General features: G+C 68.0%; 56 protein-coding genes, 1 tRNA gene and 1 pseudogene (1 of these 58 cut by a window edge). 35 read left to right on the forward strand and 23 right to left on the reverse strand.

Features of this window, described 5'->3' with window-relative positions; translation table 11 throughout:
- Positions 1-173: 173 nt before the first annotated feature.
- From ACZ3HV_RS10185 to ACZ3HV_RS10220, 8 genes and pseudogenes are all read left to right on the forward strand, one after another.
- Positions 174-482: pseudogene (locus ACZ3HV_RS10185) on the forward strand (IS1380 family transposase); the annotation flags it as partial.
- 413 nt (positions 483-895) lie between these two features.
- Positions 896-1,762: a hypothetical protein gene (locus tag ACZ3HV_RS10190; protein WP_465682835.1), complete on the forward strand. Its 867-nt coding sequence runs from the start codon at positions 896-898 to the stop codon at positions 1,760-1,762.
- Between the two features lie 4 nt (positions 1,763-1,766).
- The gene (locus tag ACZ3HV_RS10195; protein ID WP_465682837.1) at positions 1,767-2,057 is read left to right on the forward strand and encodes a 2TM domain-containing protein; all 291 of its coding nucleotides are present in this window, start codon (positions 1,767-1,769) and stop codon (positions 2,055-2,057) included.
- Positions 2,058-2,431: 374 nt separating this feature from the next.
- Positions 2,432-2,902 (forward strand): nitroreductase family deazaflavin-dependent oxidoreductase, encoded by a 471-nt coding sequence (locus ACZ3HV_RS10200; protein ID WP_465682839.1) that lies wholly within the window; start codon positions 2,432-2,434, stop codon positions 2,900-2,902.
- Positions 2,903-3,717: 815 nt separating this feature from the next.
- Positions 3,718-4,773, forward strand: coding sequence for an ATP-dependent DNA ligase (locus ACZ3HV_RS10205; protein ID WP_465682841.1), 1,056 nt, complete (start codon positions 3,718-3,720; stop codon positions 4,771-4,773).
- A gap of 21 nt (positions 4,774-4,794) precedes the next feature.
- On the forward strand, positions 4,795-5,472 hold the full coding sequence (locus ACZ3HV_RS10210; protein ID WP_465682843.1) for a hypothetical protein: 678 nt from the start codon (positions 4,795-4,797) through the stop codon (positions 5,470-5,472).
- A gap of 25 nt (positions 5,473-5,497) precedes the next feature.
- Complete coding sequence (locus ACZ3HV_RS10215) at positions 5,498-5,710, forward strand: hypothetical protein (RefSeq protein ID WP_465682845.1); 213 nt, start codon at positions 5,498-5,500, stop codon at positions 5,708-5,710.
- A gap of 31 nt (positions 5,711-5,741) precedes the next feature.
- Complete coding sequence (locus ACZ3HV_RS10220; RefSeq protein WP_465682847.1) at positions 5,742-6,014, forward strand: hypothetical protein; 273 nt, start codon at positions 5,742-5,744, stop codon at positions 6,012-6,014.
- 201 nt (positions 6,015-6,215) lie between these two features.
- On the opposite strand, the gene ACZ3HV_RS10225 is transcribed toward ACZ3HV_RS10220, so the two are convergent.
- Together ACZ3HV_RS10225 and ACZ3HV_RS10230 are read right to left on the reverse strand one after the other, a co-directional pair.
- Entirely contained in the window at positions 6,216-6,572 is a 357-nt protein-coding gene (locus ACZ3HV_RS10225) for a hypothetical protein (RefSeq protein ID WP_465682849.1), read from the reverse strand.
- Positions 6,573-6,808: 236 nt separating this feature from the next.
- Positions 6,809-7,537 (reverse strand): 4a-hydroxytetrahydrobiopterin dehydratase, encoded by a 729-nt coding sequence (locus ACZ3HV_RS10230; protein ID WP_465682851.1) that lies wholly within the window; start codon positions 7,535-7,537, stop codon positions 6,809-6,811.
- A gap of 115 nt (positions 7,538-7,652) precedes the next feature.
- Here ACZ3HV_RS10230 and ACZ3HV_RS10235 point away from each other — a divergent pair, with 115 nt between their 5' ends.
- Complete coding sequence (locus ACZ3HV_RS10235) at positions 7,653-8,624, forward strand: helix-turn-helix transcriptional regulator (RefSeq protein WP_465682853.1); 972 nt, start codon at positions 7,653-7,655, stop codon at positions 8,622-8,624.
- 436 nt (positions 8,625-9,060) lie between these two features.
- Here the strand turns inward: ACZ3HV_RS10235 and ACZ3HV_RS10240 are convergent, their stop codons facing one another.
- Positions 9,061-9,834, reverse strand: coding sequence for a DUF4253 domain-containing protein (locus ACZ3HV_RS10240; RefSeq protein WP_465682855.1), 774 nt, complete (start codon positions 9,832-9,834; stop codon positions 9,061-9,063).
- Between the two features lie 1,811 nt (positions 9,835-11,645).
- On the opposite strand from ACZ3HV_RS10240, the gene ACZ3HV_RS10245 reads away from it, so the two are divergent.
- Positions 11,646-12,149: an immunity 26/phosphotriesterase HocA family protein gene (locus tag ACZ3HV_RS10245; protein WP_465682857.1), complete on the forward strand. Its 504-nt coding sequence runs from the start codon at positions 11,646-11,648 to the stop codon at positions 12,147-12,149.
- Positions 12,150-12,316: 167 nt separating this feature from the next.
- Here the strand turns inward: ACZ3HV_RS10245 and ACZ3HV_RS10250 are convergent, their stop codons facing one another.
- On the reverse strand, positions 12,317-13,507 hold the full coding sequence (locus ACZ3HV_RS10250; protein WP_465682859.1) for an ABC transporter permease: 1,191 nt from the start codon (positions 13,505-13,507) through the stop codon (positions 12,317-12,319).
- A complete protein-coding gene (locus ACZ3HV_RS10255; RefSeq protein WP_465682861.1) occupies positions 13,497-14,417 on the reverse strand; it encodes an ABC transporter ATP-binding protein in 921 nt (306 codons plus the stop codon). Before ACZ3HV_RS10255 ends, ACZ3HV_RS10250 begins: the two co-directional genes overlap by 11 nt.
- A 249-nt stretch (positions 14,418-14,666) precedes the next feature.
- Between ACZ3HV_RS10255 and ACZ3HV_RS10260 the strand changes: the two genes are divergently transcribed.
- Positions 14,667-14,867, forward strand: coding sequence for a hypothetical protein (locus tag ACZ3HV_RS10260; protein WP_465682863.1), 201 nt, complete (start codon positions 14,667-14,669; stop codon positions 14,865-14,867).
- A 214-nt stretch (positions 14,868-15,081) separates the two neighbouring features.
- Here the strand turns inward: ACZ3HV_RS10260 and ACZ3HV_RS10265 are convergent, their stop codons facing one another.
- The gene (locus ACZ3HV_RS10265) at positions 15,082-15,216 is read right to left on the reverse strand and encodes a hypothetical protein (protein ID WP_465682865.1); all 135 of its coding nucleotides are present in this window, start codon (positions 15,214-15,216) and stop codon (positions 15,082-15,084) included.
- A gap of 128 nt (positions 15,217-15,344) precedes the next feature.
- Complete coding sequence (locus ACZ3HV_RS10270; RefSeq protein WP_465682867.1) at positions 15,345-17,369, reverse strand: serine hydrolase domain-containing protein; 2,025 nt, start codon at positions 17,367-17,369, stop codon at positions 15,345-15,347.
- Between the two features lie 397 nt (positions 17,370-17,766).
- On the opposite strand from ACZ3HV_RS10270, the gene ACZ3HV_RS10275 reads away from it, so the two are divergent.
- From ACZ3HV_RS10275 to ACZ3HV_RS10285, 3 genes are all read left to right on the forward strand, one after another.
- Positions 17,767-18,702 carry an ABC transporter ATP-binding protein gene (locus tag ACZ3HV_RS10275; RefSeq protein WP_465682869.1) on the forward strand — a complete coding sequence of 312 codons (936 nt, stop codon included), beginning with the start codon at positions 17,767-17,769 and terminating at the stop codon, positions 18,700-18,702.
- Positions 18,699-20,324, forward strand: a complete 1,626-nt coding sequence (locus ACZ3HV_RS10280) for an ABC transporter permease (protein WP_465682871.1) — start codon at positions 18,699-18,701, stop codon at positions 20,322-20,324. Before ACZ3HV_RS10275 ends, ACZ3HV_RS10280 begins: the two co-directional genes overlap by 4 nt.
- 241 nt (positions 20,325-20,565) lie before the next feature.
- Positions 20,566-20,913: an SOS response-associated peptidase family protein gene (locus ACZ3HV_RS10285; RefSeq protein WP_465682873.1), complete on the forward strand. Its 348-nt coding sequence runs from the start codon at positions 20,566-20,568 to the stop codon at positions 20,911-20,913.
- Positions 20,914-22,154: 1,241 nt separating this feature from the next.
- Here ACZ3HV_RS10285 and ACZ3HV_RS10290 read toward each other — a convergent pair.
- Positions 22,155-22,883 carry a TIGR02391 family protein gene (locus ACZ3HV_RS10290; RefSeq protein ID WP_465682875.1) on the reverse strand — a complete coding sequence of 243 codons (729 nt, stop codon included), beginning with the start codon at positions 22,881-22,883 and terminating at the stop codon, positions 22,155-22,157.
- A 365-nt stretch (positions 22,884-23,248) separates the two neighbouring features.
- On the opposite strand from ACZ3HV_RS10290, the gene ACZ3HV_RS10295 reads away from it, so the two are divergent.
- The 4 genes from ACZ3HV_RS10295 (at position 23,249) to ACZ3HV_RS10310 (ending at position 27,618) form a co-directional block, all read left to right on the forward strand.
- Entirely contained in the window at positions 23,249-23,578 is a 330-nt protein-coding gene (locus tag ACZ3HV_RS10295) for a histone-like nucleoid-structuring protein Lsr2 (RefSeq protein ID WP_465682877.1), read from the forward strand.
- A gap of 377 nt (positions 23,579-23,955) precedes the next feature.
- Positions 23,956-24,399, forward strand: a complete 444-nt coding sequence (locus ACZ3HV_RS10300) for a hypothetical protein (RefSeq protein WP_465682879.1) — start codon at positions 23,956-23,958, stop codon at positions 24,397-24,399.
- A 194-nt stretch (positions 24,400-24,593) separates the two neighbouring features.
- The gene (locus ACZ3HV_RS10305; protein ID WP_465682881.1) at positions 24,594-25,625 is read left to right on the forward strand and encodes an AAA family ATPase; all 1,032 of its coding nucleotides are present in this window, start codon (positions 24,594-24,596) and stop codon (positions 25,623-25,625) included.
- Between the two features lie 79 nt (positions 25,626-25,704).
- A complete protein-coding gene (locus ACZ3HV_RS10310) occupies positions 25,705-27,618 on the forward strand; it encodes a hypothetical protein (protein ID WP_465682883.1) in 1,914 nt (637 codons plus the stop codon).
- A gap of 147 nt (positions 27,619-27,765) precedes the next feature.
- On the opposite strand, the gene ACZ3HV_RS10315 is transcribed toward ACZ3HV_RS10310, so the two are convergent.
- Positions 27,766-28,818 carry a recombinase family protein gene (locus ACZ3HV_RS10315; RefSeq protein WP_465682884.1) on the reverse strand — a complete coding sequence of 351 codons (1,053 nt, stop codon included), beginning with the start codon at positions 28,816-28,818 and terminating at the stop codon, positions 27,766-27,768.
- Between the two features lie 184 nt (positions 28,819-29,002).
- The gene (locus ACZ3HV_RS10320) at positions 29,003-29,173 is read right to left on the reverse strand and encodes a hypothetical protein (RefSeq protein ID WP_465682886.1); all 171 of its coding nucleotides are present in this window, start codon (positions 29,171-29,173) and stop codon (positions 29,003-29,005) included.
- A gap of 519 nt (positions 29,174-29,692) precedes the next feature.
- Between ACZ3HV_RS10320 and ACZ3HV_RS10325 the strand changes: the two genes are divergently transcribed.
- From ACZ3HV_RS10325 to ACZ3HV_RS10335, 3 genes are all read left to right on the forward strand, one after another.
- Positions 29,693-30,547 carry a hypothetical protein gene (locus tag ACZ3HV_RS10325; RefSeq protein ID WP_465682888.1) on the forward strand — a complete coding sequence of 285 codons (855 nt, stop codon included), beginning with the start codon at positions 29,693-29,695 and terminating at the stop codon, positions 30,545-30,547.
- A gap of 36 nt (positions 30,548-30,583) precedes the next feature.
- Positions 30,584-32,022 (forward strand): IS3 family transposase gene (locus ACZ3HV_RS10330; protein ID WP_465682890.1). Its coding sequence is split into 2 segments (ribosomal slippage): positions 30,584-30,917 and positions 30,917-32,022, totalling 1,440 coding nucleotides; the frame shifts between segments, so codons are not numbered across the junction.
- 570 nt (positions 32,023-32,592) lie between these two features.
- Positions 32,593-34,362 (forward strand): recombinase family protein, encoded by a 1,770-nt coding sequence (locus ACZ3HV_RS10335; RefSeq protein WP_465682892.1) that lies wholly within the window; start codon positions 32,593-32,595, stop codon positions 34,360-34,362.
- Here the strand turns inward: ACZ3HV_RS10335 and ACZ3HV_RS10340 are convergent.
- Positions 34,344-34,429, reverse strand: a tRNA-Leu gene (locus ACZ3HV_RS10340). The genes ACZ3HV_RS10335 and ACZ3HV_RS10340 overlap by 19 nt on opposite strands.
- Before the next feature lie 152 nt (positions 34,430-34,581).
- On the opposite strand from ACZ3HV_RS10340, the gene ACZ3HV_RS10345 reads away from it, so the two are divergent.
- Positions 34,582-35,391, forward strand: coding sequence for a maleylpyruvate isomerase family mycothiol-dependent enzyme (locus tag ACZ3HV_RS10345; RefSeq protein ID WP_360360571.1), 810 nt, complete (start codon positions 34,582-34,584; stop codon positions 35,389-35,391).
- An 8-nt stretch (positions 35,392-35,399) separates the two neighbouring features.
- Positions 35,400-35,888 (forward strand): VOC family protein, encoded by a 489-nt coding sequence (locus ACZ3HV_RS10350; RefSeq protein WP_465682894.1) that lies wholly within the window; start codon positions 35,400-35,402, stop codon positions 35,886-35,888.
- Here the strand turns inward: ACZ3HV_RS10350 and ACZ3HV_RS10355 are convergent.
- From ACZ3HV_RS10355 to ACZ3HV_RS10365, 3 genes are read right to left on the reverse strand one after another with little or no spacing between them, the layout of a single operon-like run.
- Positions 35,856-36,551, reverse strand: coding sequence for an endonuclease V (locus tag ACZ3HV_RS10355; protein ID WP_465682896.1), 696 nt, complete (start codon positions 36,549-36,551; stop codon positions 35,856-35,858). The two genes, ACZ3HV_RS10350 and ACZ3HV_RS10355, sit on opposite strands and share 33 nt — an antisense overlap.
- Positions 36,548-37,177: a dienelactone hydrolase family protein gene (locus ACZ3HV_RS10360; protein WP_465682898.1), complete on the reverse strand. Its 630-nt coding sequence runs from the start codon at positions 37,175-37,177 to the stop codon at positions 36,548-36,550. The genes ACZ3HV_RS10355 and ACZ3HV_RS10360 overlap by 4 nt, the downstream gene beginning before the upstream one ends.
- Positions 37,167-37,424 carry a hypothetical protein gene (locus ACZ3HV_RS10365; RefSeq protein WP_465682900.1) on the reverse strand — a complete coding sequence of 86 codons (258 nt, stop codon included), beginning with the start codon at positions 37,422-37,424 and terminating at the stop codon, positions 37,167-37,169. The genes ACZ3HV_RS10360 and ACZ3HV_RS10365 overlap by 11 nt, the downstream gene beginning before the upstream one ends.
- Before the next feature lie 110 nt (positions 37,425-37,534).
- On the opposite strand from ACZ3HV_RS10365, the gene ACZ3HV_RS10370 reads away from it, so the two are divergent.
- From ACZ3HV_RS10370 to ACZ3HV_RS10385, 4 genes are read left to right on the forward strand one after another with little or no spacing between them, the layout of a single operon-like run.
- Positions 37,535-38,194 carry a hypothetical protein gene (locus ACZ3HV_RS10370; protein ID WP_465682902.1) on the forward strand — a complete coding sequence of 220 codons (660 nt, stop codon included), beginning with the start codon at positions 37,535-37,537 and terminating at the stop codon, positions 38,192-38,194.
- A gap of 8 nt (positions 38,195-38,202) precedes the next feature.
- Positions 38,203-38,751, forward strand: coding sequence for a DUF6529 family protein (locus ACZ3HV_RS10375; protein ID WP_465682904.1), 549 nt, complete (start codon positions 38,203-38,205; stop codon positions 38,749-38,751).
- A gap of 11 nt (positions 38,752-38,762) precedes the next feature.
- Positions 38,763-39,158, forward strand: coding sequence for a Rieske (2Fe-2S) protein (locus ACZ3HV_RS10380; protein WP_465682906.1), 396 nt, complete (start codon positions 38,763-38,765; stop codon positions 39,156-39,158).
- A 38-nt stretch (positions 39,159-39,196) separates the two neighbouring features.
- The gene (locus tag ACZ3HV_RS10385; RefSeq protein WP_465682908.1) at positions 39,197-40,528 is read left to right on the forward strand and encodes a M20/M25/M40 family metallo-hydrolase; all 1,332 of its coding nucleotides are present in this window, start codon (positions 39,197-39,199) and stop codon (positions 40,526-40,528) included.
- On the opposite strand, the gene ACZ3HV_RS10390 is transcribed toward ACZ3HV_RS10385, so the two are convergent.
- Genes ACZ3HV_RS10390 through ACZ3HV_RS10400 form a run of 3 tightly spaced genes read right to left on the reverse strand, consistent with a single transcriptional unit; the run spans position 40,519 to position 44,546 of the window.
- Positions 40,519-42,969, reverse strand: a complete 2,451-nt coding sequence (locus ACZ3HV_RS10390; protein ID WP_465682910.1) for a glycosyl hydrolase — start codon at positions 42,967-42,969, stop codon at positions 40,519-40,521. The genes ACZ3HV_RS10385 and ACZ3HV_RS10390 overlap by 10 nt on opposite strands.
- Positions 42,970-43,016: 47 nt before the next feature.
- Positions 43,017-43,643, reverse strand: coding sequence for a lysoplasmalogenase family protein (locus ACZ3HV_RS10395; protein WP_465682912.1), 627 nt, complete (start codon positions 43,641-43,643; stop codon positions 43,017-43,019).
- A gap of 42 nt (positions 43,644-43,685) precedes the next feature.
- On the reverse strand, positions 43,686-44,546 hold the full coding sequence (locus ACZ3HV_RS10400; RefSeq protein ID WP_465682914.1) for a LysR family transcriptional regulator: 861 nt from the start codon (positions 44,544-44,546) through the stop codon (positions 43,686-43,688).
- A 73-nt stretch (positions 44,547-44,619) separates the two neighbouring features.
- Between ACZ3HV_RS10400 and ACZ3HV_RS10405 the strand changes: the two genes are divergently transcribed.
- Both ACZ3HV_RS10405 and ACZ3HV_RS10410 read left to right on the forward strand, forming a co-directional pair.
- On the forward strand, positions 44,620-45,825 hold the full coding sequence (locus ACZ3HV_RS10405) for an MFS transporter (protein WP_465682916.1): 1,206 nt from the start codon (positions 44,620-44,622) through the stop codon (positions 45,823-45,825).
- The gene (locus tag ACZ3HV_RS10410; protein WP_465682918.1) at positions 45,785-46,525 is read left to right on the forward strand and encodes an N-acetyltransferase; all 741 of its coding nucleotides are present in this window, start codon (positions 45,785-45,787) and stop codon (positions 46,523-46,525) included. The genes ACZ3HV_RS10405 and ACZ3HV_RS10410 overlap by 41 nt, the downstream gene beginning before the upstream one ends.
- Here the strand turns inward: ACZ3HV_RS10410 and ACZ3HV_RS10415 are convergent.
- Genes ACZ3HV_RS10415 through ACZ3HV_RS10425 form a run of 3 tightly spaced genes read right to left on the reverse strand, consistent with a single transcriptional unit; the run spans position 46,522 to position 48,609 of the window.
- Positions 46,522-47,340 (reverse strand): ABC transporter permease, encoded by an 819-nt coding sequence (locus ACZ3HV_RS10415; RefSeq protein ID WP_465682920.1) that lies wholly within the window; start codon positions 47,338-47,340, stop codon positions 46,522-46,524. The genes ACZ3HV_RS10410 and ACZ3HV_RS10415 overlap by 4 nt on opposite strands.
- Positions 47,300-48,127, reverse strand: coding sequence for an ABC transporter ATP-binding protein (locus tag ACZ3HV_RS10420; protein ID WP_465682922.1), 828 nt, complete (start codon positions 48,125-48,127; stop codon positions 47,300-47,302). The genes ACZ3HV_RS10415 and ACZ3HV_RS10420 overlap by 41 nt, the downstream gene beginning before the upstream one ends.
- Entirely contained in the window at positions 48,124-48,609 is a 486-nt protein-coding gene (locus tag ACZ3HV_RS10425) for a MarR family winged helix-turn-helix transcriptional regulator (RefSeq protein WP_465682924.1), read from the reverse strand. Before ACZ3HV_RS10425 ends, ACZ3HV_RS10420 begins: the two co-directional genes overlap by 4 nt.
- Positions 48,610-48,868: 259 nt before the next feature.
- Here ACZ3HV_RS10425 and ACZ3HV_RS10430 point away from each other — a divergent pair, with 259 nt between their 5' ends.
- Entirely contained in the window at positions 48,869-49,069 is a 201-nt protein-coding gene (locus ACZ3HV_RS10430; protein ID WP_465682926.1) for a response regulator transcription factor, read from the forward strand.
- Here ACZ3HV_RS10430 and ACZ3HV_RS10435 read toward each other — a convergent pair.
- Together ACZ3HV_RS10435 and ACZ3HV_RS10440 are read right to left on the reverse strand one after the other, a co-directional pair.
- On the reverse strand, positions 49,044-49,229 hold the full coding sequence (locus ACZ3HV_RS10435; RefSeq protein WP_130448421.1) for a DUF5703 family protein: 186 nt from the start codon (positions 49,227-49,229) through the stop codon (positions 49,044-49,046). The genes ACZ3HV_RS10430 and ACZ3HV_RS10435 overlap by 26 nt on opposite strands.
- Before the next feature lie 15 nt (positions 49,230-49,244).
- Entirely contained in the window at positions 49,245-50,186 is a 942-nt protein-coding gene (locus tag ACZ3HV_RS10440; protein WP_465682928.1) for an aldo/keto reductase, read from the reverse strand.
- A 51-nt stretch (positions 50,187-50,237) separates the two neighbouring features.
- On the opposite strand from ACZ3HV_RS10440, the gene ACZ3HV_RS10445 reads away from it, so the two are divergent.
- Together ACZ3HV_RS10445 and ACZ3HV_RS10450 are read left to right on the forward strand one after the other, a co-directional pair.
- A complete protein-coding gene (locus ACZ3HV_RS10445; RefSeq protein ID WP_465682930.1) occupies positions 50,238-51,290 on the forward strand; it encodes an LLM class F420-dependent oxidoreductase in 1,053 nt (350 codons plus the stop codon).
- A complete protein-coding gene (locus ACZ3HV_RS10450) occupies positions 51,290-52,117 on the forward strand; it encodes an undecaprenyl-diphosphate phosphatase (protein WP_465682932.1) in 828 nt (275 codons plus the stop codon). The genes ACZ3HV_RS10445 and ACZ3HV_RS10450 overlap by 1 nt, the downstream gene beginning before the upstream one ends.
- On the opposite strand, the gene corA is transcribed toward ACZ3HV_RS10450, so the two are convergent.
- Entirely contained in the window at positions 52,114-53,097 is a 984-nt protein-coding gene (corA, locus tag ACZ3HV_RS10455; protein WP_465682934.1) for a magnesium/cobalt transporter CorA, read from the reverse strand. The two genes, ACZ3HV_RS10450 and corA, sit on opposite strands and share 4 nt — an antisense overlap.
- Positions 53,098-53,146: 49 nt before the next feature.
- Here corA and ACZ3HV_RS10460 point away from each other — a divergent pair, with 49 nt between their 5' ends.
- The 3 genes in view from ACZ3HV_RS10460 to ACZ3HV_RS10470 are tightly spaced (at most 12 nt apart) and all read left to right on the forward strand, a layout consistent with a single transcriptional unit that may run on beyond the window.
- A complete protein-coding gene (locus ACZ3HV_RS10460; protein ID WP_465682935.1) occupies positions 53,147-53,842 on the forward strand; it encodes a histidine phosphatase family protein in 696 nt (231 codons plus the stop codon).
- A 12-nt stretch (positions 53,843-53,854) separates the two neighbouring features.
- Complete coding sequence (locus ACZ3HV_RS10465) at positions 53,855-54,430, forward strand: DUF3090 domain-containing protein (RefSeq protein ID WP_360360502.1); 576 nt, start codon at positions 53,855-53,857, stop codon at positions 54,428-54,430.
- Positions 54,427-55,201, forward strand: the 5' portion of a protein-coding gene (locus tag ACZ3HV_RS10470; RefSeq protein ID WP_465682937.1) for an SCO1664 family protein. 17 nt of this gene lie beyond the right edge of the window; only the first 775 of its 792 coding nucleotides appear in the window; its start codon is at positions 54,427-54,429; the stop codon falls past the right edge of the window. Before ACZ3HV_RS10465 ends, ACZ3HV_RS10470 begins: the two co-directional genes overlap by 4 nt.

Genomic DNA, 55,201 nt, shown 5'->3' on the forward strand with positions numbered 1-55,201 from the left:
GCGAGAACGCCTACCGCGATATTGCACGCTATATCGAACTTCGCTACAATTCACGACGTCGCCACTCCGGACTCGACTACCGCACTCCCCGGCAGGTCCACGACGAGTACCTGGAACGGCAGCTCGTAGCATAATTGGCCATTAAAAGAGCTGTCCGGAAAACGCGGGGCGCATCAGACCTCATCGACGGACCGCTGGCCCACCTGCCGTCCGGCCGATTCAACGCCAACAGCGCCTGGGCGGTCTGCGCGATGATCACCCACAACCTGCTCCGCGCCGCCGACACCCTCGACCCCCACCAACAGGCCCCGGCACGCGGCGCAACCCTGCGCCGCCAGATCATCCACGTCCCCGCCCGGCTCGCACGGCCCCAACGCCGGCCCGTGCTCCACCTGCCCGCACACTGGCCCTGGGCCGACCGGTGGCTGAGGATCTGGAACGGCGTGTTCGGCCAAACCACCGCGCCACCACAACCCGCCTGACCCCGTCCACCGCCACCCAGGCACAACCGGAAAACCCACCGTGGAAAAGCTGGCAGACCAGCCGAACAGCCACGCCCACACACCCACACCCAACCGACAACCGGATCAGGCCGACCAGCCCCTACCCCTCCACGGATCGAGGCTAAGCCTGGATCCACCGATGATCCCGGCGGGATCGGGCGGCCGAGCGTCACCTCACCGACGAGGTCGTCGTGCGCCGCGGATGTCGCCCTGTACCGACGTCGGCCGCGCCAAGTTTCATCGCCCTCGCGAGCGACGTCTTCGGACCTCGGCCCGAGCGTGCCGGCTCCGGGGTGAGATCGAGCATTTTGGTGGGCGTCTAGGGGACGAAGTCCTCTTGGTGCCTGCGCCCGCGAGGCCGAAGGTTGAGGGTAGGAAGGAGATGAGCAGCCGTGCCTACGTTGCACTTGAGCCGGCCTGCCGCGCTCGAAGACTCCAGGCCGACGCCGGTCTCTCGCGTCGGCCCCATCCCCAGCCCATTGCTGTGGCTGGCTGGCGGCGCTCTGTTGTTCTTCGCGGTCCCGTTCGTCGGCACCGACATGCTCGGGCTCCAGCCCGATCTGTACTACCTGTTCTACTTCACCATCGCCGTGGCCTGGTTCGCCGCGTTCCTCGCCACCTTCCGGACCCAGCTGCGACACCTGTGGCGGCTGAACCTGAGGTGGAGCCTGCTCGTGGGTGCACTCGCCGGCATCGGCATAGCCGTCATCGTGTTCAGCTCCGCCGGCACCGACCACCCCGACGGCTGGCGGTGGTGGTTCGAGATCGGATGGCGCGGGGTCGTGTACGGCGGCGCCGACACCCTGACCCTGTTCGTGTTCCCCGCCGCGGTCGCGTACCTGCTCATGCACGGCGACCGCACCGGCGCCAAGCGCAAGATCGGGTATGCCGGGCTCGTCCTCGCCCTGTCGCTGCTCGTGTCGACCAGCTACCACCTCGGCTACCCCGAGTACCGCGATGCCGACCTGCGTTCACCGCTCATCGGCACCGTCATGGCGGACTCCTCCGCCGTGCTCACCGGGAACCCAGTCGGTGCGTTCCTCACCCACACAACCGCGCACGTGTCCGCAGTCGTGCATCAGAACGAGGGCGGCCCGACGCAGATGCTGCCTCCGAAGGTCACCACTGACTACCCCAGCCATGGCGACGGTGACCTTGCTGCTGGACTCGCCGGGCTGTGGCTCCTCGTAACCGCCGGTGCCGTCACTGTCCTGGTCCGCCGCCAGCACACCGGCGTCAACGCTACGCGAAGGAGGTGAATCAATGAGCACCGCGAACATCCCGCTGCACGACTACGAGGCAGCCAAACGGGCGATCGCGCATGAAAGCGCAACCATCGGCGTGGTCGTCCACGGCATCATCACGCTGCTGGTCGGTGCAGGGCTGATCGTCATCAACATCACCCTTGCACCGGAGTTCCCGTGGTCGGCGTTCGCGGTCGGCGGCATGCTGATCGGCCTGCTCGCCCACTGGTGGTTCGGCTACGTCAAGCTCGACGAGCAGCTCACCAAACAGCAGCAGCAGACCGAGGCCCGCGCCGCACGATCGCGGTAACCGCCCACGACGGGGCCCACTCCCCGCCGGGACTGGGCCCCACCGTGGCCGCGTGGCGCCGCCCAGTGCCCACCCGGTCGTGAACCACGACCCTTTGACCACGTCGCCGTGGGATCCACCTTCCCGGCGATGCGGTTCCAGGACCTCAACGACCGCGCCGAACCGAACGCCTCGATCGACATCGCCACACAACGGCTGCAAGGACTCGAGGCAGGTTGGATGCGTGATGGCCGGACCGGACCGCACCGTGGTCCCTGACCTACCGCATATCCCGAGGGGTGACAGACATGGCAACGACGAACGGACCACACCGACAAGGGACAAGCAGCAGGCCCCTACTCGGCTTCCGCCGACAGCCAGGCAGGCTGGCACTGTTGATCTTCCGACTGCCGCTCCCGCTGTACCGGACCGGCTGGGGATGGCTGTTCTTGGGCCGCACCTTCCTGGTGCTCACCCACGTCGGACGCAAGACTGGGAGGTCGCGCGCCACAGCCGCGATGGTGCTCTCCGAAGACAAGACCACCGGCGAGGCAGTCATCTGCTCGGTGTGGGGGCCGCGCACCGACTGGATCCGCAACCTCCACGCCCACCCCGCACTCCGGGTCCAGATCGGACGGGAGTCGTTCGTACCTCAGCATCGGTTCCTCACCGATGAGGAAGCCTTCGCCGTCGGCGTCGAATTCCGGCGCCGCCACCCGTGGCGGGTGCGAATGATCAGGCGAGTGCTCGGCGCCGACCTGGGCTCGGACGCCGCGATGCGGGAGTTCATCAGCACCCGCCCATTCGTCGCACTCCGCCCACTAAGCCCGGATCCACCCATGAGCCCGACGGGATCGGCCGGCTGAGCCTGCCGTAATGCGCCAGAGATCATCACCAAGACCCCGCAGCCCATCCAACCTGGATGGCCAGATGGTGCAGTCAACTGACCACCACAACCATGGCAGAGCAAACGCCAACTCCACCCACGCTGACGTCTTCACTTCCCGGATGAACCGCGGCAGTTGAGGACTCTGGGGAGGAGAGATCGAAGGTGGTCGCTGGGTCGTCGGCAGCGGCCGGCCAGCAGGCTGGACGGCCTGTGCAAGTGGCGGGCGAGCTACTGGAGCAGGCGGGGTGTGGCGGACGGGTAGCCCGTTGGTCCCGGCGCCCGAAGTATGACGGTTGCTGTGGGCATCGTTCATCCCGGCACGGTTAACCACAGGCCGAGCGATTCAGGGATTTGCAGCTTGCTGCCGAGCTGGATCCGTGCGGCGCTGGATCAGTCAGGTACGTAGGGCGATGCGCACCGATTTGCCGCCCGCCGCGTGGCATCACTCGTGGCACAAAACGTCGGATACTCCTGGGGAATCTCGCGTCTGCTGCGGGCGACCGTGTTACCAAAATCGCTCGTAGAGAGCAGAGGCGACGCCGACGTTCCTCCTCGTAATGAGAAGGTCGTCGGTTCGAATCCGACAGGCGGCTCCACCTCGCGAGCTCCACGGGCTGACCACCAGGCGCATGCTGGTGCCGTGGCCAGGGTGTGGCGGTGCGGGAAGTGTGACGGGGCCGACGTCCCCGAGCACCACCGGTTCTGCCCGCACCGCGACACGCCGCACCCGGTGAAGCGGGTGCTGGTCGTGGTGTGGCCGCCGTTTGGCCGGGTGCGGCGCAGAGGCCCCGGGTGACGCCGTCACACAAGCGTAGCGAGCCGGCCGGGGTGCGGATCCCGGCCGAGCTGGCCGGACCCGTGGAGGTCGCGCTGGCCCGATCGGTCGACCAGATCCCGGCCCCGAACGCCCTGCCGGGCGGGTCACGCTACGAGGTGAAGTGGGACGGCTACCGGGTCGCGATCGTCCGGTCCGGTGACGGCGCCCGGTTGTGGACCCGCAACCGCCACGACATCAGCGACCGCTTCCCCGACGTCGTCACCGCCGCCGTACGCCAGTTGCCGGACGGCGTGGTGCTCGACGGGGAGCTGGTCATCCTCGGCGCGGACGGCCGGTTGAGTTTCGACGCGCTCCAGCAGCGACTCGTTACCAGCCCCGCGAAGGCGCGCGGCAAGGCCGCCGTCCTGCCCGCCTCGTTTGCCGCGTTCGATCTGCTCGCGGCCGCTGGGATTGATCTGCGTACCCAGCGCTGGACGGTACGCCGGCAGCGCCTCGAGCAACCGGCGCAGCGGTGGGTCCCGCCGCTGCAGCTGACTCCCGTGACGGCCGATCTCGACGAAGCCACCGAATGGTTCGAGGTGCTGCCCGCCGCGATGGGTGTCGAGGGACTGGTCGTGAAAGGTGCAGCCACCCGCTACACCCCGGGCCGCCGCGACGCCTGGGTCAAGGTCAAACACCGCGAGACCCGTGAGGTTATCGTCGGCGGGGTGCTGGGCTCGATCACCCACCCCGAGGTCGTCATCGCCGGCCTCTACACCACCGAGGCCGAGCTGGTGGTGGTCGGGCGCACCGTCCCGCTCAAGCCCGAGCAGTCGGCCCAGCTTGCCGCCGTACTCGCCCCCGCGCGGCCCGGACACCCCTGGCCGGACGAGATCACGTCGTACCGGTGGGGTGGCCCCGACTCGAAGAAACCGTTGATCAAGGTCGAACCGACGGTCGTGGCCGAGGTCACCGCCGACGCCGCAACACAGGCCGGCCAGGCACGTCACGGGATGCGCTACGTGCGGCTGCGCCCGGACCTGCGACCCGACGACCTGCCCACCGTTGCAGGCGGAGTTGGCGCGAGCTGATCGGCCGTGGATCGTGGAAGCGTGGAGATAGACGCGGCAGTCGTCGAGCTGTACGGGCTGGCGCCCGAGCAGTTTCGTGGCTGCCGCAACCAGCTGGCGAAGGCGGTACGGGACCGCGGTGACGAGGCGGCCGCGGCTGCGATCGGTGCCCTGCGCAGGCCCACGATCGCCGCGTGGCTGGCCAACCAGCTCGTCCGTGCCGACCCGGACGGCATTCATGCCTTGACCGAGCTGGGGGAGCAGCTGCGGGAGACCTACCTGACTTCGGACAGCGCCCGCCGGCGCGAACTGACCCGGCAGCGCTACGACCTGGTCCGCCATCTCGTCCACGTCGCGCGCCAGCAAGCCGCCGGCGGCAGGCGTGTTGCCGCCGAGACCGCGGAGCGGCTGACCGAGACCCTCGACGCCGCTCTCGTCGACCCCGGCGCCGCGCAGTTGTTGCGGACCGGGCAGTTGACCAGCGCGCTGCGACATGTCGGGTTCGGCGTCGTCGACGAGAACGGCGACCCGGCCCCGCTCGCCCCGATCCGGCCCCGCGTCGTCCGCCGCTCCGAGCCTGCGCCCAAGACGCCGGCGGCGAAGCCTGCGAAGCGATCCGCCGCGCCAACTGCAGGCCGGGCCAAGGTCGACCGGACCCTCGCGCAACGCCGGGCCGCGCAGGAGGCACGCCTCGGCGTGGCCGAATCCGATTGCGCCTGAGACCGACCGTAACCAGGCCGAGCGGATGCTCGACGCGCACCAGCACCGGCTCGCCGACCTGCAGGCCGACCTCGACCGGCTCAACGACCAACTCGAGGAGACGCGCCAAGCCCTCCGCGGCGCCCGCAAGCGACTCCCGCGACTGCAACGCGCGTTTCACCTAGCCGCTCGCAACGCCGCCGCCATCCGGAAACGCCGCGACACAGAGCAACGACGCCTGAACGCGCTGGACCACTGAGCCGGCACTTTCTTCGCGTGAGGCTTGGTGCATGGCGGCCGATCAGCACGAGGACCCGGGCGAGCTCCCGGTCGATCCACTGCTCGGCCAGCCCCGGATGGTCGACGACCCCCGGATCTCTATCGCGCAAGCCGCCGTGGTCCTGGGCAAGAAACCCGCGCAGGTCCACCGGTACCTCGCGCTCGGCCGGCTACCCCGGCACGGCCCTGCGCACAACGGCCGCCCGCTGCTGCTGTCGGAGGTCGAGGCGCTGCGGCGGCACAGGGCGGTGATGGGCTCAGGTCAGGCGATCGGGTTCGGGTGACAGTTCTTTCCCTCCCGCCACACCCAGATGAGACCCGACACGGCCGCTCGTACGACAGTGGCCAGCCTGCTGGGTCGCCGACGCTGCGATGCATCCGTTGCGCGGCGCGGATGCATTCGTGGAAGTCCTGCTCGGAGTACTGCCACTTGTCGCTGGGACCGCCCTGGAGACGGATGACCGGTCCCCGGTCGGCGGCGGCCATCAGAACTGCTCGGCGCGGCGCAGCTCGGCCTGCGGGATCCAGGAGACCTTGTCATCTTTGCCCTTGACCCGTCCTAGCCAGGTTCCTTGTTCGAAGATCCAGGCGTCCAGGAAGCCGGCCGGCTGCCAGGCCTTCTCCACCGGTACCGGCGGGTCGACGCGCCGGATATGGTCCGGTGACCGCGGCCCGTACACGTCGTACTGCAGCTCCAGGTCCGCTGCGAGCCGGTGCGCGGCCTGTTCGGACAGGCCCGCTCCCCGGCTGCCGTTGGCCGCGTTGTCCCAGACCGACCAGTCCTCGTCGCCCGAGCCCTCGCGCACATTGAACCGACCGACCAGGACGCCAGGATGCCACATATTCGAACTGGTGTTCCCTTAAGCCTGCATAACGATGTCGTCCATGTAGCCGACGCGGACTCGCTCTGCGTAGGCGCGGTGACGGCTGGTCGTTATCTGGGGTGTTGTCGATGCTTCGCGGGCGGTCCGGCGCATGGGGTTCACCTGATGCCGCGCGGGACCCTGGCCGCCGAAGTCGGGCACGTCAGGCCTACGGTGTACCGGCGCCCGGTCGCGTTGCGTGTCGCCGCTCTGAGTCAGCTTCGGTCGATCCAGTTGGTTCCTCCGGGTCGGTACTGCGAATCGCACAGGGAACTGGTGCCGGGTTGCCAGGTGCACAGGTAGAGGTGGTTGCCGTCGGGGTCGGACAGCACCCAGGCCGCCGGTGCGCCCTGGTCGCTGACGAGCGTGCCGCCGGCGGCCAATGCCGCGTCGATCCGGGGCCGCACCTGAGCTGGGTCGACCCACAGATGCGGATGCCAGACTCGCTGTGTTGATCGAGCATCTGCGGTCTGGAACCAGATCATGGGCAGTCCTGTGCGGGGGTCGCCGACGTCGCCCCAGTCCTCGGTGCCGATGACGTGGTGGGAGTCCAGCACTGCTGCCCAGAACGGCGCGATTTTGTCGTAGGCCGGGGTGTCTAGGCCGAGTTCGATTCGGGTGAGGCTGCTGCATTCGAGTTCGGCGCCGGCGGCGGCGACGATGTCGGTGATCTGACGAGCCAGGGTCACGTCGGTTTCGGTCACGCCGCCGCCATCTCGGCTGGACAGCCGGACATCGACCTGGAAGGGCCGCAGGTCAAGGTCTGCGTGATGGCCAAGGGTTTCGGCAGCCTGCCCGATCGATTCCACGAGCCGCAGCCCTTGGGTGAAGCTCTCGGTGTGGATTCGTGTTTCCAGGCCGCCTTGCCCGAACGACAGCAGCAAGGTCCAGTCATCGAGGTCGGCTGCGGCGATCTGCTGTCCGGTCAGCACCTGTGTGGTCATGGGTAATCCCGTCTCTCCGCGGTGATGTCCAGGCCGGATGGCTCGGACATGTGTGAGACCGTACGAAACAAAACCGGCCAACCGTGTGTCCTGTTTTCCTGCTAATTTTGCGTTCATGCGCGCCGAGCGTCTGGTGGCCATTGCGCTGCTGCTGCAAGCGCATCGAAGAATGACCGCGCCCGAGCTGGCGCGGCGCCTCGACGTCTCCGAGCGAACGATCCGTCGCGATCTGGACGCGTTGCTGCTCTCCGGCCTACCGCTGTATTCCGAACGCGGCCGCCGGGGTGGGTGGGCGTTGCTCGACGGTCCTGCGATCAACCTTTCGGCGCTGACCCCGCAGGAGGCGCAGGCGCTGTTCCTGGTGACCGGGCCGGAACTGCTGACCGGCCTCGGGCTGGAACAAGGGGTCACCTCAGCGGTCCGCAAGCTGATCGAGGCCCTCCCAGCGACCACCCGCGAGCAGGCCGACCGTACTCGGCAGGCCATCCACATCGACCCCACTCGGTGGGGCCGAACCGCGCAACCCGCGCCCGCCACGCTCGTGCCGTTGCGGGACGCCGTGATCGCCGGAGTCCAGGTAGACCTCACCTACGCTCCACCAGGAGCCGAAACGGCGGTACATCGCGTCCATCCGTACGGACTGGTCTCCAAGAGCGCTATTTGGTACCTCGTTGCCGGTGCAGACGCGGGCCTGCGAACCTTTCGCGTTTCCTGGACCACGAACGCCGACGTCACCACCGAAGCCGTCGAGCGGCCCGACGACTTTGACCTCATCCGGGCCTGGGAGGACGTCACCCGCCGCCGAGTGCCCTGCTCCAGCAATCGCGTCGAAGTAGAGTTCCAGGTTCGTCCAGAGGATCTCGGCCGAGTCGCCTTGGCGCTGTCGGAAGACACCCAACTCCGCCCGATCGACAGCAAAACTGGAACGGCGCGCCGGTTCACAGCGACCTTCAGCTCGGTCCATGAGGCGGCCTGTGAGTTGATCTACCTCGGTGAAGGCGTGCAAGTGCTCGAACCGGCGTCCGTACGCGCCGAGCTGGTGCGAATTGGGCACCGGTTGATCGCGGACCACACCCCGAAGTGGTGATGGCTTGTCACCATTTGCGCGTCGCCCGGGTCGGCGCCCCATCCGAGCCGCCCGCGTCGCGAACACTGTCCAGGACGCAGAATCCCAAGTCACACGCTGAAGTTCGGGATTTGAGCTTAAGGGAACTGGTGTTCCAGTGGTCTGGGCGACAATCGCTGACTGTCAAGACAGCTAAACGCACGGCTATCTCGGCGGCCCGGGCCAAAAGCCGCAACCGGAAGGTCGAACGTACACTCATGCGCGCGGCCAGGCTTGCTGCAGCGCCTCGCCGGGCCGAGATGTGACCCGCCAACCGCTGCGCGACACATGTCCGCCACCTGACCTGCGACAGGCTAGAAATCTGGCGACTCGGACGCAGGCCAACGCACGGATCTGCCGAGTTCCGGATGCTTGCGTGATCGGGTGATGAGCGCGGTGAAGGGTGGTCGGTGTGGGTTCAATCCCACCAGGCAAGCCAGACTGGCGCGGCGAGGAGACTGGCGGCGAGTTCGGTGAGGTTGTCCGCTCCGTAGAGGTCGTAATAGCCGTCGTTGTAGACGAAGTACTCCCATGCCAGAGCGAGAGCTTCGGCCTTGGTGCGTGGTGGGCGAGCGACCGCGAACTCCGCGGTTGCGCCGGTGAGCACGACCAGTTCTGCGCCATACCGGTTTTTCCAGGTGCGCAGGATCGCGGCATGCTCCGCTGGGGTGGGGTACTCGTTCCACCCTCCGCAGTGCAGGACTGCCGGGGCCTGCCAACCGGCCGCCGCAGGCACTAGCGCGATTGTCACCGGCCGCGGTTCACCGTGTGGTCCGAACGGTAGGCGGAAGCCGGGTCGCTGCGCCTGATCGGGCCAGTCGCCTTCCCCGCGCAGCTCGGCGAGCGTCGTGGCCGCGAGCTCCGGCCCGTAGATCCGCAACCTGTCCTCACCTCGAGCGGTGAGGATGCTCGTGCCGTCCATGGTGTCGGCCAGCGCGATGCTGCCGGCCGGGTCGGCGTACTCGTACGAGTTCGCCAAGTACTCAGGATCCCCGTGTTCCATCAGGACCGGCCAATAGCCCGTCGCTGGGTGAGCCTCACGCAGCCGGCGCCACCAGTCGAGTGCGTCATGGCCCGACGCGGTGAACCCGAACACCCGCGCACCCAGCGGCGTAGTCGTGATCGCGTGCAGGCTCGGCAAGCCCGGCACCGCAACAACTGGAAACGGCGGGCCATCCGGGGTCTCTGTCACGCCCCGACGATGATCCATGGGATCGCGACAAGCAAATCGTTGGAGAAGCGCTCGCCGGACACTGGCGTCACTCGGCCACATCAACGTCCGGATCTGCCGCTGATCGCGCGGTCATGCCGATGAGCGGTCGACGGTCGAGCCCTACGATGACCAGCGTGGGGACGTTCATATTCGAGATCCGGGACGCGTTCGACCCGCTGGACGGGTATGAAGGTGACGTCACGCTCGCTGGGGTTCGCGTCGATGACGACGGGGACTCACTCGCTGCCGGCGTACGTTGCTCGTGCCTGTTTCAGGCGGCCGGACTGTCCGTTCGACCGTCGTGCAGTTTCCCCTCACGTCCTTTGCAGACCGCGACTTGCGGGCCATGTCTGTGGTCGGCGTCAGTGCGGCAGACGTCCTCATCGGCAGCCGAGCCGAGCGTGCTACCGACTGATTCGGGCGCACTCGCATGCCGCAGATAGCGAGTGCTGCCGCCGTCCGGACATGCCGCGATGTGCGATCACGCCGATGGCCGCGTGTTCACGCCGAGGTCAGCGAGCACTTCATCCCTTGGCTCAGTCCCACCAGAGAGTAACCAGACGGGCGTGAGGTGGAACTTCGATCTGCTGTAGTGGAGGTGCACCATTCCACCAGTCGTCCCTTGGTTCGTCCGGACGTAGCGCGACTGCCCACGATCCGACCTCGGCCGGCGACGCTGTCGTGACTACGTAGACGTGATCGCTGAAGGGCCAATCGTCTGGTTCCATCACGTCGGAGACGCCTACCCAGACGCTGTGAACCTCGGGGCGGTCCCGGATAGTGCTCAGAACCTCGTAGAACCGCGCAGGGCCAGGGTGGTCCGACAGGTTGCAGCCAATCGACGCGGGATCTTCGTTTCCATCGAAGAACAGCTCCAGACTGACGACAGACTCCGGTCCGGACCGACGGTCATATCCGCCCTGTCGGGCAATCTCCGCGTGCAGTTCTTCCAGCATCCCACTCCCGCTCTCGACGCTCCGGACTGTCCAGCCTGGCATGACAGGCACGTCGATGATCGACAGGATTGACGACCGGGCTTCAACCACCAGGCCAAGGCGCCAAGGTCCGGATCTGCCGCCGATGGTGCTCGACACGGCTCTTACGTGCTCGATCCGCCCGACATGCCTGGGCCCGGTGGAGGCCTGAGGACAAGACCGAACAACAGCTGAACAAGCAGGACTGTGACTCCCAGCGCGAAAGTGTCGAGAAGGAAGATCCATACGAGTCCGCCCGGAAGCAATACCAGCGGACCGACCACTCTGAACCTTGAGGTCTCTATCCGCCGATATCCCACCAAAATCAGCAAGAGAATCACCAGCGTCGGCACACCGAAGAGAAGTAGAAGCGCCGGCAAGCCCTTGGCTATCTCCGAGGTAACGGAGCCCACCGACCGCCCTGGATCAGCAGTCCAATAAGGATCGCGTAGCCGAGCCAGCAAACCGACAGCACAACCACGTACTTGACCAGCCCGGTCAGGAGCCAACTCGCCCATGCCGGCTGCAACGAAGACCGTTCCGCTGATGAGGTGTCCACCATCACACCCTGTAACTGAGACAGTGTCACAATGATGCCACACGCCAGTTCGGTCGACAGGGTTGCACTACACCCCGACGCCGCGGATCCGACGCCAAGCGTGGCGAGCGAACCGTCTACCGGATCTGCCGCACTCCGCGCTGTCATGCCGATGTGAGCGCCATCTAAAGCGCCGGCCGCGTTCGCTGATCAGCACCTGCTGGCCCATCACCGAAGCGGGCCAGCGAAGGCGCATGCCAACCATCTAGGTTGTTCATGTGAGTCCCCAGAACCTCCTCCAGGTGCTGCACCCATCCCGGAAGTCGCTCAAGCCCGGAGATGTCTTCACCATGCAGTTGCCAAGGCTTGGATACATGTTCGGGCGCGTTATCTCGACCACGGCGAGGTGGTCGATCACCCCGGACGGCGGTTCGGCGAACCTCGTCTACGTGTTCAAGCATCAATCGCCGTCGAAGATCATGCCCGACCGATCACACCTGCAGTCGGACCAGCTCCTGATCCCACCGCAGCTCATCAACCGCCTGGGCTGGAGCCGCGGCTACTTCGAGACCCTCGGGAACCTGCCGTTCGGTCCAGGCGAGGTCCTCCCGGTCCACTGCTTCGAGACACGCCAGTACCGCGCAGGACCGCGATGGTTCAACGAGCGCGCCGAAGAACTCCCCGCACCAATCCCACCCGTAGGCATCTGGGGCGGCGGAAACTACCTGACCCTCGAAGAGAAGATGTGCAAGGCGCTCGGCATCCCGCTGGCACCCGACTGAACCGGGAATCAGGACCCAAGCCGCAACGTCCGGATCTGCCGCGATCCGCGCCCTCATGCCGATGAGCGGATACTCGCCTGGGGCGGTCACCGTTGCTTGAAGAGTCGCGAGGCTGTCGAGGCGCTAGTTCGCGAGTGCGGCGGCAGCGGGTTAGCATCTCGAACCGTTCACCCGTGTGTACGGACCAGGTCGCGCAGCGGGACACGGCCTCCGAACCGAAGCAGTGCTCCGGAGTAGATGCGGCCGGCGAGCCGGATCAGGCCCCACATCGCAATGACCATGCAGGTCGCTGCCGTCATCATCTGCCAGCCCGGGACTGCGTGAACGGCGACGCGGTAGGTCATGACGACGGGTGCGGTCGGCGGGAAGTACGACAGCAGGATCGTGACGACGGCGTCGGGGTTCTCTTCGGCGTAGATGACGCCGAAGTAGCTGAGGAGCATGAGGCCGGTGATCGGGGCGATGGCCGCTTGGGCGTCCTCGATTCGGGATGTGGTCGCGCCGATTGCGGCGTACAGCACGCTGTAGAACAGGTAGCCGAGGACGAACCACAGGCAGGTCCAGGCCAGTACGTCGCCGGGGATGTTGGGCGCGTCCGCGCCGCCCCTGAAAGCGGCGGTGGTGACGGCCGCGCCGCCGATCACGGCGAGCTGTGCGAGCCCGACGACGCCGATGCCGACGACCTTGCCGGCGAGAATCTCACGGGCGGGCATTCTGGCGAGCAGGACTTCCGCGACGCGGTTCGCCTTCTCCTGTACGACGCCGGTGAGCACGAATCCGGCGTAGAAGCTGATCGCGAGGTACATCACTCCGACTGCGATGAACCCGACGGTATTCGCGTCCTTGTCGGCGGTGTGTGCGGCCCCGAGCGTGCGACTGGTGAGACTGACGGGGACGAGTAGCTGGGCGAGTTTGTCGGAGGAGATGCCGAGCCGGTCCGCCTGGTCGCGGATGTGAACCGTCTGTACCGCGTTGGCGATCGCGGCCGTCAGGGTGCTGTCCGACTCTGTCCGCCACTCGAGGCGAGTGCCGTCCACGAGCAGCACGTCGATCTTCTTGTCCCGGACGGCGCGTTCGCCGTCAGCGACGCTCGGGTATCGGGTCACCTCGAGGCCGTGGTTGACCGCCCTGGCCTGTTCGACAAGAGCTGTCACGACTCCGTCGGGCGCGGCCCCGCTCATGCCGACGTGGTACGTCGTCGACTTCTCGAGCAGTGACGGCACGAGGATGATCGCGACGACGAGGATGACGCCGAGCACGGTGGATATCCGGTAGGCGCGGCTGCCGCCACGCTCGCGGATCTCCCGCAGCGCGACGACCCAGATTCGCCGCCAGCCCTCGCGAACGTCAGCGCGCAACACCGGACACCTCCCGGGTCGTCTGTGCCGACCCCGCGACAGCCGCGCGGAACAGCTCGGACAGTGTCGGCGGCTCGTAGGCGAGCCTCACGACGTCCCCACCGACGCCCGCGAGCAGAGTTACCGGGTCGACGGCACGGGGGACGCGCAGACGGACCCGTTTGCCGTCATGGGTCACGACGGCGGCATCCGTGAGGTGCAGCAGCCGCTCGGGGTCCCGCGCAACCGTGATCTCGAGATAGCGGTCGGCAGCGGCGTCCCGAATCGCGTCGAGGTCGCCGCTCAGCACCACACGGCCGCCGTCGATGACGACGACGTCCTCGCACAGGTGCTCGACGATGTCGAGTTGGTGGCTAGAGAACAGCACGCCGGCGCCGCCATGCGCGATGTCGCCGAGCAGCCCGGACATCGCGTCCATCGCGATCGGGTCCAGCCCTGAAAACGGTTCGTCGAGCACCAGCAGGTCGGGCGCGTGCACTAGCGCGGCGGCGAGCTGGACACGCTGCTGGTTGCCGTGTGACAGGTCGTCCAGCCGGGAGTTCGCGCGGTCGGCGAGCCCGAGCGCGTCCAGCCAACGGGTCGCCTCCCGGGCCGCGGCTGCCGCCGACAGCCCCGACAGTCGGCCGAGGAACACGAGCTGGTCGAGCACCCGCATCCGCGGGTACAGCCCGCGCTCCTCCGGCATGTAGCCGAACCGGCGTCGGTCGGTGGCTGTGACGGGGCGCCCGCGCCACCGGACGGCCCCCTCATCCGGGGTTACGAGACCAAGGACGGCGCGCATCGCCGTCGTCTTCCCCGCCCCGTTGGGACCGACGAACCCGGTGAGGCGGCCAGGCCGCACCTGGAACGTGCACCGAGATAGCGCTTCGACCTCGCCGTAGCGCTTCGAGACGCCGATCAACTCGAGCACGGTCAACTCCCCACTCCCTGTTGCCAGCGTGCAAGCGGCATGCTCGCGTGACCAGGTCCGCAAGGCGGTATCGGTTGGAGTCCAAGGGCCTTCAGCGGGGCCTCACACGCGAGGCCGTAGTCCACCAAATGGAGGGCCGAACGCCCCTAGCGGGCGGAACCGGGCGGGCGCAGCATCGGAGTCAGCGGCCGAGCAGCGGCTCGCTGCGCGGTGCGCAAGATCGAAGCGACGGCGAGCGGAGGCACAGCCATGTCACGCACAGATCAAGGACCGAGCAAGACCGCCACGACCGCCCTAGCCGCGATCGGCGTCGTGATCGGCGTGGTGGTGGCTGTTCTAGCCGGCGACGTGATTCTCGGGGTCATCGTCGGCGCGGCCTTCATCGCGATCGCGGTCGGGTTGCTCAGGCTGTGGGCCGGCGGCGGCACACCGCGTTCGCACCACCCATGACAGGGCGGTGCGGGCAGCCATCGCCGGAACACCAAGCGCTCGGCGGAACGTCCGCCGCCGCTGGCGTCGTCACCCGCAATGCCGATGAGCGTGCGATCACCTACCAGGTGGCCATCGAGCTGGACGTGGGCTGACGGGCGTGAGCTGAGGGCCATAGCCGTCCTCGTGGAGCGGGGTCGCTCGTCAGCTCCCAGCCCAAGGCGTAGCCCTACACCTATTCCTTGTCCGTGGCTTTCGGGCTGTACTCGTTCTTCGCCCACCAGTCCCTGAAGGCGTCGTCCTTGCCGCGCCGAGACCGCTCGCAGTCCGGATCGACGAGCGGACTTTCGGTGGGCGGTAGGTCGGTCACGGTGCCTCCCGGTGGTCGTCGCGCTGTCAGATGACCGCAGCTCCAGGGTGCGTCCGCGCCATTTCGGGTCAACCAGAGCCGAAGGGCCTCGCGGACTTCCCTGTATAGGCTCCTGGTCGCCGACGCTGTCAGAACCCCCAGGCGACCAGGTGCCAGAGCGCGAGCTGGGCCGCGAGGGCGGTCAAGGCGACGGCGAGGGCCGCGTCGCGGTGTCGGATCCGCGGGGTCCACCAGTGCCGGAGGGCGCCGGCTGCCAGGAGCACGGCAAGGCCCACGGCCAGGAGCGTCATCGCCAGCGGCAGGTGGAACGCGAGGCGCATCGGCAGCGGGAACTCCTGCCAACCGAGGAACCCCACATCCACCAGCCCGGGCATCGCCCGGATCACGGCCACGGTCACGAGCGCGGCAAGAATTCCGGCGGCGGCGACAGCGGTGGTGAGACGGCGCCAGGTACGGCCGCCGGGCGGCGGCGCACCGACCGTCGACGTCCGGCCAGCTCCGCGGTGACGGCGTAACGTCTCGGCGCGCCCGGCGACGAGCCACCCGGCCGCCACGACCACCACGACCACCACGACGGCGAGCAGCGCCCACTGCCAAGCGAGTGGACCATCCGTGACCGGGTTGAGGTCCACTCCGCGCCACCGCTGCGACGGTCCGCGCAGGTCGAGGGTTTCCCCGTTGCCCGCGAGGAACAGGCCGGGCTGGAACTCAGTCAACCGATACCGCACCAGTGTTCCGTCCTCGGTGGCGTCGAAGTACGGCACGCCGGAGTCGACGTAGAACCGCGACGGCGGGTAGTCAGGGTTCATCGCGCCCATCTGCCCGGTGCGGTACAGCTCGTGGTATCGGGCCCAGCGGGTGGACTGCTCGCCGGCGGCCGGCTTCCCGACGGCCGCGATCCGGGCGGCCAGGTCCGGCGGTGGGACGTAGCGGCTGTCGGGCTCCACGACATCGGACTGGGTGGGCAGGCCGAGCATGCGGTCGTGGTACCGGCTGTCCGGCTCGGTGACCAAATCACGGAGGATTCCGAGGGCCAGGGACACCTGCAGATCGTGGGTGTCCGAGTTGGTGAGCACGGCGATACCGAGCTTCAGCTGCGGGAGCCACCACAGGTCGGACAGGAGGCCGTCCCCGCCGCCGTTGTGGTTGAACAGGTCGAGGTACTGGCCGGCCCGCCAGTGCGTGCGCGCGACGCCAAGCGCATAGCCCGCCGGCGCGCCTGCGTGCGGTGCCGGGACCGTACGCATCTCCTGCATCAGGGACGCATCGAGCACGGTGCGACCGTCGATGGTGCCGTCGCCCAGCTGGAACTCGAGGAACTTGGCGAGGTCGGTGGCAGTCGCCCACAGCCCGCCGGCGGCCATCATCGGGCAGTCCACGCGCGGCCGCACCAGGTCGCCGGTGTGACCCATGGCCCGGTCGGCGGTGGCGTGCACCCGGGCCCGGTCGAAGGTGCTGTGGGCCATGCCCAACGGTGCCAGCAGCGAGTCGCGCATCACGGCCGGGAAGGGATTGTTCGAGATCTGCTCGAGAATGTAGCCGGCCAGATCGATCCCCAGGTTCGAGTAGGCGTAGCCGGTCCCGACCGGGAACCGAAGCCAGGTGTCGGCGATGCTCCGCACGTGGGCGTCGAAGTCGCCCGGCTCTGGCTCGTAGGTGTTGCCGAGCGGCGCTTCGTGGGTGAAGCCCGCGGTGTGACTGAGCAGCATCCGCAGGGTGATCTTCCGCTCCGGGTGCGACTCGAACGCGCTGTGCACCGTGAAGTCCGGGAGGTAAGTCGTGATCGGTACGTCCAGGTCGAGCTGTCCGGACTGCACGGCCCGCATCACGGCCGTGGCGGTGAAGGCCTTCGACATCGACTGGACACTGAACATGGTGTCGACGGTGACCGGCGTATCCCCGTCGCTGTCCGTGGAGCCGAACCCCTGCTGCCACACCACCCCGTCGCCGTCGACCAACGCCAGGGCAAGTCCGGGAATCTGTTTCTGGGCCATCAGCTCGGGGATCCTGGCCTGATAGTTCGCGATCACCGCGGCGACGCCGTCGCTCTGGGCGGCCGGAGCCGCGACCGCGGGCGTACCGCCCGACACCGTCGTCAGGAGCACCACGACCACGGCAGCAACCGCTGCACGAACCGATCTGTGCGTGGCCATGGCAGCCACCTCCGGACCAAGTTGGAGATCCCGCACCGTGGGTCCCCGCGCCACCACGCTCGGACCCCAATCGCCGCATCACCAGGGCCTTTGGCCCAGCCCCGACATGCCAACGGGCCACTCTTCAGGGCACGCTGTGGTCAACGACGGTTGAAACCCGTCGGCCTGGCCGGACTTCCTGGTCTGCGCGCTGTTCGCCTACACCTCCCGCTGGCCGCGCCTTCCCCTGCGCCTGCCGCAGGCCGATGCCGACGGCCGTGTGCCGCCAGACCCCCTTCCAGGTGACCTAAGGCCGGCTTCTCGGTGGCGTTCGGCCCTGCCCGCCCGTACGCGGTTGCGATGTGCTGAGAGTTGGAGACGTCTGGACTGGCGAGAAATGCCAAGGGAAGTGATCTCAGTGACGGCTGCGATAGCGGTCTCCGGACTTGTGAAGGACTTCGGCCCCAGGACCCGGGCCCTTGACCATCTCGACCTGCACGTCGAGACCGGTGAGGTGCACGGGTTCCTCGGGCCCAACGGCGCCGGGAAGACCACCACCATCCGGGTCCTGCTCGGATTGCTGCGCGCCGACGACGGGCACGTCGCCCTGCTCGGCGGTGACCCGTGGCGCGACGCGGTGGCGTTGCACCGGCGTCTGGCCTATGTGCCTGGTGAGGTGAACCTGTGGCCCAACCTCACCGGTGGCGAGGTGATCGACCTGCTCGGCGACCTGCGGGGAGGACTCGACCCGGAGCGCCGGGAGGAGCTCCTCGAGCGGTTCCAGCTCGACCCGACCAAGAGGGTCCGCGCCTACTCCAAGGGAAACCGGCAGAAGGTCGCCCTCGTGGCCGCGTTCTCGTCCCCCGTGGAGCTCTACCTGCTGGACGAGCCCACCTCGGGGCTGGACCCGCTCATGGAGGCAGTCTTCCAGGACGTCGTCCAGCAGCTGCGCGCCGCCGGACGGAGCATTCTGCTCTCCAGCCACATCCTCTCCGAGGTCGAGGCGCTGTGCGACCGCGTCACCATCATCCGAGCGGGCCGGGCTGCTGAAACCGGCACCTTCGACGAGCTGCGTCATCTCACCCGCACGTCGGTAGTCGTCGACACCGCCAAGCCGCTGGAGTCGGTGACACGGTGGCCCGGCGTCCACGACGCCCGGGTGCACGACGCCCACGCGGAGTTCAGCGTCGACCCGGGCGAGCTGAACGACGTCCTCGAGCACCTGGTCAACCTCCAGGTGCGATCGATGACGACCTCGCCGCCCACCCTCGAGGAGCTGTTCATGCGGCACTACGGCGAGGACATCGCCGCGCCCGCCCGGGATGCGGTTGCTGAGGCGGTGACGGCACGATGAGCGGCTTCACAGGCACGATGCGGCTGGTCCGCCTCGCGCTGCGGCGTGACCGGATCACCCTGCCCGCATGGATCCTCGGCATGGCCGCATTCCTGGCTGCGACGACCGCCATGTTCGAGGACAACTACTCCAATCACCCCCAGCTCCTGGAGCCGGACACCCGCATGGTTACAGAGAACCCTGGCATGCGCGTGCTCGGCTTGGTGACAGGCTCGAGCGTCGGGGGCTACACCCTGCACAGGGATGCCCTGACCCTCGCGGTGCTGGCTGCCATGATGAGCGTCCTCGCAGTCGTACGACACACCCGTCAGGCCGAAGAGCTCGGTCGCGAGGAGATGCTGGGTGCCGGCGTGGTCGGCCGCTATGCCTCGCTGGCCGCCGCGGTGATCGTCGCGCTTGCTGCGAACCTTGTGCTGGCCGTGCTGCTCGGCCTCGGGATGGTGGTCGGGGGACAACCCGTGGCTGGGTCCATGGTCGCCGGCGCGTCGATCGCTCTGGTGGGCGTCGCGTTCACCGGCGTCGCCGCGGTGACGTCACAGCTCACGTCGACCTCGCGCGGCGCGATCGGTCTTGCCGGTGCGGGCCTCGGCGTTGCCTTCATGCTGGCGGCGCTGGGCAACATGCTCGGGACCGTGGACTCCGCCGCCCTCCGGGTCACCAGCGCCTGGCCGGCCTGGCTGTCCCCGATCGGGTGGGGTCAGCAGATGAGGCCGTTCGCCGACAACGTGTGGTGGCCACTCGGGCCCGCCGTACTGGTCCTGGCCGCTCTGTTCTGGTTGGCCATCGTTCTCGTCGGCCGTCGCGATGTCGGTCGGGGAATGTGGCCCGAACGCAGGGGTGCCGCCCACGCGAGCCCGGCCCTGCGGAGCCCCGTCGGCCTGGTCTGGCGGCTGCAGCGTGGAGCGCTGCTGGGCTGGGCGATCGGCCTGCTCGGCTTCGGCCTGATCTTCGGTGCGCTCAGTGACCAGATCGGGGGACTTGAGGGAGCGGCCACGGAGTGGTACGCCACCTTCGGCGGTGATGCCAACCTGCTCGGCGCGTACTGGGCCTCGATGATGCAGATGGCGGGAATGGCCGTGGCGATTTACGTAGTCACGCTCTTGCTTCGCCTGCACCACGACGAAGCGCACGGCACGCTGGAGTCGGTGCTCGGCACCGCGGTCTCCCGACTTCGCTGGGTGGGCGCGTACGCCGTCAACGCTCTGGCCGGAGCCATGTCGCTGCTCCTGGTCTTCGCAGTGGCGATGGGCATCACCGGCGGCCAGGTGCTCGGCGGCACCGCAACGCTGGTGCGTGATCTGGCCAGCGCCGCGCTGATCCAACTCCCCGCCATCGGCGTCCTGGGTACCGCGGTCGTCACGGTGATCATGTTGCTGCCGCGTTGGTCGGCAGGTCTGTCCTGGGCACTGGTGGTGGGCTCGATCATCGTCGGGCCGATGTTCGGCCCCTCACTCGGACTACCGACCTGGCTACTGGACCTGTCGCCCTTCACCCATGTGCCCAACGCACCGGCCGTCGCCATCACCGCCGGACCGATCCTGGGTCTGAGCCTGGCCTGCGTTCTGCTGGCCACCGCAGACGTCGTGGCCCTGCGCCGCCGGAACCTGGCACTCCCAGCCTGACGGACTCCGAGGTTGCAGTTTGTCCTAGAGTCACCGCCCTCACCGCATACATCCCGTCGCCTGGGAGGCGCGTCGTCGACCAGGCGGCGACGGCCAGGAACGGCGGGTTGGTGGCCAAGCCGAGATGACCAACTCGCCAGCCACTGCCCGCGCCGCGGCTGGGACCGTGTGAACTGAGCCAGTCGCGATGGGCGACCAACGCCCCGACGACCCGCGGCTACAACTTGACTTGGTGCAGAGAATGCGGCCCGCGGATGGGTCGACGCTGGCCTTGGCCGGGCTGTACGAGGTCTGGTACGACAAGTCGCTTCCCGGCGACGATCCGAACCGAGCCGTCCCGACGTACACAATCATCACGACCACAGCGACCGACAGCGTCGGGCGGATCCACGACCGCATGCCCATGGCAATCGCCCCGGAGGCATGGGCCGAGTGGCTCGATCCCCGCAATCACGACGTCGACCAGCTCCTCGGCCTGATGGCTCCCCCCGTCGACGGCAGCCTCGACATGTACGCCGTCTCGAAGGCCGTGAACAACGTGAAGAACAACGGCCCCGAGCTGCTGGAGCCACTGCCCGCCGAACCCTGACTGCTACGGTCGAGGCTGTCCGAGCCGACGGAGGTCAGCGCGCGCGTGCGCTGATAAGACACGATCGCCCGGACCAGCTGCACCACGATCGGGGCGAGCTGCAGGACGTAGTCGCGGCGCTCTTTCGGCAGGGCCAACGAAATCAGCATGATCAGTGCGAACAGCGCGACGAGCAGCGTGATCGGAACCGCGCCGACCACGAGCTTTTACCGCACTGAACGACGCGGTCACCGGCAACATCTCGCCGCCCCGCTTCGAGGGTGATCTCGTCCCTGTACCCGTCCGAAGGCGACCATCAGCACGACGCCGCCCAGCACGAGGACTGCTAGTAGCAGGAGGTTGATGGACCAGCTTCCGGCATCGGCGCCGGCTGCTGGTTGAAGCGTAGGGTTCATCACAGAACCTCTCTGTTTGTAGTTCGAGCTGCAGTGGATTGGTTCGGTTTGGAACGGCCTCCCGCGCCAATCGGGAGGCCGTTCGTTTGTACGTGCGGGGTTCGACCTGCCGCCTCTGTCGAGGCGGTAGGTCGAGCCGTCCGACCTAGCGTGGGCGCCCCGGGTGGTTAACGTCGCGTCCAGCGCGCTAACAGTTTTTACTCAGCACGGCCGTGCTCGGTGGGACGCGGCCCGTGTCGCTCACGCGTCCGTCCCCCTCTCATATGGGTCGGTTGCGTTTGGAATTCAACTCCGTCCCAGTCCGCACCCCAGGTTCAGTGGGGAGCCGACCCAGTTGTGCTCATTGATGCTGGCGGGAGGTGTGTCAGCCAGCCGGTTCCTGCTCGTCCGCGCTCGCAGGTCACACCGAAGACGGGTCTTCCGGTTCCGGTCGGCCGCGCCGCGAGCGGCCGGACTTGTAGTCCGGCCGGCGCCGGATCAACCCCGACCGTGTTCGACAAACGCGATGTCCGACGCACACACCACTTCTGGCGTGATGCAGTGCGAAATACATGACGGCACGGCCGTGATCCGCCTCACGCTCTCGATCGGGGCAACCGATCCAGGCGGCAGGGCGCACCGGATTGGCGAACCCCATCCCTTTGATGTGGCTGTCGCCACGGCAACGGACCAGCGGACCTGCAGGGTTTAGCGGGACCCACCCTTCGTAGCGACGTCATACGACGGACGTCGACGGCCGGCCGTACGGTGACCGGCATGAGGCAGCCGCTCAGCGAACTCGACACGGAACCGGACAGCGACCATCTTCGTCGCGTCTGCCCGCCTTCGCGGACGAGCGCTGAGACTTCACGACATCCCGACGGCGGCAGCATCCACCCAGCGGGCGAGGATGCTGAAAGCCGCGAGCTGTTCCAGGACCTCGTTCTCGTCCAGTTCCTCGTCGACTTCGTGCGCGATCGGGTTCCTGATTGCCGAGTAGAGGCCGCGGGCGAAGCTGGCCGCGCCTTCGTGGCGGCTCTTGAAGGTGTCGCTGCCGTCGTTGGGCATGAGTCGTAGTCGTGGCTTGCCGGCCACGGGCGGGGTGACGGTGAAGGCATCGCCGAACAGCCTGCCGTCCGACAGGTCCCGGCGACTCAGCTTCGCCTGGGTCTGAGCGTTGACGGCCTTAGCTGCCATCCCGACGGCCTCTCGGTAGTGGCCGCTGCTCCACAGCCCTTGAACGGTGCCCCACACCCAAGGATGCAGCGTGGCGGCGTCGAGCTGAGGTGCACCGCTGCCCAGGTTCTCATCGAGTTCTCCCTGATGCTGGAGCTGTGCGATGGCGCGATGGGCGGCCTGGCGGTGGCGCGAGTAGAGGGCTGTAGTGATAGGCCAATCCGCAGTGCGCCAGCCAGGGACTACTCGATCAAGGATCGGCTCGACCAACTGCGCGGCGGCCTGGATCTCGTGCTGGGGGTTTACGAAGCTGTCGAAGTACTGACCGCGTCTGCGGGCGCTCTCGACGGATTCGGTCTTGATCGTTTCGAGGAAGGCTTGCAGTTTCTCCATCGCCCACTGGCGGTTCAGTCCCGACATGCCCTGATCGTCCCTGCCCGGGCCGACACTGTCTAAGTAGCCTCCACCAGGGCCACCAAAGCCCAGCTGACCGAACCACGAACCGGTTGGAAGCTACTTAATCCAGGCCGCCGGCTGCCCGATCCGGAGCGCGACACGCCCGGTCGTACGCCGTACCCGAATCTGCCCTTATCACCGGTCCGCGCGGCCCTTCGACTCCGGTGGGCGCAGCGGCCGGCCGACGTCGACCGGCATGAGGCAGCCGCCCAGCGAGCTCGACACGGAATGAACCGGCCGGTGACCATCCGCTCGTCGCGTCTGATCGCCCCGAGGCTCGTCGTATCCGATGCTGTGTGCAACATCCACGAACCCGAGGAGCACCAGCAATGGTCCAGCGCACCGAGGTCCACCTCATCGACGACCTGGATGGCAAGGAGATCCCCGCAGGCAAAGGCGAAACCGTGTTGTTCGCGCTCGACGGGACGTCGTACGAGATCGACCTACTGGCCAAGAATGCGGCCGCGCTACGCAAAACACTCGCCGCGTACGTCGCAGCGGCGCGGCCGGTGAAGCCACCACGTGGTACCCGCCGGCGCCGAGCAACCGAACCGGCCGCTCGCCAGATCAAAGCCTGGGCACGCGAGAACGGATACGAGGTCGCCGACCGCGGCCGAGTCCCGGGCCAGATCCGCGACGCATACAACGCAGCGCACTGAGGCCAACCTGATAGCGATGCCCCCGGAACGGCGACGCTGCTCGAGGCTGTTCCGTAAACGGTCGTTTGCGGAACAGCCAGCCTGTAGGCCGGGCGGGCGCCGGGGACAGGACCAGACGGACCGCCGGTGAATCGTTGCTTGTTCGTACCAGAGCGCGTAGGAGTTCCTGTGATAACTGCTGTTCTCGCCGGCTGCGAGTACCTGCAGCATTGCGAGGTGCTGATTCGCCTTGCTTTTGGTCACTTGTTGACGCCCCATAGCCGCAGGATCGGTGCGCCGCGATCTGCGTGTGTGGGGTGCGGTGGTCGACGGCTGTACGGATCTGGTGGAGACTCGATGGTGCCTGGGGTTGTGGGTGCAGGGGGAGGGTGGTCCTTGTGGATCCGGTGACAGCATTGGTGGTCTCGGCGGTCGCTTTGGGCGCCGCGACCGGGCTGACGGACGTCGCAGCGCAGGCGGTCAAAGACGCGTACGCGGCCTTGAAGCGGTTGCTGGGTCGCCGCGGTGTGGACGTCACGGCGGTGGAGCGTCTTCCAGAATCGGCGGCGCAGCGGAACGCCCTGCAGGAGACGGTTGCAGCCGTCGGCGCCGATGATGAGTTGGTCGAAGCGGCGCGACGACTGGTGGAAGCAGTCAAGACACACGCGCCCGAGGCCGCGCCGGCGTTGGGCATCGATCTAAACGAGGTTGAAGCCGAGTTCCTGCGGGTGCAGCGGGTGCGCTCAGAAGGCACCGGTGTGCGTGTTCACCGCGGACGGTTTGAAGGTGGGATCGACATCAGCGATGTCGAGGCCGGCCCGGGGCCGGCGGGCCGCCCTTAGCCGCGGCAGGTCAGCCCGACCCTGCTGCAGCTGGAGAGGGCAGCCCTTACTTCCAGCTTGCAGACCTGCACGCTCGCGAAGTGTCGATTCGCGACGTCACGATCCTCGGCCCAGGTGCGATCAGCGCTGACCGGGGCGCAGTGGCAGCTGGCCGCGACGTAGTCGCGGACCTTATCGTCACTGGCGATCGGAACATGTTCTTCGTCGGCGCCTACCAGCGGCTCGCCGAGGCGTACATAGACGCGCGCGAGGTGTTCGAGCGTGTTGACGTCGCGCGGTTCGTGGGTCGCGAGGACTTGATCGCCGCGCTCGATCATTTCCTCGCCGGGAAGTCGTCTGGCTATTTCGTCGTCGAGGCGCCCGCCGGGCTCGGCAAGACTGCGTTGATGGCTCACCTCGTGTCGACCCGTAGCTGGGTGCATCACTTCTCGGAGCTGGCACCGGGCGAGGCCGGTGTCCCGGCGGCACGCCTCAACCTGGCAGCGCAACTGATCCGGGCATTTGACCTGCGCGACGGCGCAGAGTCAGTGCTGTCGGAGGCCGCTGCCTCGCGCGCGGACTTCCTCTCGGGGCTGCTGAGCGACGCGGCCGCGCGATTGGAGCCGGGCGAGAAGCTCGTGTTCGTCGTCGATGGGCTCGATGAGGCGGGGACGCGGCCGGGGGAGAACGTGCTCGGATTGCCCCGGGCGCTACCCAAGGGCGTGTTCGCCGTCGTCAGCAAGCGCCCAGTGCCGGTCGCTCTCTACATCGACAGTCCGCGCCAGATCGTGGGGATCGAGCCGGGCTCCGATGCCAACCTGGCGGACGTCCGGGCATACATTGCCACCGTCTCGTCCGCGAGGCTGGTCGAGCCGCTTCTGACCCGCAGCGGCGGGCTGTGGATCTATGTGCACTACGCACTGCAGGAGGGGCCTGACCTGGATCCTGATGCCTTGCCACAGGGTCTGTGGGGTTGGTACCACCGCTTCTGGCACACGTGGGCTCGCGCCCACGCGACAGAGTGGCCTGCCACCTACCTGCCGTTGCTTGCGGCGCTTGCTGCAGCCCGCGAGAGTGCGACGCTGGCCGAGCTCTGCGACGTCGCCGGTGTGAGCCGTCCCCCCGGCCGAACTGCCGGCCGAATGGGGCCCGTACCTGCTGCCGTCTCGCGAGCGGCCACGCCGCTACCGGCTGTACCACGCCAGCCTCGCGGACTATCTTCACGGTCGCGGAACGACGGAGGATAGCGTCGAGCAGGAATTCGCTGACGACCTCGCGTACGCGACGCACAAAGTACACGCGCGCTTGGCCGATCGTTGCCTCGCAATGGATGAGCCGGACGCCTACGCGTTCGCTCACCTCGCTGAGCACCTGCGCCTGGCAGAGCGTCCCGACGAGCTGTTTGCGCTCGTCGCCGACCCTGCGTGGAGGTCAGCGCACCTGATGCATGACCCCACCGGAGGCGGATTTATCGGCAACATTACGGAAGCATGGAACTGCGCGGTCGACCTTGACCGCCGCGCGCTTGAGGCGGGTGCGCCCCCGCCGCACCTACAACGCGAGATCGCTTGTGCCTTCGCCGCGGAAGACGTGCACACTTTCGCGGCGTATCTTCCCGCCTCGCTTCTCGCCCGGCTGGTCGCCGCCCGGATCTGGTCGCCGGAGCAGGCACTGGCATCGGCAGCCTTGAACCCATACCTGGAGGGGCGAGCTCGCAGCCTGGCGGCCGTCATGCCCCACCTTTCCGAGCACCAGCGCATCACGGAGCTGCAAGAGTTCTTTGCCTGGGCGGACGTCAAGCGTGCCTACGCGTACGAGCGTAGTAACGCGCTCGGCGTTCTCGCTCCGCACATGCCAGCGTCGATGATGGATGAAGTGTTGCGCCGTGCGGGAGCCGAGATCGACGCCGGTGCGGATGCGCTTGCGCAGCTGGTCCCGTACCTCCCGACGTCGCTGTTGAACGAAGCTGTCAGCGTCGCGATCGCGATCCCCTGGGCACTATCACGGGTCGAGTGCCTGAGCGCACTCGTGCCATATCTCGCCGGTGATCTGCGCGAGGCAGCACTCGCCGCCGCCTTCGAGGCGCTCGTGGCGGCGGAGGACGAGGTCGGCGGAGCCCATATGGGCGAGATGGGCGAGCTTTTCGCAGCACTTGCGACCGAGGCGCCTGACCGCCTGTTCGCGATCGCCGGCAGGCTAAAGGAATCGGACGCCCGTACCCATGCGATTGTGGCGCTCGCCGGCCATCTCGACGACACGCAGCTTGCCGTGGCCCTCCACGCAGTTATGGCGCTTGGAGACCCGACCATGCGCGCCTGGGCCCTTGGCATGCTTTACCCGCGCCTGCCCGCCGATCTGCAGAAGGTGGCCCGCACCACCGCCAAGGCCATCTCGACGCCCGCCGATCGCGAGCGCGCGCTCAACTGGATCAGGCAACGTCCGCCGGAACACAAGAAGGAACACAAGAAGGACGCAGAGCTGAAGCAGGACACTGCCGACGACGAGGCGACCCCCGCGGAACTGTCCAGGGCACTCGCGGATGTGGAGGCCCTACCTTGGGCGTCCTACCGTTTCGAGGCGCTGGAGGAGCTCGCACCGAAACTGCCGGACGCGATGCTCCAGGATGCCCTGCGCGTAGCGGTCGGCGCGGCGGCCGCGCCCGAGAACATGGAGCTGCGCGCCAAGGTGTGGAAGATGCTCGCCAAGCGGCGGCCCTCTAAGCCGCGGCGGAGGCGAGGGCCCGCACGATCTCCGCTCGCCCCCGAGGAACGGGACGGTGCACTTGCCGATGTCTTACGGATCGACCCTGAGTCGTCCGGCAAGGCGATGGCTCTCGCCGAGTTGTGCGAGCGGATCCCTGCGGACGAGCGCTCCGGTGAGTTGATCGCCGCTGTCGTTCACACGCTCGATGAAGCGGCGGCGACTCTCGGCTCCCACGGTCTCTCAGTTGCTGTGCGCGCACTCGCGCCCCAGCTCCCAGAGGCGATGCTGCCCCACGCCTTCGCGATCGCGAGCCAGATCCCGCACGGTAAGCGGCGCTGGTATGCGTTCTCGGACATGTCCGAGGATCTGCAGACGGCTGCCCCCGCCGTCCTGCACGTCTGCCTCGACATCGCCTTGCGCGCCTCGGTCGAGCATCTCGATGTAGCGAACTGCGCGCGCTTCATGCGGCCGATCGTGAACGCACTCGACCAAGGAGGAGTGCCGTGGAGGTCATCCCGACGACGTTCCATCGGCTGAGCCCGAACTGGGGGCCGACTCGACGACACAGACCGCGCGGAACCGCCAACATCCAGTGGTGCCGAACCTCGTCGATGACGACCTCGCCACTGGATGCACTTGTGCCGTTCGGTCGTCGGATAACGTGGCCGGCTGCTGCGGCAGCGGCTAGGGGTGGTCTCCGCAGATCCAGTGATCGCCGAGGCGGGCCCAACGGCGACCAGCCAGCCACAGCTCCGCCGCGTCGGGCACCTGTTCGGCGTCGCCGCTCGCAAGCCCGCCGCCGAGCATCACCGTCGAGCTGCACTGACTGCACATGATGATGCGGGCCTGGTGGGGTTGGCAGCGCTCACGGTGCCACCGCTCGACCACAGCCCCCGAGGGCTGGGTGGGGTTCGGCATGAGCCAGACAGTTTCGAGGCCTTCGCGGTGCAGTTGCAGTTCGTGCTTGCTCGAGGGGCGGTGCCCGCAGGTCGGGCAGGCGGCCGCCGCCGACGGCGGCACCGGCATCGGCATCGGCTCGTTCGGCGTACCTGCGCTTGGCGCCGCAGCGGGGAGCTCGGGCGGAACGGCCGTTCCGGGTAGCGCGGGGGAGCCGAGTTCGTGGACGTACTTGTAGATGGTGGCGCGGCTGACGCCGAGCAGCCGCGCGATCGAGGACACGGTGTTGTCGGGTTTGCCGAGCAGGTCGCGGGCGTGCTGGATCTGTTCGGTGGTCATCGCCGGTGGCCGGCCGAGGCGGGTGCCTCGGGCGCGGGCGGCGTCGAGGCCTTCGCGGGTTCCTTGGACGATCATCTCGCGGATGAACTCGCCGAGGGCGGCGAAGACGTGGAAGACGAGTCGGCCGCCAGGCGTGGTCGTGTCGAGTGCTTCGTGCAGCGACTTGAATCCGATCTCGCGTCGTCGCAGGTCGCCGACGATTGCGATGAGGTCCTGAAGGTTGCGGCCGAGCCGCCACAGCTCAGTGACCGTGATGGTGTCGTTGGGCCGGGCGAACTCGAGGCACTTGCGCAGCTCGGGTCGTTCGGCGTTCTTGCCGCTGAGCTTCTCCTGGAAGATCCGGGTGCACCCGGCGCCCAAGAGAGCATCGAGTTGCCGATCAAGGTTCTGGTCCCTGGTGGAGACGCGGGCATAGCCCAGCAGCATGCCGCCGCCAATGACGCCGAGCGGGTTGGGGTCGAGCAGCAGCGCCGGGCGATGGTCGAGGTCGGTGGCCGTCACACCCTGACTGTATGGAAAAGGGTGCGCGCGCTGTTGTTGGACACTCCGGGTTTGCAACACGTTTTCCGACACAGTAGGTGTGGCGTGTCGAGGTCTGGGCGGGTTGCCGGGTGGCGGCGTTGGAAAACGATCCTCAGCCGACGCCCGGCAAGGCCAAGCCGCGAGGGTCGGCCTTGCCGGGGCTCTACTCGGGGCGAGTCCGCCGCAGGAGAAGGAGCGCGAGGACCTTGCGCGCGTTCTGGCGCTGATCAGGGTCGGGCGCGGTCAGCGCGGTGATGGTGGTCAGAGTGATGGTCCAGGTGTAGAGCGCCGCGGCTGAGCTGGCGCCGTCGTGGAGAAGCTGCAGGAGTGTCATGTGGTCAGTCACCTCGGTGGTGTCGTTGGCGTGCGTGATGCCATAAAGACACATCGGCTGGGGTGACGGGGGAGCCTCGGTTCGCTACCGTGCGACACGCCGTACAAACGCTGGCGCCCCAGGCGCGATCCGGTTTATCCGCCCTGTCCGACCGGGTCTCGGACCGGACATGATCAGCGGTAGACAGGCACCGTGAGGGAGCAAGCGGGGGACTGATGACTACGTTCGACGACGAGCTACAGCGTCTGCACCAGGCTGCCGGGGGCGCCGACGGCGGGTCAGCTTCACACCTTGTGTAAGCGGCTGGTCCCTGCCTTGGATGTACCGGTTCAGACGCTCAGCGACTGGCTGCGCGGCAAGGCCGTCAATGCCCGTAGGGCGGGCGATCAGTACAAGGTCATCGGACTCCTTGAGGCACTAGCCGAGGGAACCGATGCCGGATTCCAGCGCCGTACTACTGCTTGGTGGCGAGAGCTGCGCGTCCTTTCCCGGGCCGGGACCAGAGTGGACTCGGACCTCTTGTCTGCCGACAAGCCGGTCCTCGGTCGGGTGATCGGTGAGCTGACCGACGAGGATGCCCTGGTGTACGAGGTGCACCAGGCCATCACCGCCGACCGGACGGCCGTTTCGGTGCTGCCGCCGTACTTGGCGCGGGGGCATGACGAGGTGCTCCGGCGCGAGCTCAGGGCTGCTGGCGCCGGGAATCGGGTGATCATGCTGGTGGGCGGTTCGTCGACCGGCAAGACCAGGACCTGCTGGGAAGCCATGCGGGCGGAGCTGCCTCAGTGGAGGGTGTGGCATCCGTTGAGCCCGCGTCGACCGCAAGCCGTGATCGATGCGTTGGATGCGGACGCGATTGAATCGTCCACGGTGATCTGGCTGGATGAGGCTCACAGATATCTGGAGCCCGCCCTCGGGGAGCAGGTCGCCTCCATGCTGCAGGAGCTGCTCCACGATAACGATCGCGGACCTTTCATCGTGCTCGGCTCGCTGTGGCCCGACCGCCGGGACATCCTTACTGATAGACGATCGAGCGAGCATGAAGCGGCTCGGGCGCTGCTGGATCCGGGACGCTGCCTCGAGGTAAACGTTGCTCCGGAGTTCTCAGCTGACGAGCTGACTGCGGCCCAGCAGCAGATCGAAGCAGATTCGCGGCTGAGGTTCGCCGCCCGGCAGAGCTCCCGGCTCACCCAGCACCTGGCCGGCGCACCCGAACAGCTCAGTCGCTACAAACGAGCAAGCGAGCATGCCCAGGCGATCGTTCGAGCCGCGATGGATGCCCGCCGGCTCAGCAGCTGGCTTTACCTACCCGTCGACTTCCTCCGCGCCGCCCCTCTGTGTCAAGGTTGCTTGAGGCAAGATTTGGTCTTGTAACTTTGAATTGAGGGCGAGCGAGGAGTCCGACCCGAAGTGAGTTCGACGAGTGGGCAGGTGCCTGATCCGGAGGTCCCGGCGAAGGCTCGGACGCGGCGGTATTCCGCGTCGTACAAGGCGAGGATTCTGGACGAGTACGAGCAGCTGGACAAGGCGGGCAAGGGTGCGCTGCTGCGGCGCGAAGGCCTGTACTCGTCGCTGATCTCGGCGTGGCGAGACCAGCGGGACAAGGGTGCGATGGCGGCATTGGCCACGCCGGCCGGGCGGCCGCAGGCTGATCCGAAGGATCGGGAGAACGCCAAGCTGCGCCGGGAGAACGAGCGGCTGGCCGCTGAGCTGGAGAAGGCTCAGCGGGTGATCGAGGTGCAGGGAAAGCTCTCCGCGCTGCTGGGTCAGCTCGCGACCGGCAGCCCGAGCAGCGGGAGCGAGCCCACGCCATGATCGATGAGGCGATCACCGAACTCGAACCGCTGGTCGGCACCCGGAAGGCGTGCGAGGCGGCCGGCCGGGCGCAGGCCACCCACTACCGGCGGCACCGCCAGTCCCCGGCGCCGGTCCGGCCGCCGCGCGACCTCAGGCCGCAGCCGCGGGCGTTGACGCCTGTGGAGCGGGCCGAGGTGCGGGCGGTGCTCAACAGCGAGGAGTACGTCGACAAGGCGCCGGCGGCGGTCTATCACGAGCTGCTCGACCAAGGTGTCTACCTGGCCTCGGTCTCGACGATGTACCGGATCCTGCGCGACCACGGCGAGGTGCACGAGCGGCGCCGCCAGGCGGTCCACCCCGCACGGGTCAAGCCCGAACTCGTCGCCACGGAACCGAATCAGGTCTGGTCGTGGGACATCACCAAACTGCACGGCCCGGCGAAGTGGACCTACTACTACCTCTATGTGATCCTCGACATCTACTCCCGCTACGTCGTCGGCTGGCTGCTCGCCGACCACGAGTCCGCGGCCCTGGCCGAGCAACTGCTGGCCGACACCATCACCAAGCAGGACATCGACCGCGACACACTGACCGTTCACGCCGACAACGGCTCCTCGATGGCCTCCAAACCAGTCGCGTTCCTGCTCGCCGACCTCGGCGTCACCAAGACCCACTCCCGGCCACACACCTCCAACGAAAACCCCTACAGCGAGGCGCAATTCAAGACGCTGAAGTACCGGCCCGACTTTCCCAGACAGTTCGGCTCCATCGCCGACGCCAGGGCGTTCTGCCAGGGTTTCTTCGGCTGGTACAACACCGGGCACTACCACTCCGGCATCGGCTGGCACCACCCCATCGACGTCCACTACAGACGCGCCCAGATCGTGCGCGACGCCCGAGCCGACGTGCTCAGCACCGCCTACACCCGCAACCCCGAACGGTTCGTACGCAAACACCCCGAACCACCCGCGCTACCCACCACCGCCTGGATCAACAAACCCAGCGAACCCGACGACAAGGAGCTCCAGCCGATTGACTCAATGAATCCCTAACCGACCCGGCTCAAAAATCTTGACACGCAGCGCTAACGGTGACCGCCACCGGGTCGGGTTAGCGGCCGTGTTTGGTCGGGCGATGACCTCGAGCCGATCCTCGCTGCTATTGCGTCCTCCTGCGTTCCTCGACGCGACGTTGGAACGCGTTTGTTGTTCACAACACGCGCGCTGGAGTGGTTGAGATGTCCCACATCGCAACCAGCCGTCGCAGTCCGCTCGGTTGGAGACCATCGCCGTGCATCTGGCGCCGATCGAGTACGACATAGGAGCAGGCGAGCAGACTCGGCGCACGGGCGACCTCGGCTGCTCCGGGACCAATCCTCCGTACGCTTGATCACCGATGCGAAAGCTTGATCATGTCGGGGCGGGCCGGACGTTGAGTGGGTATGACGGACAACGGGTCGGACGCGAGGCGAGATGCCGACGACCCGTGGGTAACGGTGGTAGTGCCGGATAGTGCGCCGGTGCTCTATCCACAGGCTGCTCGTGTTCTTTGCCGGATTGTTGTAGGACTGACTCGGGTGGAGCGTGGATCCGAGGCCGGCTCCAAGACGGAAGGTCAGGGGATTGAGCGGCGACGGGCAGGGTGAGTGGGCGGTCCTCGACGAGCTCTTGGGGATGGAGGCGCTCGCTGACAAGCCAGTAGAAGGCGAGAGGATCGGGCACCTGGCTTTCTACGGACGCTGTTCGACTGAGGACAATCAGGACCCGAAGACCTCGCTGGCGTGGCAGATGGGAGAGGCCTCGCGGCTTGTTGAGCCGCTGGGAGGCCAGATCGTTGAGCAGTTCTTCGACATCGGGCAGTCCCGGTCGCTGCCCTGGGAGCGGCGAGACGAAGCCAACCGCGTGTTGCAGGCGCTCAAGGATCCAAACCGTGGCTGGAATGGGCTGGTCGTGGGGGAGGCGACTCGATGCTGGTACAGCAACCAGTTCAGTCTGACGTGGCCGAAGTTCGATCGGTACGGCGTATCCCTGTGGATACCTAGCTTGGGCGGCGTGTTCGACCCCGAGAACACGGTGCACGACATGGCGATGACGATCACTGGAGGGCTGTCCAAGTCGGAGCGGCAGCATGTCCAGCGGCGTGTGAGGGCTGCGATGGCCGCCCAGGTTCTGGTTGATGGCAAGCACCAAGGCGGTCGTGCACCGTACGGCTATCAGGTTGTTGACGCCGGCCCGCACCCGAACCCGCGGAAGGCACAAGAGGGCTACCGGCTTCGAGTGCTGGCAGTGGACGATCTTGCGGCCCCGGTCGTTGGGCGGATCTTCGCGATGTACCTCGACGGGCTGGGGTTCCGGGCAATCGCCGAGTCGCTCAATGCGGAGGCGATCCCGTGTCCTTCGGCGCACAATCCGCGTCAGAACACGCATCGGCGGGGCGGCGGGTGGCAAGGGTCGACGGTCCGCGCGATCCTTGAGAACCCTCGTTACACCGGATTCGCGATCTATGGACGCTGGCGGAAGGTCGAGGAGTTGCTCGACCCGGACGACGTGGCTGCCGGGCATGTCGTGCGGTTCCGGCGTTCACCGACGTCGAAGATCGTTAGGTCCCGCGAGCCGGCGCATCCCACGCTCGTGTCCGTCGAGGACTTCACACGCCTCCAGCTCGAGATCCGCGCACGGCGCGGGGCTGACCTTAGCGAGCAGACCTCTCGCGAGCGGACCCGGGTTCGCACGCGACATTCCTACCTGTTCCGCGGTCGCGTCCGTTGCGCGATCTGCGGCCGGAAGATGGAAGGCGCGATGCGGAAGAAGACGGCCTTCTGCCGCTGCGCCGCCCGAACCCTGGCTCCCGGATCAGCCGCTGTCGACAGTCATCCGCCGACGGTGTACCTGAGGGAAGATCAGCTCAGCCGCAGAGTTAACGATTGGATTGCGAAGCTCTTCAGTCCTGAGCACATCGACTCGACAGTCCAGGCTCTCGCCAGTGCCGCGAACGAGGGCAGCCCGGAGGAGCGGGCCGAGGCGGAGTTCCGACGGCGGATCGTTGCGGCGGAAGCGACGATGGTCAGACTTCGCCGCGCCTTGGAGGCGGGTTGGGATCCGGCCGAGCTGACGAGCCAGTACAACGCTGCGGTGGCTGAGAAGCGAGCAGCAGAGGCCGGTATGGCGGCCATCGAGCGCCCACAGCGGCTGGCGCCGAAGGAGATCCGAGCGATGGTCGACCAACTCGGGGACATCGGTCGAGTGCTCGACCAAGCGCATCGGGATGACCTGGCCGCCCTGTACGACGCGTTGCGTCTGACGATCGACTACGACCACCGAACGCGGGTTGCCGAAGTGTCGATCACGCCGTCCCCGCGTGTGGATAGTGTGTGTGTCCGAGGGGGGACTTGAACCCCCACGCCCCGTAAAGGGCACTAGCACCTCAAGCTAGCGCGTCTGCCTATTCCGCCACCCGGACGAGTGGTCTGACCGCCTCAGCGGTGCTGACCGGAGAACAGTAGCAAAGATCAAGGGTGGAATTCACATCGGGTGGCTGGGGTGGTGACGCGGGGGTGGCGGGGGCGTAGTTTGAAATTCAAGTGCTTGTCGGCCGGTGGGAGGTGAGTGGGCGTGAGCGAGTGGAACGGCATGTCCTTCGAGGGTAAGGAGACAATGCTCGGGGTGGTTCGGCAGGAGGCCGGGCGGTTCTTCGAGCTGGTGGACGCCGACGACGTCTGGGAGGCGCCGACCGGGGCCGGGCACTGGCAGGTGCGGGACGTGGTCGCACACATTACGGACACCACCGAGGCGTACTTCGTGGCCTTCGACGCGGCTCGGGGCGGCGAGGACGTGCCGCCGGCGTACGGGCTGCCCGGGATGGCGGAGCGGGTGGACAAGCAGGCGCTGGCGCTGCGGAACGTGCCGCGGGCCGAGCTGGTCGAGCGGCTGCGGGTGGACTTCGACAAGATGATGGGGATCTTCGACGCGCTGGGCCCGGAGGAGTGGGGCGGGTTCAACGTCCCGCACTTCTACATGGGACCGCTGCCGTCGTTCTTCTTCCCGGCGTTCCAGTTGATGGACTACGGCGTCCACTCCTGGGACATCCGGCAGGGGACCGGCCGGGCGCACGGGCTGTCGGGTGACGCGGCGGATCTGCTGGTGCCGTTCATGTTCGTGCTGTGGAAGTACACGACCGGCGCCAAGGACCCGTGTGAGCTCGGAATCCGGATCACCAGCGGCCCGAACGCGGGGGACACCCTGGTGCGGGTCGGCGCGGACGGCATGGATTACGAACCCGGTGAGATCACGGGGCTGCCGACCGTACTCGAGTTCGACCCGGGCAGTTTCGTCCTGACCGCGTTCGGCCGGAGCAACGCCGGTACGATCCGGGGCGATCGCGCTGTCGCCGACCGCTATCTCAACCTGTTCTTCCGGATCTGAGGGGACCCATGACGGATATCGACCTGCCCGCGATCGAGGCCGAGCGTGACCGGATCAGAACGACGTACCTCACACCGGGCGGGACCAGTTCCGCACGGGGGCTGCACCACACCGCGCTCCTGTGTGCGGACGTCGAGCGCACCATCAAGTTCTACCAAGGCGTCCTCGAGTTCCCGCTGACGGAGATCGTGGGGAACCGGGACTACGAGGGTTCGAACCACTTCTTCTTCGACATCGGCAACGGCAACCTGCTCGCGTTCTTCGACTTCCCCGGCCTGGACCTCGGTCCGTACGCCGAAGTCCTGGGCGGACTGCACCACATGGCGATCTCGGTGGAGCCGGCCAAGTGGCAGCAACTGAAGAAGAACCTCGACGGGGCCGGTGTCGAGTACCTGGAGGAGAGCGGTACGTCGATCTACTTCCGCGACCCCGATGGCGCCAGGATCGAGCTGATCGCCGACCCATTAGGCGAGATGTACGGCCTGAAGGTGCTCTGACCCGCGGGCGCGACGGGCGGCCCGGCGGGCCGCCCGCAACGGCTGGGGAGTCCAGTGTCCGTCGAGCGACCCCGAGACGATCCGGATCGCTGTGGCCAGGTCGGTCCGCCAACCCGGGTGCACCACGACCGGACGAGTGCCTTGCCGGGTGCGGAGCCAGGCCGCGACCTGGTCGGTGCCGATCGTCAACGGTGCGGTCGCGCCACGCTCATCGGCCGGCCAATCTCCGGATGCGATCAACGGGCGGTGCGTGACGCCGACCGTCGGGAGGTCCAGAACGGCGCCGAGGTGCAACGCCAGCCCGGCGCGTCGTGGGTGATCGCGTCCGGTGGCGTCGACGAGCAGTACGGCGGGACTGGGCCGGAGACGTCGTACGACGTCCTCCCACAGCGGGCCCAGTCGGATGGCCAGCAGTCCGGGAAGGTAAGGACCCGCGACGCGCCCGGTCACCAGCTCCTGGGTGACGACCCGATGGCGATCCAGGACGAGCGCGGCGGCCCAAGCGCGGTCGCCGGCCGAGCCCGGACCCGCCAAGCCGCGCGGGAAACAGGCCCAGACTCCGCCGATCAGGAACCGGTCCGGGGGAGCCCACGGTGTGGGGTGCGCATCGGCGAGCTGTTGCTGCAGCGAGATCAGTTCGCCGGGTTCGGTCGGCCAGGTCATAGGTGGATGCGGAACCAGTCGCGGGCCAGTTCGGCCACTCGTTCGAGGGCGCCGGGTTCGGTGAAGAGATGGGTGGCGTCGGCAACGATCTCGAGGTCTTCGGCACAGCGAAGGCGGCGTTGGGCGTCACGATTGAAGCCGAGTACGTCGGTGTCCAGTTCGCCGACGATGAGGAGAGTGGGTGCCGTCACGTCGGCAAGTCGGGCGCCGGCCAGGTCGACTCGTCCGCCTCGGGAGACCACCGCAAGCACGTCGTCGGAACCGCTACCCGCCGACCACAACGCGGCAGCACCGCCTGTACTCGCGCCGAAGTAGCCGACCGCGAGACTGTCCGGGCCGGGACGCCGGCCGGCCCACTCGTGGGCAGCCGTCAAACGCTCGGCCAGCAGCGGGATGTCGAAGACGTTCCGCCGATCCCGGGCCTCCGCCGGCGACAACAGGTCGAACAGCAGGGTCGCGATGCCGGCCCGGTTGAGGACATCGGCGACGTACTTGTTCCGGGGACTGTGACGGCTGCTGTCGCTGCCGTGGGCGAAGATGACCAGACCGGCTGCCGGGGCCGGCACCGCCAGATCCCCTGGCAGTTGCGCATCGCGGGCGTCGACGACGACGTGTTCAGTCTTCATCGGCCCGGGCTGAACGGTGTCCGTCGGTCGAAGGCTCGCCGGCGGGGTGCTCCACGAGGGCGATCACCCGGGCGGAGAGGAAGCGGGCGGTGCGGATCGGAGTACCGGACCGGGTCACCTCGACCACCTCGATCACGTTGCGGCTGGTGGTGACGTCGACCCGGCGTCCCGCCTTGGTCGCCGCGATCTCGTACACCGAGGCGCCGTTTCCGGTGTCGACGACGATCTCGACCCGATCGCCCTTCATACACCCAACGTACCCGCCCGATCCGGATCCGCACCGGAGCCGGGCTCAGACGTTGACCGGGTGCGCGGTGGGCGAGATCCTCGTGTCAATGCGCTCCGGGGGGAGGCGAGATGGGGCAACGGAGTCCGTTGGTGACGCTCGCGGCCACGGCCGTGGGTCTCGTTGCCCTGCTCGTGGTGAACAGCACCCAGACCGGGACCCCGACAGAGACCGCGGCCGCGACCCCTACGTCGGCACCGACCACAGCGCCGCCGACCACGGAGGCGCCGCCCACAACAGAACCTCCAACCACTGAGCCGACGCCAACGCCGACGAAACAACTGACGGCCACGTACGTCGGGAAGACGACGGAGCGTGAGGCCACGGTTGCCGTCGCGGTCAAGGGTGAGCAGGCCGTCGCGTACGTGTGCGACGGCCGCCGCCTGGAGGCCTGGCTGACGGGGACGGTCGCTGACGGGGAGATCGCACTGCGATCCCGGACTGGTGAACGGCTGACCGCCACCGTCGATGCACAGACGGCGACCGGATCGCTGAGCCTTGACGGACGCACGCTCCAGTTCGCGATTGACCTCGCTGGGCCGCCGGCCGGGCTCTACCGGTCGTCGGGCAGCGGCAGGACCATCGGGTGGATCGTCCTGCCCGACGGCAGCCAGGTCGGGGTCGACAACGACGGCTCACCCGCCCCGGCCCCGCAACTCGATCCGTCCACTGGTTTCGCCACCGGCGTACCGGACCCGGCGCGGTCGATCAACGGCGACGAGACCTTCTGAGGAGAGCTATGACCACAGTGCCGGTCCACCAGGTGAGCAGGGTCGCGATCCCGCTCTCGGTCGGCGCCCTGGTCGCCGTCGCACTGGGTGTCTACGGCCGGCTCCACGATCCCACCGGCGTCGCCATCAACATCGCGGGCTTCTCGAGCTTCCAGTCGGTCAAAAGCTGGCTGGCGACCGTCGCCCTCGTGCTCGCGCTGGTTCAGATCGTGACAGCGGGGGCGTTGATGGGACACCTCCGCGGCCTGTCCGGACGATCCTGGGTCGGCCCGGTGCACCGCTGGTCGGGCCGCGCGGCCGTCGCGGTCACGCTCCCCGTGGTCGCGCACTGCCTGTACGCGCTGGGCTTCCAGTACGGCGAACCGCGCGTACTGATCCACTCACTCCTCGGCTGCTTCTTCTACGGCACCTTCGTCGCGAAGATGCTCACGTTGAGTCGTACGGACGCGCCGTCGTGGCTGCTGCCAGCCGTGGGCGGCGCCGTGTTCACCGGCCTGGTCGGTCTGTGGCTGACCTCGTCGCTCTGGTTCTTCAACACATTCGGCGTGATCAGGTGAAAGGACGAGCCATGAACGAACCCGCTCGCCGCACCGTCCTTGCCGCCGTACTCGGCGTCACTGTGGCCGGTTGCTCCACGTACGGCGAACCCGAGAACACGCCGGCCTCGGCACCGGCCAACACCGTCCTCGGGAAGACCGAGGAGATCCCGGTCGGCGGCGGAAAGATCTTCGCGCCGGCCCAGGTTGTCGTCACACAGCCCACGAAGGGCACCTTCAAGGCGTTCAGCTCGATCTGCACGCATCAGCAATGCCCCGTCGCGTCGGTCGCGGACGGCACCATCAACTGCGACTGCCACGGCAGCAAGTACGCGATCGCCACCGGCGCCGTGGTCGACGGGCCGGCCCCGAGACCCCTCCCGCCGAAGCAGATCACCGTGTCGGGCGACTCGATCACCCTGACCTGACTCGGTTCCGGACGGCCCGGTGGGAGAGGATGGGCCGCATGACTACACCGACCCCCAGCGACCGTACGGCGTACACCCCCGACGCCGAGGTGGTGGAGCTTTGTAGCGAGCTGATCCGGATCGACACCACGAACTACGGCAACGGCAGGAGCAACGGTGAGCGGGTGGCCGCCGAGTACGTCGCCGCCAAGCTGGACGAGGTCGGGATCGAGTCGACGATCTACGAGTCGGAGCCGGGCCGGGCGACCCTGGTCGCGCACTGGGAGGGCGAGGACCAGAGCGCCGATCCGCTGCTCGTGCACGGCCACCTGGACGTCGTACCGGCGGATCCGAAGGACTGGAAGGTCGACCCGTTCGCGGGTGAGATCTTCGACGGCTGCGTCTGGGGTCGCGGCGCGGTCGACATGAAGGACTTCGACGCGATGGTGCTGTCGGTGGTCCGGGCCCGGCAGCGGGCCGGTGTGAAGCCGCGGCGACCGGTCCGGCTCGTCTTCACCGCCGACGAGGAAGCCGGTGGCGTGTACGGCGCCCAGTGGCTGATCAACAACCACCCGGACACCGTCGCCGACTGCACCGAGGGCATCGGCGAGGTCGGCGGGTTCTCGATCACGGTCAAGGACGACCTGCGGCTGTACCTGATCGAGACGGCCGAGAAGGGCATGAACTGGATGCGGCTCAAGGCCCGCGGTACGGCGGGGCACGGGTCGATGGTGAACACGGACAACGCGGTCACGAACCTGGTCGAGGCGGTCACCCGGATCGGCCGGCACGAGTGGCCGCTGCGGATCACGCCAACGGTCCGGGAGTTCCTGAAGACGCTGGAGGAGGTGCTCGAGATCGAGCTCGACCCCGACGACATGACCACGACGCTGACGAAGCTGGGCAGCTTCAGCCGGATGTTCGGCGCGACGATCCGCAACAGCTCCAACCCGACGATGCTGAACGCCGGCTACAAGGTCAACGTGATCCCGGGTGACGCCGAGGCACACATCGACGGCCGGTTCCTGCCGGGGTACGAGGACGAGTTCTTCGCGACCATCGACGAGCTGATCGGCGACAAGGTCCGGCGCGAGACGGTGGTCGAGGACATCGCGCTGGAGACCGAGTTCAGCGGCGGCCTGGTCGAGGCGATGAAGGCCTGCCTCGCGGCCGAGGACCCGCAGAGCCGGACCGCGCCGCTGCTCATGTCGGGCGGCACCGACGCCAAGTCGTGGAGCCGGCTGGGCGTGCGCTGCTTCGGGTTCGTGCCGCTGCAACTGCCTCCGGATCTCGACTTCATGGGCATGTTCCACGGCATCGACGAGCGCGTTCCCACGAGTTCTCTGGAGTTCGGCTCGCGCGTCCTGGACCGCTTCCTCGATCAGGCCTGACGCTGGAGGACCACCACCGGCGGGTTGAATAGGCCTGAGTTCAGGAAGTCGGTGGCGTTCTCGATGTTCTGCAGGTCGAACCGGCGGCCGTACTGAGCGGTCACCGATTCGACCAGCGGCGCGAGGTGGTCATCCGCGGCCAGCGCGTTGGCGCCGGTGTTGTGGACGACGATGCGCAGCGCGTTGGGCCCGGGCTTCGCCGCGTGCGTCAGATCGAGGCGGTACGGCGGCGCCCAGAGACCACCGCACGGGACGCCGTTGAGCCAGACCTCCGCGGCGACTCCGATCGGCGGCACGAGCAACGCCCGGTAGGAGTTGCCCGGCAGGTAGGTCTCGCACCCGTCCGGTACGGCGTCGCCGGCGCCGAAGTCGAGCAGTACGCGTGTGGACGTATCGAAATGCGGCAGGTCGATCTCGGTCTCGTAGGCGGCGGAACCCGAGTACGTCGCTCGCGCGGGATCGTCCTCCCAGCGGTGCGGAAGGGTCACCGGCGTGGTCTCGCCGCCGAAGTCGACCACCCACGCCCCTCCAGTCGAGCCGACCGTCACCTCCTCCACCGCAGTGCGTTCTACCGGCGAGCTGCCCGGGACGAGGACGGTCGCCTCGTAGGCATGCAAGGTCACCTCCGAGCCGTCGACGACCGCGACCGCGCCGGTCGACGGATCCCACTGCTCCACCGGCCCGTCGCAGCGGACCGTCCGCGTCTCGTTGCCGGTGTTCGCGACGAAGTACACGTCCGCGTCGGCCAGTCGCCGGTGCACCACCCCGACGTCGGCCGGCGCTGTCACGGGTGCGGCCGGGAGCGCCGCCGACGGATCGCTGACCACCGAGCCACCGGCCGCGCGGACCGCATCCAGCCAGCGTGTAGTTGCCTCCGGCATCGTCGCCGCATCGGCCACGACGACCAGCGGTACCTCGGCCGGATCGAGCGCAGCCAGAGCGTCGTCGTCGATCAGGTCGAAGTCGAGTCCCGCCGAACGGATGATCCGCGGGATCTCGTCACCGATCAGCCGTCGCACGACGCGGTAGAGGTTGAGTGACCCGCCGACGTCGCCACGCATGGCGGCGTACGCGTCGGAGGCCGGCACGTAGACCTTGACCGGGCGGACCGGGGTTCCCTGTTGCAGCAACCAGGACAGGCGGTGCAGGTAGCCGAAGAGATCCGTTGCCACCGGCCACCAAGGGTTGCGGTCGTCCAGCGCGCCGGCGGCGTAGAAGATCCAGCCGAGCCCGGGTCCGCCGGACGGCGAGTACGGCCAGCCGTGTCCGATCAGCTGATTCACTCCGGACAGGAAGTGCTCGTGCGCCTCGCCTTTGAGATCGAGTGGGGTCGCACGGAACGACGGCGAGTGGACCCAGGTCCAGGCCTCCGCCGACACGACCGATCGGCCGTGGATGCTCGCGGCCGACGACGCCCACCGCGTCTCCGGGATGCTCGTCCACCCCCAACCCTCGCCCTCGAAGAGGTCGGCGAAGCGATAACTGCTCATCGTCGCCGGCGGCTCGCCGTAGCTCTGAATCCGGAACGGTACGCCGTGGCCGGACGCCCAGCGCTGGAAGACGGCGACGAAGTTCTCCTCGTAGAGCTCCGACAGCGTCCGGTGGAAGTCGATGCGCAGCTGCCTCGAGCCGGGCGTGTCGACGAGCAACTCGTACAGACGCGGCCGGAGCTCGTAGCCCCGCCGACGGCCGAACTCCTCGAAGATGCCAGGCGTCCAGTCGGCCCGGTAGACCTCGAGGCTGTCGCAGAACACCGAGCCGACCAGCTCCGGAGTGGCCGCCATCAGCAGCGGCTCTGCGACGCACCTGATGTGTTCTGCCGCCGCGGCAGCCGAGTAGTGGTCGAGCGCCGGTCCCTCGGCGCCGGCCGCGGCCCGCTTGACGTTCTGGCCCGTCAACCGCGAGTACGCGAGCAGCACCTCGCGCGGCCCGTTGCCCCGCGGGACCCGGATCCTGCCGTCGGTCACCGGAACCTCGACGTACGTCGAGGGCACGCCGGCGGACCCTTCGCCGACGAAAGCGGCGACCAGTTCGTCTCCCGGCCAGGCCTCCACTGCGGGGACGTCGAACGCCTGGAGAGAGATCTCTCGCCGTTCCCAGCAGAGCCCGCGCGCGGCCAGGTCCGGTCCGATGTGCCCGCCGCCGAACGACCAGCCGCTGCCGAGCGTCAGATCGAAGCGCAGCCCCAGGCCGCGTGCCGAGCGAGCGGCATGCCGGACGTCGCCGAGAAACTTGTCGGAGCCGAAGGGGGTGTCGACCGGACTCAGGGGATAGACGAAGGCGGCCTCGACGCCACCTAGCCCGGCCGCGGCCATCGCCTGCAGCTGGCGGTCGAGCTCATGCCGGTCCACCGACGGCCCGAACCACCACCACCGCATCATCGGCCGCCCCTCGGGCGGCGGAGTCCGGAACTGGTTGCGTACCTCGTTCACGGTCGGCATGCGACCAGCCCACGTGATCCCGGAGCAGAGGTCAACGCCGGTGACCACTACCGGTCAGGATCGGCTCGCGATGCGGTCACCCCGGACGTGAGCAGGAACTGACCGACGGCGTACGTCGACATCGTGAGCGCGCCGCGGCCCGGGAAGTCGCGGCCGGACATGCGCAGCGCGATCAGGGCGTCGGAGATCAGGAAAAGGGTGCCGCCGAGCCCGCTCCGCGGGTTGTGCCAGCGGGAGGCGATCGCTGTTGCCGTCAGCAACAAGGCGTAGGCGGCGACGGGGACCCGCTGACTGCCCAAGCCCGGTGCGAGGACCGCGATCACGGCCGCCCAGAGAGCGCTGTACGCCGCCAGGACACGCCACGAACGTTCGGCAGGGTTGGCGAGGAAGACGGCGAGGTAGCAGGCGTGGGCGGCGGCGAAGGCAGCGATGCCGGCCAGTTGGAGGTCGGTCTCGAGGAGCAGGTCACCGGCGGCTGATGCCAGCAGCGCGGCCTGGAGGAGCGGCGGTGCGTCTTGCGTCCGCGACCACGACCACAGCAATGGCATCAGTGACACCTTGCTGGCTTGCTTGAGGATCTTGACGTCGAAGGCGACGGCCGCCACTTGCACGACCGTCGTGCCCCAGAACGCCGTCAACAGACGTCGCCCGCGCGCCAACCGCCCCAGGTTCATGGGGCCGAGTGTGCCGTACCTCGGGCCGCGGCTCACCGGTGTTCACGACAAGTTCAACGTGGTGCGGAGTCGGGGGAGGTAGCGGAGGAGGGGTTTGGGCGGGGTGGGGGTCGTGACGACGGAGAGGGTGAGGCGATAGCGGAAGGGTGCGGCGATGAGGTGCTCGCCGGGGCGGAGCTCGGTGGCGAGCGCGCTGCGGGGGATCAGGGCCAAGTGTGAGCGGCGGCGGGCCATGGCGACCGTGGTGCTGAGGGTGACGCCTCGGCGCGGGATAGCGCCGAGCGCGACCAGCCGGGCGTGGATATCCTCGCTACCGCGGTCGTACGTCGAGTATGCGATCGGCCGGTCCTTCAACGGCTGCCGGCCGCGACCTGGTGGGCGAGCGCCGGGTGGCACGAAGAGAACGAGTTCGTCGTGGCCGACGCGGCGGGCGATGGTGCCGCGAGGCAGGCTCATCTGCTCGGCGATCGCGATGAAGGCGGCATCCATGGTGCCTTCCGCGACGCGTTCGACCAGGAACTGACCATGGTCGACCTGCTGCTGGATGTCCAGATCGGGCAGGTCGGCGTCCAGGATCGGGAACAGGATCGGTGCCAGGCTGGAGAAGGTGCCGACGACGAGTTGCCGTCCGGTGGCGGCCGCGCGGGTGGCGCCGTACACCTCCTCGAGGTGGCCGAGGATGTGGTCGGCCCGGCGGCTGAGCTCGGCGCCGGCCGGGGTCGGGCGAGCGCCGCGAGTGTCTCGTTCGAACAGTTTGGTGCCGCAGGCGCGTTCCAGCCGGGCCAGCCGCTGAGAGGCGGACGGCTGGGAGATGCGCAGCTCGCGGGCGGCGGTGCCGACGGCGCCCGTCCGGCTGACGGCCTGGACCAGCCGCAGATCATCGACCGATGGTAATGAGGGCATAGGTTTAGCCTATGGCAACCACCAAACATTTGCGGGCTACCTGGGCGACCTGAAAACTCCAAGAATCAAAGGCATGAGAGCGAGGTTCGACGCGCTGGCGCTGCTGGCCGGCGGGGGAGTGGCGGACTTCGCGCTCCGGATCACGCAGGTTGCGCTGCCACTCGTGATCCTGCGAGAGACGGGGTCGGTCGCCGCGACCGGACTGGTCGGTGGTGCGGCCGGCGTACCGGTGCTGCTGTCGCCGTGGTGGGCGCGGAAGGCCCGCCAGTGGGTGGACTCGGGACCGCGGTTGGCGATCGTCGCGATGGTGTCAGCGATGGCTTTGGCATTGGTGCCCGCGGCTGCCGCACTCGGGCTGCTCACACCGGAGGTACTGGCGGCCAGCGGGCTGCTACTGGGCTGCGGTGATGCGTTGTCCACCCCGGGCCGGTCGGCGCTGTTGGCTGATACGGGAGACCGGTGGGGCGAGGGCAAGGCCGTCGTACTGCTCACCGGGCAGGACGGTCTGCGCAGAATCGGCATGATGATCGGACCGGCCATCGGCGCGCTGGCGGTTTCCACCGGCCTCACCAACAGCCTGCTCTGGATCGAAGCGGCCGCCGTGCTCGGGGCCGGTCTCCTGGCGTGCACAGTGCAGGCTGAGCGAGCGCCCGACGGTACGGCGCCACCGTCGATCCGGGCGAGTCTCGTAGGACGTCGCGACGTGCTCTACGGCTGGATCGTCCGCGGCACCGGCTGCGTGACGTGGTTCGCGTTCACGCTGGGGTTGTCGATCATCGGGGAGGAGCGCGGCCGGCCCGGCATCTACCTGGCCGCCGGTATGACCGGGTACGGCGTGGGGTCGGTCATCGGCACCGCGATCTCGCTGGCGGTGGTACGGCGTACCAGGCCGGTGCCGCTCGCGTCCGTTGCGTGGGCCTGCATGGGGCTGTGCTGGATCGGGATGGGGCTGTGGACCACGCCGGCGGTCGTCGCCGTGATGGGTGCGGTGTCGGGACTGACCGTGGTACTGGGGATCGCCGCGATCTCTGTCGTGATCACCCGGTCGTCGGTCGGGGCTGAGCGGCGGGCGCTGTTGTCGGGTCAGAGTGTCGTGGTGAGCGCGGGGAGTTCCGCGGGGATGCTGGCCGGCGGACCGATCATCGCGGCGGCCGGCGCCGAGCACACGCTGGTCGGAGCGGGGGTGATTACCACGCTCGTCGCCGTACTGGTCCTGGTGAAGTGCCAGACTGCGAGGCATGTCCGAGATCGTGATCACCACGCTGGCCGAGCGACCTGAGTACTTGGAGCGGATGTACGAGTTCGCCGACGCGTGGCCGGAGTTCATGCACAACGATCCGATCGGCAACGCGTTCATGGGGCAGGTGCCGGTCCAGTTTCCCGACCAGTGCGTGGTGGCGACCGAGGACGGTGAGTTGGTCGCGCACGGCCGGAGCATTCCGTTCGTCTTTCCGGACGAGAACCGCACCGAGCTCCCGACCGGCGGCTGGGACCGCGTGCTGCACTGGGGCTTCTGGGACCTGCGCAACGGCCGTCAGCCGAACGTGTCGAGTGCCCTGGAGATCCTGATCCGCCCGAGCCACCTCGGCCGTGGTCTATCCCACGAGATGCTCGCCGCCATGCGTGCCGCGGTGAAGGCCAAGGGCCACGAGACCCTGTTCGCGCCGGTCCGCCCGAACGGCAAGACGGACGCGAACCAGCCGATGACGGAGTACATCAATCAACTCCGGGACGACGGCCTCCCAACCGATCCGTGGCTACGAGTCCACGTCAAGGCCGGCGGCAAGATCATCCAGATCGCACCACGCTCGATGGTGATCGCCGGCACCCTGGCCGAGTGGCGCGAATGGACCGGCCTCCCGTTCGACACCACCGGCGACGTCATCGTCCCCAAGGCCCTGGTCCCGGTCCACTGCGACGTACGCCACAACCACGCTGTCTACGTAGAACCCAACATCTGGATCCGCCACGACCTTTAACGGGCGAGGCGGCCCATCAGGGAGGCGGCGGCGCAGATGCCGGCTATCGCGGCGACGGTGAGGACTCCGAAGTCGAGCCAGTAGTTGGTCGGTTGGCCGATGAGGAGGCCGCGGAGGGCGCTGACCTCGTAGGTGAGGGGATTGACGTGGCTGATGACTCGTAGCCAGTCGGGCATCAGGCTGACCGGGTACAGGGCGTTGGACGCGAAGAAGAGTGGCATGGTGATCGCCTGGCCGATGCCCATCAGGCGGTCGCGTCGCAGGACCAGGCCGGCGATCGTCATCGACAGGCACGAGAAGAACGCCGCACCGAGGACGACGACCACGAGCACGGCCAGCAGCTTCAGCGGATTCCAGGTCATGCTGACGCCGAGCACTGCGGCGACGATGATGACCACGATCGCCTGCGAAATCGTCCGTACGCCGGCCGCGAACGCCTTGCCGGCCACCAGCGCCGAGCGCGGGCTGGGCGTGACGAGGAGCTTGGTCAGGATCCCCGCGTCGCGTTCCCAGATGATCTGGATGCCGTAGAAGATGGCCACGAACAGCGCGGACTGCGCGATGATGCCCGGCGCGAGATAGTCCAGGTACGGAACGTCGCCGGTGGGGATCGCCCGGATCCGGCTGAACGTCTGGCCGAAGATGACCAGCCACAGAATCGGCTGGATCGCGCGGGTGATCAGCTCTGTCCGGTCGTGCCGCAGTTTCTGCAACTCGACCAGGCAGAACGTTCCGATCCGCGAGAGCAGCCGGACGGCGGCCCGGGGCCTGGACTCAGCCCATGCGCTGGGCGGTGCGACGGGTGCCACGGACATCGCGCAGGCCTCCCTTCTCGGCAGCGGCGAGACTCTCGCCGGTGTGGTGGCGGAACACGTCCTCGAGGCTGGCCTCGGGTCCGAGCTCGGCCTTGAGATCGTCCGGCGAACCGACCGCGCGCAACCGGCCCTCGTGCATCAGGGCGACCCGATCGCAGAGCAGGTCGGCCTCCTCCATGTAGTGCGTGGTCAGCAGCACGGTCATCCCGTACCGCTCCTGCATCTCCTGAACACGCGCCCAGACCGAATCCCGCGCGACCGGGTCGAGGCCGACCGTCGGCTCGTCCAGCACCAGCAGAGCCGGCCGGTTGACGAGCGCCTGGGCCAGCTCCAGGCGGCGCACCATGCCACCGGAGTACGTCGACGCGAGCCGATCGGCGGCGTCGGTCAGGTCGACGATCTCGAGCACCTCGGCGACCCGAGCAGCCCGCTCCCGACGCGGTACGTCGAACAGCCGCGCGAACCACGACACGTTCTCCCGGGCGGTCAGCGCCCCCTCGATCGACAGCTGCTGCGGGACGTAACCGAGCATCCGTCGTACCGCCATCGCGTCGGTGTGGACATTCAGCCCGAACACCCGGACCGTGCCGGACTGCGGTGGATAGAGGGTGTTGAGGACGCGCAGCGTGGTGGTCTTGCCGGCACCGTTCGGACCGAGCAGGCCGAAACACTCGCCTGGCGAGACGGATAGGTCCAGGTTGTCGACGGCAAGATGGTCGCCGAACCGATGGCTCAAGCCGTCGATCCGGACGGCCGGGACTGGCTCGGGCGCTGCGTCCGAACTCATCCTCGCTCCTTTCCTTGCTGGACCAGGGCACGTTCGTCTTGCTGGGGGTGCAACCGCTCCGCGAGTACGCCGAGAACCGGCAAAGCGGCCCGCAGTGCCTCACGTTCGTCCCGCTCGAGGCCGTCGAGCGCCTCGGTGACGAGCGCCGTACGGCGATCGCGCCACGCCTCGACCTGTTCACGGGCCGGCTCGGTCAACGTCAGCCGGGCGACGCGCCGGTCGGACTCGTCCGGGGCGCGCACCAGGAGCCCGCGCTCGATGAGCTGGCCGACCAGCGTCGACACCGTGTTCGCGACGAGGCCCAGCTCGGCGGCGGCCTCGGTCACCGAGATGCCTGGGTTGCGGCGGACTGTCCTGACCAGCTCGGCCTGCGAACCGGTCAGCGTCGACAGCTCCGCGGGCCGGCCCGCGGATCGGCGGAGGTGACGACGCACCAGGCCGATGGCGGCCAGCAACTCCTCCGCGAGGACGTCGGTGCTCATGCTGATCAGAATACCTCTGTCGCAGAGATATTTCAGCGAAACCCCAACTAGAGCGAAACCCCAACTAGTAGGGGTACGCCGGGGAGCCGGGCCGTCGGAGCATCGGTGCCATGGACACGACAGAGAGCAACAAGGGCCGTCGTCAGGGACTTCATCGACGGACTGTTCACCACGGGGACCCGAGTGCGGTCGACACGTACCTCGCCGAGGACTTCATCAACCCGTTGGTCCCGGCCAGCTCGGGTCGTTCCTGCTCGACTTGCACGGGCTGACGCCGGCACAGCAGCGGGTGACCGAGTTGTTGCTGCGGGGATTCTCCACCCGGCAGATCGTCGAACGGTTGTGCCTGTCGCCGCACACCGTGCAGGAACACGTACGGGCGGCCTACGACAAGGTCGGCGTCGGCAGTCGCCGGGAGTTGGTGAGCGCGTTGCTCAGAGGGTCCGCATCACCCGGATGATGCGGCGGCGGAGCCAGACCCGCCGGGTGCCGTCGGGATAGCGTCTCAGCCGGGCCAGCTCCCAGCCGCCGTACTCGGCGTGCTCGGTCAGCAAACGACGGACCGCGCCACGCGATTCCGTCCTGGACACCTCGAACTGCTGTAACTCGTATTCGGCCATCCGCACCTCCGACTGCTACGACACATCCTCCAGCGCTGCGACGATCGCGGGCGGGAGAGTGAGCTCCTCCACACCCAGGACCGACTTGAGCTGCATCGCCGTCCGCGCTCCGACAATCGCCGCCGACACTCCCGGCCGGTCCCGCACCCAGGTGAGCGCCACCTCGAGCGGAGTCCAGCCGAGCCCGTCGGCGGCTCGTGCGACCGCTTCCACGATGCCCGAACCGCGGCCGTCGAGATAGGGGTCGACGAATCTGGACAGATGCTGAGACGCTGCCCGGGAGTCCGCGGGGATCCCCGTGCGGTACTTCCCAGTCAACACACCGCGGCCAAGCGGCGACCAGGCCAGGATCCCGATCCCGAGCCCGCCGGCCGCCCGGATCGCGTCCGCCTCGGCGTCGCGGGCGAGCAGCGAGTACTCCACCTGGTTGGACACCGGCACCGCGCGACCCGGCCACGCCTGCTGCCAGGTGACGGCCCGGGCCGACTTCCAGCCGGCGTAGTTCGAGATTCCGACGTACCGGACCTTGCCGGAGCTCACCGCGTGGTCGAGCGCCGACAGCGTCTCCTCCAGCGGTACGTCGTCCGACCAGGTGTGCAGCTGCCACAGGTCGATGTGGTCGACGTTCAGCCGTCGCAGGGAGCCCTCGAGATCACGCAGCAAGGCACCGCGGGACGTATCGGTGATCCGCTCACCCCGCCGGACGCTGAACCCGGCCTTGGTCGCGATCACCAGGTCGTCCCGCTCCACGACGTCACCGAGCAGCGACCCGATCAGTCGCTCGCTGTCGCCGTCGCCGTACGCCGCCGCCGTGTCGATCAGCGTGCCGCCGGCGGCGACGAACGCGGCGAGCTGCTCGCGCGCCTCGTGCTCGTCGGTGTCACGGCCCCAGGACATGGTGCCCAGGGCGAGCCTGCTCACCGCCAGTCCACTGTGACCGAGATAGCGCTGCTGCATGACCCGAGCCTATTGCGGCCCACCGACAACGGCTCGCTAGGCTCGCCAGTCATGCGACTCGGACTCAACATCGGCTTCGTCTTCGGCGGCGACGACCACCTCGACCACCTGAGGCTGGTGAAGGAGGCCGAGCGGCTCGGCTACTCGGTCACCTGGGCGGCGGAGGCGTACGGCTCGGACGCCGCCACGCTGCTCAGCTGGATCGCCGCCCAGACCACCACGATCGACGTCGGTGCCGCCGTGTTCCAGATCCCGGCCCGGACTCCGGCCATGACCGCGATGACCGCGGCCACCCTGGACCGGCTGTCGAACGGCCGGTTCCGGCTCGGCCTCGGCGTGTCCGGGCCGCAGGTGTCGGAGGGCTGGCACGGCGTCCGGTTCTCTCAGCCGCTGCTCAGGACGCGTGAGTACGTTGCCATCGTGAACTCCGCCCTTCGCCGCGAGACCGTCGCCTACGAGGGCAAGTACTTCACGCTGCCGCTGCCCGACGGCCCGGGCAAGGCGCTGAAGCTGACCGTCCGGCCGATCCGCGACCACGTACCGATCTACCTGGCCGCGGTCGGCCCGAAGAACCTCGAACTGGCCGGCGAGATCGCCGACGGCTGGCTCGGTATCCTCAACGACCCCGCCTATCTGGGAGAGCAGTTGAAGCACATCAAGACGGGTCGCGAGACCCGCCAGGAAGGACTCGACGGCTTCGATGTCGTCGCGTCCGTACCGGTGATGACCGGCGGCGACCTGCAGGTCGCCGCCGACCCGATCCGTGGGTACGCCGCCTTGTACATCGGTGGCATGGGCAGCCGGGAGAAGAACTTCTACAACGCGCTCGCGGTCCGGATGGGCTACGCCGACGAGGCCAAGGAGATCCAGGACCTCTATCTGGACAAGAAGCACCGCGAGGCGATGGCGGCCGTACCGCACGGGTTCATCGACTCGATCTCGCTGCTCGGCGGCAAGGAGCGGATGGCCGAGAAGCTCACCGCCTACGCCGAGGCCGGGGCGACGACCGTCGCGGTCACCCCGTTCAAATCCACCGTGGACGAGCGGATCGCCGACCTGCGCACGGTCGCCGAGGCACTCGACCTGGCCGGAGTCGGCCACTGATGACGATCTGGGACTCCATCATCCTCGGCATCGTCGAGGGCCTGACCGAATTCCTCCCGGTCTCCAGCACCGGGCACCTGACCATCGTGTCCAAGATGCTCGGACTGCAGATCGACGACCCGTCGATCACCGGCTTCACCGCGGTGATCCAGATCGGCGCCATCGCCGCGGTCGTCCTGTACTTCTGGAAGGACATCCAGCGGATCGCCGTCGCCTGGGTCCGCGGCCTGGTCAAGCCGGAGCATCGTGGTGAGTTCGACCACCGGATGGGCTGGTACGTGATCGTCGGCTCGACACCGATCGTCATCGTCGGGTTCCTTGCCCGCGACATCATCTCGGGTCCGTTGCGGAGCCTGTGGTGGGTGGCCGCCGCACTGATCGGCTGGTCGTTCGTGATGGTCGCGGCCGAGCGCATCGGCACCAAGCAGCGGCCGCTGACGCGGATCACGCTGGTGGACGCCATCGTGATGGGTGTCGTGCAATGCCTCGCACTGGTCCCTGGTATTTCGCGGTCCGGTGCGACCATCACGGCGGGCCTGTTCCGTGGGCTGGAACGCGTGGCGGCGACCCGGATCTCCTTCCTGCTCGGCATCCCGGCCCTCGTCGGTGCCGGCGTCTACGAGCTGAAGGACGCCTTGAGCGGCGATGTCGGCGCGGTGCCACTGATCGTCGGGACCGTCGTCAGCTTCGTGGTCGCGTACGCCTCGGTCGCCTGGCTGCTGCGGTTCGTGGCCAAGCACTCGATCGAGGTCTTCGCCTTCTACCGGGTCCTGCTCGGCATCGTCCTGGTCATCCTCCTGGCGACGAGCACCATCACCGCGACCTAGAGCCAGCCGACCTTGCGGAAGAAGCCGTACATGGTGACGCAGACGGCGGCCATCACCAGGAGGATGGCGTAGTAGCCGTAATGCCAGCGCAGTTCGGGCATGTTGTCGAAGTTCATCCCGTAGATGCCGGCCACCATGGTCGGCACTGCGGCGATGGCAACCCAGGCCGAGATTCGGCGCATATCGTCGTTCTGCTGCACCGAGACGCGGGCCAGGTGCGCGTTCAGGGCTGAGCTGAGCAGCGTGTCGAGTCCCTCGGTCTGGTCCGAGACACGGTTGACGTGGTCGGCGACGTCGCGGAAGTACGGCGCGGCTTTCGGGTTGATCCCGGGGACGCCGTGGGCGAACTGCTCCATCGGCTCACGCAGCGGCTGGACCGCGCGGCGCATCTCCAGCACCTCGCGCTTGAGCTTGTAGATCCGCTCGGCGTCGCTGGTGCGCTCGGGGGAGAAGACCGAGCTCTCGATCTCGTCGACGTCGATCTCGACAGACTCCGCGACCGTCTCGTAGTCGTCCACGACCGAGTCGCAGATCGCCCACAGTACGGCGGCCGGACCGTGGCCGAGCATCGAGGCACGCTCTTCCAGTTGCTGCCGGGCCGTGGCCAGCTCCCCGCCTTCGCCGTGCCGGACGGTCACGACGTACCGCGGGCCGATGAAGACGCTCAGCTGGCCGGTCTCGACCGCGTCGCCCTCGTCGACGTACCAGAGCGTCCGCAGTACGACGACGATGGCGTCGCCGAACCGCTCGATCTTGGGTCGCTGGTGGGCCTTCAGCGCGTCCTCGACCGCGAGCTCGTGCAGGCCGAACAGCCCCTGGACCCGGCGCATCTCGGCATCCGTCGGCTCGTGCAGGCCGACCCAGCCGAAGCACTCGCCGTCGTCGTCGATGGCCTGGGCAACGGTCTCGGGATCCCGCGGCAGGTCCTGCCGCTCGCCCTCGGCGTACACGCCGCAGTCCACGATCACGCTCCCCATCATGGCAGCGTCGGTCCTCAGCCGTTTGCGCAGACGGGATAACGTGCAGGTCATGCCCACGGTGATTCTGGTCCGGCACGGCCGCAGCGACTCGAACACGTCCGGCACATTGGCCGGCCGGACGCCGGGAGTGAAGCTGGACGAAACCGGGATCAAGCAGGCCGAAGCGGTCGCCCAGCGGCTGGCCGAACTGCCGCTGGCCGCGCTCGTCACGTCACCGCTGGATCGCTGCAAGCAGACCGCGGCCTTGATCGCGAAGCACCACGAAGGGTTGCGTCCGGCAACGGATCGGCGGCTGACCGAGTGCGGGTACGGCGACTGGACCGGGCAGAAGATCGCGACCCTGGCGAAGGACCCGCTGTGGGCCGTGGTCCAGCAGCACCCGTCCGCGGTGACGTTCCCGAACGGGGAGTCGATGCGCGGGATGCAGCAGCGCGCGGTCGACGCCGTACGGGCGCATGACACGGCGCTGGCCGCGAGCCATGGAGAGGGCGCGATCTGGGTGGCGGTCTCGCACGGCGACGTGATCAAGTCGATCGTGGCCGACGCGCTCGGTCAGCACCTGGACACGTTCCAGCGGATCGTAGTGGACACCGCGTCCACGACGATCATCACCTACACCGCGACCCGCCCGTTCCTCGTCCGGCTGAACGATTCCGGCAGCGAACTGGCCTCCCTGATCCCGAAGCCACCGGCCAAAGGCAGGGCCAAGAAACAGACTTCCGACGCGGTCGTCGGCGGACGGTAATAGGGTCTAGACATGGCGCGCGTTGTTCATTCGTACGACGAACCGGATCGGTTCGTCGCCGGCACCGTGGGGGAACCCGGTGCGAGGACGTTCTTCCTGCAGGCCCGGGCCGGCGTCCGGCTGACCTCGGTGGCCTGTGAGAAGGAACAGGTGATGGCGCTCGCGGAGCGGCTGGACGTGATGCTGGACGAGGTCGCCCGGCGGTTCGACCGCGACCCGGTCACGCCCGGACCCGTGGACGACACCGATCCGCTGGAGCAGCCGATCGAGGAGGAGTTCCGGGCCGGCACCATGACGCTGGCCTGGGAGGCCGACGCCGAGCGGGTGGTGATCGAGGTGTTCGCGGTCGTCACCGGCGAGCAGGCCGACCTTGAGGAGACCGACCCGGTGGCCGCGGCGTTGGAGTCCGACGACGCCGAGGTGTTCATCGTCCGGATCACCGAGGAGCAGGCCCGTGCGTTCGCGCGGCGGGCGGTCGCGCTGGTCGCGTCCGGCCGGCCGAGCTGCCCGTTCTGCGGCCGGCCCATCGATGCCGAGGGCCATATCTGCCCGCGCGCCAACGGCTACCGCAGGCACCTGCCGGAATGACCGATCCGGACCTGCTCGCCACCGGGGAGCTGTCCCTGCACGGCCGCCTGGTGGCCGCGTCGAACGGCACCTTCCAGGGATCGGTGAGCCTCGGCGACCAGTCCGCGACCGTGGTCTACAAGCCGGTCCAGGGGGAGCGGCCGCTGTGGGACTTCCCGGACGGCACGCTGGCCCAGCGCGAGTTCGCGGCGTACGTCGTCTCCGAGGCGCTCGGGTGGTCACTGGTGCCGCCGACGCTGCTGCGGGACGGGCCGCTCGGCGAGGGCATGGTGCAGCTGTGGATCGACGAGGCCGAGGCCGCGCCGGGGGAGACCGAGCTGGTCGACATCGTCCCGCAGGGCCGGGTGCCGAAGGGCTGGGTCGGTGTCCTCGACGCGCTCGACGGGCGGCACAACCCGGTCACGCTGGTGCACGCCGACAATGACGTGCTGCGCCGGATGGCGGTGTTCGATGCCGTGGTCAACAATGCCGACCGCAAGGGCGGCCACGTGCTGAACCCCGGCGACGGCCGGGTGTTCGGCGTCGACCACGGCGTCACCTTCAACGCCGACGACAAGCTGCGGACGGTCTTGTGGGGCTGGGCCGGTGACCCGATCCCGCCCGACCTGCTGGACGACGTACGGCGATTGGCCGACCAGCTCGCGGGTGGACTCGGTCAGCAGCTGTGCGAGCTGATCACCGCGGTCGAGCTCACCGCGACCCGAGAACGCTGTTCGTCCCTGCTCAAGACCGGAACCTTCCCCCGACCAAGCGACGACTGGCCCGCCATCC

The sequence above is a fragment of the Kribbella sp. NPDC020701 genome (assembly GCF_055562215.1).

Excerpts from the sequence above, each read along its gene's own strand:
- ACZ3HV_RS10420 (WP_465682922.1), bottom strand. The coding sequence starts at position 48,127 with ATGAGTTCGGACGCAGCGCCCGAGCCAGTCCCGGCCGTCCGGATCGAC.
- ACZ3HV_RS10385 (WP_465682908.1), top strand. The coding sequence starts at position 39,197 with ATGACTACACCGACCCCCAGCGACCGTACGGCGTACACCCCCGACGCC.
- ACZ3HV_RS10215 (WP_465682845.1), top strand. The coding sequence starts at position 5,498 with ATGCTCGACGCGCACCAGCACCGGCTCGCCGACCTGCAGGCCGACCTC.
- ACZ3HV_RS10450 (WP_465682932.1), top strand. The coding sequence starts at position 51,290 with ATGACGATCTGGGACTCCATCATCCTCGGCATCGTCGAGGGCCTGACC.
- ACZ3HV_RS10400 (WP_465682914.1), bottom strand. The coding sequence starts at position 44,546 with ATGCCCTCATTACCATCGGTCGATGATCTGCGGCTGGTCCAGGCCGTC.
- ACZ3HV_RS10380 (WP_465682906.1), top strand. The coding sequence starts at position 38,763 with ATGAACGAACCCGCTCGCCGCACCGTCCTTGCCGCCGTACTCGGCGTC.
- corA (WP_465682934.1), bottom strand. The coding sequence starts at position 53,097 with ATGATGGGGAGCGTGATCGTGGACTGCGGCGTGTACGCCGAGGGCGAG.
- ACZ3HV_RS10295 (WP_465682877.1), top strand. The coding sequence starts at position 23,249 with ATGGTCCAGCGCACCGAGGTCCACCTCATCGACGACCTGGATGGCAAG.
- ACZ3HV_RS10320 (WP_465682886.1), bottom strand. The coding sequence starts at position 29,173 with ATGACACTCCTGCAGCTTCTCCACGACGGCGCCAGCTCAGCCGCGGCG.
- ACZ3HV_RS10230 (WP_465682851.1), bottom strand. The coding sequence starts at position 7,537 with ATGACCACACAGGTGCTGACCGGACAGCAGATCGCCGCAGCCGACCTC.
- ACZ3HV_RS10305 (WP_465682881.1), top strand. The coding sequence starts at position 24,594 with ATGTTCTTCGTCGGCGCCTACCAGCGGCTCGCCGAGGCGTACATAGAC.
- ACZ3HV_RS10405 (WP_465682916.1), top strand. The coding sequence starts at position 44,620 with ATGAGAGCGAGGTTCGACGCGCTGGCGCTGCTGGCCGGCGGGGGAGTG.
- ACZ3HV_RS10260 (WP_465682863.1), top strand. The coding sequence starts at position 14,667 with ATGTCACGCACAGATCAAGGACCGAGCAAGACCGCCACGACCGCCCTA.
- ACZ3HV_RS10355 (WP_465682896.1), bottom strand. The coding sequence starts at position 36,551 with ATGACCTGGCCGACCGAACCCGGCGAACTGATCTCGCTGCAGCAACAG.
- ACZ3HV_RS10225 (WP_465682849.1), bottom strand. The coding sequence starts at position 6,572 with ATGTGGCATCCTGGCGTCCTGGTCGGTCGGTTCAATGTGCGCGAGGGC.
- ACZ3HV_RS10415 (WP_465682920.1), bottom strand. The coding sequence starts at position 47,340 with ATGTCCGTGGCACCCGTCGCACCGCCCAGCGCATGGGCTGAGTCCAGG.
- ACZ3HV_RS10350 (WP_465682894.1), top strand. The coding sequence starts at position 35,400 with ATGACGGATATCGACCTGCCCGCGATCGAGGCCGAGCGTGACCGGATC.
- ACZ3HV_RS10465 (WP_360360502.1), top strand. The coding sequence starts at position 53,855 with ATGGCGCGCGTTGTTCATTCGTACGACGAACCGGATCGGTTCGTCGCC.
- ACZ3HV_RS10440 (WP_465682928.1), bottom strand. The coding sequence starts at position 50,186 with ATGCAGCAGCGCTATCTCGGTCACAGTGGACTGGCGGTGAGCAGGCTC.
- ACZ3HV_RS10270 (WP_465682867.1), bottom strand. The coding sequence starts at position 17,369 with ATGGCCACGCACAGATCGGTTCGTGCAGCGGTTGCTGCCGTGGTCGTG.
- ACZ3HV_RS10360 (WP_465682898.1), bottom strand. The coding sequence starts at position 37,177 with ATGAAGACTGAACACGTCGTCGTCGACGCCCGCGATGCGCAACTGCCA.
- ACZ3HV_RS10425 (WP_465682924.1), bottom strand. The coding sequence starts at position 48,609 with ATGAGCACCGACGTCCTCGCGGAGGAGTTGCTGGCCGCCATCGGCCTG.
- ACZ3HV_RS10285 (WP_465682873.1), top strand. The coding sequence starts at position 20,566 with ATGCGGCCCGCGGATGGGTCGACGCTGGCCTTGGCCGGGCTGTACGAG.
- ACZ3HV_RS10235 (WP_465682853.1), top strand. The coding sequence starts at position 7,653 with ATGCGCGCCGAGCGTCTGGTGGCCATTGCGCTGCTGCTGCAAGCGCAT.
- ACZ3HV_RS10460 (WP_465682935.1), top strand. The coding sequence starts at position 53,147 with ATGCCCACGGTGATTCTGGTCCGGCACGGCCGCAGCGACTCGAACACG.
- ACZ3HV_RS10410 (WP_465682918.1), top strand. The coding sequence starts at position 45,785 with ATGTCCGAGATCGTGATCACCACGCTGGCCGAGCGACCTGAGTACTTG.
- ACZ3HV_RS10310 (WP_465682883.1), top strand. The coding sequence starts at position 25,705 with ATGGATGAGCCGGACGCCTACGCGTTCGCTCACCTCGCTGAGCACCTG.
- ACZ3HV_RS10435 (WP_130448421.1), bottom strand. The coding sequence starts at position 49,229 with ATGGCCGAATACGAGTTACAGCAGTTCGAGGTGTCCAGGACGGAATCG.
- ACZ3HV_RS10280 (WP_465682871.1), top strand. The coding sequence starts at position 18,699 with ATGAGCGGCTTCACAGGCACGATGCGGCTGGTCCGCCTCGCGCTGCGG.
- ACZ3HV_RS10445 (WP_465682930.1), top strand. The coding sequence starts at position 50,238 with ATGCGACTCGGACTCAACATCGGCTTCGTCTTCGGCGGCGACGACCAC.
- ACZ3HV_RS10370 (WP_465682902.1), top strand. The coding sequence starts at position 37,535 with ATGGGGCAACGGAGTCCGTTGGTGACGCTCGCGGCCACGGCCGTGGGT.
- ACZ3HV_RS10375 (WP_465682904.1), top strand. The coding sequence starts at position 38,203 with ATGACCACAGTGCCGGTCCACCAGGTGAGCAGGGTCGCGATCCCGCTC.
- ACZ3HV_RS10365 (WP_465682900.1), bottom strand. The coding sequence starts at position 37,424 with ATGAAGGGCGATCGGGTCGAGATCGTCGTCGACACCGGAAACGGCGCC.
- ACZ3HV_RS10395 (WP_465682912.1), bottom strand. The coding sequence starts at position 43,643 with ATGAACCTGGGGCGGTTGGCGCGCGGGCGACGTCTGTTGACGGCGTTC.
- ACZ3HV_RS10390 (WP_465682910.1), bottom strand. The coding sequence starts at position 42,969 with ATGCCGACCGTGAACGAGGTACGCAACCAGTTCCGGACTCCGCCGCCC.
- ACZ3HV_RS10290 (WP_465682875.1), bottom strand. The coding sequence starts at position 22,883 with ATGTCGGGACTGAACCGCCAGTGGGCGATGGAGAAACTGCAAGCCTTC.
- ACZ3HV_RS10220 (WP_465682847.1), top strand. The coding sequence starts at position 5,742 with ATGGCGGCCGATCAGCACGAGGACCCGGGCGAGCTCCCGGTCGATCCA.
- ACZ3HV_RS10195 (WP_465682837.1), top strand. The coding sequence starts at position 1,767 with ATGAGCACCGCGAACATCCCGCTGCACGACTACGAGGCAGCCAAACGG.